This window comes from Paraburkholderia sp. CHISQ3 (assembly GCF_030464945.1).
Lineage (GTDB): Bacteria > Pseudomonadota > Gammaproteobacteria > Burkholderiales > Burkholderiaceae > Paraburkholderia > Paraburkholderia megapolitana.
Window position 1 is genome coordinate 285,415 of the sequence record NZ_JALPRG010000007.1, and the last position, 57,671, is coordinate 343,085.

A 57,671-nucleotide genomic window follows, 5' to 3' on the forward strand; every position below is an offset into this window, starting at 1 on the left:
TCCACGTTGCCGAGAATCAGGCGGGCATGCCGGATCAGCGCTTCGCCGGCTGCGGTAGGGCGGATGCCCCGGCGGGTCCGTTCGAGCAACGGCGCACCGAGTGCGGATTCCATGCCGGAAATACGCTCGCTCACGGAGGCAAGCGCCAGGTTCATCGCCTGAGCGCCCTGGGTGAGGCTGCCGTGTTCGACCACGGTCAGGAATAAGCGCATGTCGGTGAGGTCGAATCGCATCGTCGATCCCTTCGGTTTTCGCGAAGTCTAGCATTGGAATTGCCAGATTGTGAAAGCCGATGTTTGTCCTTAGGATCGGCGCATGAACTCACTTTTACTCGTCGCTGGGGCTGGTTTTGTCGCTGGAGCCATGAATGCGCTCGCGGGCGGCGGCTCGTTCGTGAGCCTTCCCGCATTGATTTTTGCGGGTGTGCCATCGGTTCAGGCGAATGCATCGAGCACCGTCGCGTTGTTCCCCGGTGGCCTTGCGAGTGCATGGGCCTATCGCGATGGGCTCGGGCCGGTTGGTGCCGTTTCGCTGCGGCCGCTGCTGGTCATGACGTTGGCGGGCGGCGCGCTCGGTGCCGTCCTGTTGCTGTACACATCGCCGAAAGCCTTTAACTTCGTGCTTCCCTGGTTGCTTCTGCTCGCGAGCCTCGCGCTCGCGTTTGGGCGTCGCCTCGGCGAGCAGATGCGTAGCCGCTGGACGATCCGTCCGTCGGTTGTTCTGGCCGTGCAGTTCGCGCTCGGTATTTATGGCGGCTACTTCGGTGGCGCGGTCGGCATCATGATGATCGCCGTCTGGGGGCTGCTCGACAGCAGCGATCTGAAACGTCTGAGTGCGCCGCGCACGTTACTCGTCAGCGCGGCCAACTCGATGGCGGTACTGATCTTTATCGTCGCTCACGTCGTGCACTGGCCCGAGACGCTCGTCATGCTGGTCGCGGCGATCGCGGGCGGTTATGGCGGCGCGCAGATCGGTCGGCGCGCACCGGTGGCCATCATTCGCGCGGGGACCTTGTTGCTCACCGCATGCATCACGGTGGTTTTCTTCATCCGCGCTTATGCACCCGGCTGGTTGTGACTCGTAATGAGCAACGAGACGACGATGTCTTTATGAAAAGGAGAAGCTCATGCTCTCGGCTTTCATCGAAACGATTGGTGCGCTCGCCGTACTGGCGAGCATCATCGCGAAGATTGCGCGACTTCACCTCTCGGACGTCAGGCCAGCATCGGTAAAAGCGCACGCACCTCTTCGAGCAGACGCGCGATCGCATCCGGATCGTTCGACACGTGCCTTAGCAGGTGTTTCTGAAAGAGTCCGTCGAGCAGCGCATAGGCAGCGCCGGACGTGACAGTCGGCTGGCTGCCGCCGAGCTCCGCGTAGCGCGTGACGACATGCCAGACCATGTGTTCGAGACTCTCGTCGATCTCGTTCACGACCTCCCGGAACGATTCCTCGAACAGCGCCTGTGACCGCAGGTCGTACCAGAGGCAATGCATCTGCGGTTCATCGCGCATCGTTTCCGCGAGCTTCTCGAGAAAACCTTCCATCAGTTCTTCGCGGCTTTGCGCTTCGGTCGTGACGACGTCGTAGCGGGTGACGCACTTCGCCTTGAAGTAGCGAATGCTGCATCGGATGAGGTCGAGTTTGTCCGAGAAGTAGTAGTGAAGCACCGCATGCGTGAATTCGGATTTCTGCGCAATCTCGCGCAGGCTGGTTCTCGCGTAGCCCAGTTCGCCAAGCGTTTCCAGTGCTGCTTCGGCCAGTTCGACGCGCCGCGCTTCGTACTTGTCCGCCGGTAGTTGCCTGCCGCGCGGCCCGCGGCCCGTTCCATCCGCTTCGCTGTTTTCCCGCTGTGCCATCCCGCCTGTGCCCTCAGTAACTGTCGTCCGGCGTGCCGTACGGCTGCCGGTTTGCGCTCGTGCCTCATGCAACTGAGGTGACCGAGTCTGATGCGCCCGATTGTGCGTAGCAGCGAACCAATTGTCAAGAAAACACTAACCACTCGTAAAAAGTTAACTTGACATCTGTTTATAAATATCCAACCATTCGTTCAAAATAAACTTGCCAAGTGGTTAGATTTTCGGCGTTGTCCAGTAGGGCGAGGACGGCCGCCGTTATCCAGCGAGCGATCCCCGTTCGACGGATACCGGCTCGTCCCCGAATCGCGGCAGTACATAACGCAGACATCGGAGGAAGACACATGAAGAGCAAACGACTCGACGGGAGAAAGGCGCTGGTGACGGGCGGCGCACGCGGAATCGGCGCATCGATTGCCCAGGCCCTGGCGGATGCAGGTGCAGCGGTCGTGATCGGCGACGTCCTCGTGGACCTCGCGAAGGAGACTGCGGCGGGGCTCGCAAAAAGCGGTGTCGCGACCGGCTCGGTGCGGCTCGACGTGACCGACGACGCGCAATGGGAAAGCGCCGTTGCCTCGGTGGTCGCGCAACTCGGCGGCTTCGACATCCTGATCAACAACGCGGGCATCGAGATCACCTCGCTCGTGGCCGATCTGAAGGCCGAGGACATTCGCCGGATGTGCGACGTGAACATCGTCGGTGTCGGGCTCGGCATGAAGCACGCGTTCCGCAGCATGCGACCGGGTGGTGCGGCTGCGCAGGGCGGGTCGGTTGTCAACGTGTCGTCGGTCGCGGCGACCATCGCGTTTCCCGCCATCTCGGCCTATTCGGCGACGAAGTCCGCCGTCGATCGCATGACGCGGGTGGCGGCGATGGAAGCCGGCAAGCTCGGCTACGGCGTGCGCGTCAACTGCATCTACCCGGGGCTCATTCCCACCGACATGGGGATGAAGCTCGCCACTGACATCGTCGCCGTCGGTCTCGCGGCGGACGTCGAGGCGGCGGTTGCATCGGTGATTGCGCAGACGCCGCTTGGCCGGCTTGCGACGGTCGAGGAAGTCGCCGATGCGGTGGTGTTCCTGTGTTCCGACGACGCCCGCTTCATCACCGGGGCAGGCGTGCCCGTCGATGGCGGTATGGGCATGTAACGCCGCGCGACCGACTGGATATCCAGATCATTTTCTTCAACGTAGGTGGAGACAAGCAATGAGTGACAAGAGACCTGTCGTCGTTTACGGCGTGTCGGGATATACCGGGCGTCTGGTGTGCGAATACCTGCGCGAATACCACATCCCGTTCATTGCGGCCGGCCGTGACAAGGCGAAAGTGCAGGCGGTGGTCGAGAAGATTCCCGGCATCGAAACCGCCGACTACGAAGTGGTCGGCGTGGAGCACAACGTCGACGCGCTGACCGAGCTGTTCCACGGCGCCCGCTTCGTCAGCAACATGGTCGGTCCGTTCATCAAGTATGGCCCGGAGGCGGTGGAAGCTGCTCTTGCCGCAGGCTGCCACTACTCCGACACCACCGGCGAACAGGACTGGGTGATGCTTGCGAAGGAACGCTGGGGCGAAGCGTTCGCGCAAAAGAATCTGCTGCTTGCGCCGGGCATCGCGCATATGTACACGACCGGCGAGATTGCCGCCCAACTCTGCCTCGAAACACCAGGGCTCGATACGCTCGACATCCTCACGTTGTGGGGCGGCTTTCCGACCACGGCCTCGGTTGCGACCATCTTCACCATCCTCAAGGCGAAGTGGTATTACCTGGAGCAAAACCAGTACAAGGAGTGGTTGCTGTCGACGAAATTCGACGTCGTCATTCCCGGACAACATGGCATGGGGCTCGCGCTACCCTGGGGCGGTACGTCCCACCCGGTCTGGTTCAAGGACGATCCACGCGTCGCCAACGTCAAGGTATCGGCCGGCGTCTTCGCCCGCGAGGTGATGGAGGGTGTCATCGCGACGGTGAAACTGTACGAGGAGCAGATCAAGACCTTGCCCATGGATCAGCAGGAAGAGGCGCTCGCCAAGGTCGCCGCCTCGGTCCAGAGCGGCATGCCGCCGCGCGAGAACCCACGGGTCAACCGTTCGATCGATTCGGTCTATGCGTCCGGTCCACTCGGGCGCGCGCACTGCGTAATCCACGGCAACAGCAACTACAAACAGACGGGTCTCTTGCAGGCCTATGCCGCTTTGTCGTTGTTGCAGACAGCGCCGAAGAAAGTGGGCTTCGCTTCGGGCTGCCAGGCGTTCGGCCATCGCGAACTGCTGGGGCAATTGCGAAGTTTCGGCCTGGCGATGAAGCCGGTTCTGACGGTAGAGGACTGAAGTCTGAAGTCTGAAGTTGCAGGGGCGCAATTCACATTCGTGGGGCGCCCCGGTCCGATGCAGTAACAGGTCCATCGCATCGCAAGCGGCTCCGCCATGCGGTGACTCTCAAGACGAAAAAAATGACGCCCAGCGTCGGCTTGTTCACGCGTACAGGAACACCCCTCAGGAGGAGACATGGAAAAAAGAATATTGCGCTCGTTCGTTGTAATGGCTGGCTTTCTTGTCGCCGCAAAGTCCGCATCCGCCATCGACATCTATCCGGCCGACTATACGATTCTGCCGCCAGGCACGACGCTGGCATTGGGGTATCTCGGCTTCAAATCAAGCCACGAATTCAATCTCGATGGCGTGGGCGATGTGCCCGGATCGAGTCTTAACCAGACCATCGGCATTGCCCGTGTGCTGCACTACAGCCAGATCGCCGGCATCCCGGTCGCGTATCAGGTCTATCTGCCGTTTGCGAATCTGTCGAACTTCAAGGTTGGCGGAGCTTCACCGCAGACGAACAACGGGATGGGCGATATCACGTTCGGCTTCACCGCGTTTCTCGTGAACCGGCCCGATCCGGTTTACGGCACGACCGTCGGCATCACGCCGTATGTTTCATTGCCCACCGGCAAATACGACGTTAACCGTTCAGGGCCGGGCGCCGGCGCCGTGACGTTCACCCCGCAGCTCGGGGTCATCCAGGGGCTGGGCCATAACTTCTACTTCGACGGCGCGATCGATGTCGCCGTGCAGACCGGGCATAGCAACGCCGGGCAGCAGATCTCCGTGCATCCGTCCATCGAACTGCAAACCTACCTGCGCTACCAGATCTCGGCGGCTTCGTCGGTTTCGTTCGGCTACGCGGGTTATTTCGGCGGTAAGCAATACATCAACGATGCCTACAACGGACAGGAAACCAGTTCGAGCGAGCTACGTCTCTACGCGAGCCACATGCTCACGCCGACCTGGCAGGTCGCCGGTATGGTCGGCAAGGCGGTGGCGAACGAGGGCGGATTCAAGAACAGTTACAGCGTGCAGATCCGGGTAATGAAGATTTTCTAGATCAGGGAGGTCGAGGATGAGTCGTCGCGTCAACGTTATCGGTGTGGGAATGACGCCGTTCACAAAACCAGGCGCCAGTCCGCCGTATTACCAGATGGCTAGCGAGGCCGGCCGGCTCGCATTGAGCGACGCCGGCATTCTATACAACGCAGTGGACCAGGCCTATGCCGGCTACGTCTACGGGGACTCCACGTGCGGGCAGCGCGCCGTGTACGAACTTGGCCTGACCGGTATTCCCGTGGTTAACGTCAACAACAACTGCTCGACGGGATCGACTGCGCTCTGGCTCGCACGGCAGGCTGTGGAAAGCGGTGCAGCCGAATGCGTTCTGGTGCTCGGCTTCGAGCAGATGGCGCGCGGCGCGCTGGTATCGCAATTCGACGATCGGGAATCGCCGCTGAGCCGGCATGTTCAGGTGATCGACGAGGTGCAGGGCGCCTCGTCGGCGCCGCTGGCCGCGCAGATGTTCGGCGGTGCCGGGAGGGAATACATCGCCCGTCATGGGACGAAGAAAGAGACCTTCGGAATGATCTCGGTCAAGGCGCGCGAACACGCGCACAACAATCCCTATGCGCTCTTCAGGGAGAAACTGAGTCTCGACGAAGTCATGCAGTCGGCGGAGATATTCGATCCGTTGACGCGCTTTCAGTGCTGCCCTCCTACGTGCGGCGCGGGAAGCGCCGTACTGTGCTCGGATGAATTCGCGCGAGGGCATGGAATCGCGAATCCCGTCTACATTGCCGCGCAGTCGATGACGACCGACTACCCCAGCAGTTTCGAACCACCGTCGATGATCAAGATGGTCGGCTACGACATGTCGGCGCGCGCGGCACAGCAGGTATATGAGGCATCCGGCATTGGTCCCGACGACATCCAGGTGGTCGAGCTGCACGACTGCTTCACGGTCAACGAGTTGCTCACTTATGAAGCGATCGGCCTGTGCCCGGAAGGCGCGGGAGAGCAATTCGTCTGGGACGGCGCCAATACATACGGCGGAAAGATCGTGACCAACCCATCGGGCGGGCTGCTTTCCAAAGGCCACCCGCTAGGGGCCACGGGTCTCGCGCAATGTACCGAACTGGTCCGGCAGTTGCGTGGTGAAGCGGGCCCAAGGCAGGTCGACGGGGCGCGCATCGGGCTACAACACAACATCGGCATTGGCGGCGCATGCGTCGTGACGTTGTATCGCCGCGATTGATGGGCGCCGAGCTGAACGTTCAGAAAAGAGGAGTGAGGAACATGATCGATCGACACGAACGACACGCACAAGAAGCGGGCTTTGCAAACGGTGGACAGCGCATCGGCTTTGGCCGCCGTAGCGTGCGACGCGGCGACGCGCTATCGCCGCCCACGATCGCGATCGCGAACGGTGCGCCGCAATGAGTTCCTTCGGCCCCTCTCTTCGCGACCAGAGCGACGTCGATGCCCTGGAGCGCACACCGCTCGTCGAGCGCCTGGAGTTTCCGATATCGAGCTACGCGGCGATCGTTCGCCAGGCCGCGCGCACGCCGCGGAGCATCGCGATCACGTTCGTGCCGACCGGTGACTCCAACGACGGCGAGCAACGCTACGACTACATGACGCTATCGACCCGTGTCACGCAGGTAGCCAATGCGCTGCATGGCCTGGGCATCCGGCGCGAAGATGTCGTCTCCTACATGCTGCCCAATCTGCCGGAAACCCACTTCGTGCTGTGGGGCGCCGAGGCCGCCGGGATCGTGAATCCGATCAACCCGTTTCTGGAGGTCGATCATATCGTCGGCATCCTGAACGCCGCGGGCACGCGCGTGCTCGTCGCACAAGGGCGCCAGGCGGCACCAGGTATCTGGGAGAAGGTCGAAGCCCTACGCACGCAGGTGCCGACCTTGACGACGATCATCCGCGTGGGCGGGACCGATGTCTGTCCCGACTGGGCACAGGACTTCGATACGTTGCTCACCAGGCAGGCGGATAAGCCGATATTCACACCGCCTGCCGCCGATGGCAGCGACGTCGCGTCGTATTTTCACACCGGCGGCACGACCGGGACACCAAAGCTCGCGCGTCGCACGCACTTTAACGAATCGGCGAACGCCTGGGCGGTGGCGTGCGCAGTCGATCTGGGGCCGCAAGACCCCGTGCTATGCGGCCTACCACTGTTTCATTCGAATGCAATGATGGTGACCGGTCTTGCGCCATTCAGCGTCGGCGCACACGTGGTGTTGCTGTCCGACAGCGGCTATCGCAATCCAAAGACGCAGAGCGCTTTCTGGCGATCGGTGCAGCGCTACCGCGCGACACTGTTCAGCGCGGTGCCCACCGTGCTGTCCGCGCTGCTCAACGTAGCGCGCGACGGCGTCGACCTCAGGTCGTTGCGCTTTGCGATCTGCGGCGCCGCGCCGCTGTCGCCCGAATTGTTCCAGCGGTTCGAACGCGCGTCGGGTCTGAAACTGCTCGAGGGCTACGGCATGACCGAGGCGACCTGCGTGAGCTCGATCAATCCGCGCGACGGCGAGCGGCGCATCGGCTCGATCGGTCTGCGGCTGCCGTACCAGGAAATCAGGATCGTCGATCTCGGCAGCAACGGCGAGATCGTCCGCGAATGCGAGGTGGACGAGATCGGCACGTTGCTGCTGCGCGGTCCGTATGTGTTCTCCGGTTACGTCAAAGCCAGCGACAACAAGGGGGTATGTCTCGAAGACGGCTGGCTGAACACGGGCGACCTGGGGCGGCGCGATGCGAGCGGCTATTTCTGGCTGACGGGCCGTGCCAAGGATTTGATCATCAGGGGCGGCCACAACATCGATCCCGCGATGATCGAGGAAGGCTTGATGCGCCATCCGGCGGTGGAGATTGCTGCCGCAGTCGGCATACCCGACGGGCATGCGGGAGAGCTACCCATTGCCTACGTCACGTTGCGTGCCGGCGCGAGCGTCAGTGCCGGGGAATTACTTGCACATGCACGCAGCGCGATTACCGAACGCGCGGCCGTGCCGGTTCACGTGCAAGTGCTCGATGCCATGCCGTTGACGGCCGTCAACAAGATCTTCAAGCCCGCATTACGCGAAAAGGCGATTGCCAAGGCATTGATCGACACCGTTCATCGCGTATGCGGAGACACGGCGAAAGTCGACGTCGAGATCCGGCCGCATCCAAAACTCGGACTGGAATCGCATGTGAGCGTCGTGCTCGCGAGCAGCGCGGAGCGGGATGCGTTGATTGCGCAGACCGAAGCGGAATTCGGCCGGCTTCCGGTGCATTGGGTGGCTCGATGGTCTACCGCCTGATCGGCAAACATACATCGGCGTAGAAACAGGAGAGACAAGATGACCAGGGCAAGGTCGCCTGAAGGTGACCGCAAAGTCAACGCCGCAGGCAAAGCCGGCAGCGCACGGAGTGATGGCGCCGCAAACGGTGCGAGTGGCAGGCCGGAACAGGTAGCCGGATCGGCGAGTGCGAAGCAGGCGGAAGGCGTCGAGCGTACCGCGGATAACGTGCTCGGCCAGAATCTTCTCGGAGACTTCCTGCCGTCCGACCTCTGGCTGACGGCGAGCAAACTCACGGGGCGCGCGATCACGCAGCCGTTCGGATTGCTCAGAGCGACGATGGGCTTTTGGGGGACGCTCGGTCAGATGGTTGCAGGCGAGTCGCGACTTGCCACGGAACCGGGCGATCGCCGCTTTTCAGACGATGCCTGGGAGCACAGCACGCTCTACGCGAGCCTGCTTCAGACGTACCTCGCGTTGCGCAAATCGATGACGAACTACGCGCAGATCGCGGACCTCGACGAGCGTGCGCGATTCCTCCTGAACCAGATCGGGGACGCGGTGGCGCCGAGCAATTTTCTGCTGGGCAATCCCGGCGCGCTGCGTCGGGCGAGACAAACCTGGGGCCTCAGCGTCGTGAAAGGAGTCGGCAACCTGCTTGGCGACATCCGCAAGCGTCGACCTGTTCCGTCGCAGGTGGACGAAGGTGCCTTCGAGGTAGGTGGCAACCTCGCGGTGACACCGGGCTCGGTCGTGCTGCGAACCGAGATGTTCGAACTGATCCAGTACGCGCCGCAAACGCCGCAGGTACATCGCCGCCCGCTGCTCGTGGTGCCGTCTATCGTCAACAAGTACTACATCTTCGATCTCGCACCGAAGCGCAGCATCCTCGAGTACTACGTGCAGCAGGGTTTCACGGTGTTCGTGATGGTGTGGCGCAATCCGCAGCGCCGTCATGATCGCTGGGGCATGCCCGAGTACCAGGATTCAATCGACACCGCGATCGACACGAGCCGCGCGATTACCGGCTCGGACGACGTGAACCTGTGGGCCGTGTGCGGAGCGGGGCCGGTCGCGGTGTCGATGGCCGGCTATTACGCGGCGACGCAACAGCGCAAGATCAACAGTCTGCTGCTCGTGGTTTCTCCGCTCGACATGACGGCGATGTCAGGTGCACCGACGATCGGTGCGCTGATGGACACAGGGGCTCAAGGAAAGCGCAGCGATGGCGTCGTGAGGAAAACGCTGCGCAACCGGCGCATCAGCGCAAAGGAATTCACGGTCCTGTTCGCGATGCTGCGTTCGAACGAGTTGATCTGGAATTACTGGGTCAGCAACTACCTGATGGGCGAAACGCCGTCCGCTTTCGACGTGATGTACTGGAACGGCGACGGTACCGGCATGACGGCTCAGTTCAATCACGACTTCAGCGAGTTCGTCGAACGGAACCCCTTCGTTACAACGGGGGCGATGAAGGTGCGGAACACGCCGATCGCCGGTCTCGCCGAACTCGATATCGACAGTTACGTGCTCGGCGCAAAGAACGACCACCTCTGCATCTGGCAAAGCGTTTACCGCAGTGCGCAGCTGTTCGGTTCTCGCAGTCAGTTCGTGCTGGGCAACAGCGGCCACGTGCAGACCATCGTGTGTCCGCCGGACAACCCGAAGGCCAGCTTCTCCACCGGCGACGATCTGTCCGGCACCGCGGAGGAATGGCTCGAGCGATCGACGCGTCACGCCGGAAGCTGGTGGGATCACGGCGTCGCGTGGACGCGCGAGCGCGCGGGTCCGCTTATCGATGCGCCGTTGCAGCAGGGCAACGCCGGGTTTCCGCCGCTATGCGCGGCACCCGGCACCTACGTCCATGAACGGGGTTAGAAACTGCATGAGTACACATACGGCAAGACTGGTTCGCAATACGTCATCAAGGACGATGGAAATCCAGCAAGTCGACGTCTACGGAACGACTGTGCGTGTAGCAGTGTGGCCGGGTGACCGGGCACATACGCCACTGGTCCTGTTCAACGGGATCGGGGCCAGTCTGGAGTTGCTGCTGCCGTTTGCCGACGCGATGGACGACGTCGAGGTGATCGCCTTCGATGTCCCCGGTGTAGGAGAGTCGTCGCAAGCACCGGTCCCTTACCGGTTATGGATGCTGTCGATGCTGGCCGGCAAGCTGTTGACGCAGCTCGGGTATCGCACGGTCGACGTGCTCGGGGTGTCGTGGGGCGGCGCGCTCGCGCAGCAGTTTGCGTTGCAGAATCCGCGGCGCTGCCGCCGTCTCGTGCTGGCCGCAACCTCGCAGGGCGTGTTGATGGTGCCCGGTAAGTTGTCGGTGCTGGCCAGCTTGCTCACGCCACGCCGGCATAACGATCCCGCTTATCGCGATGCGATAGCCGGTGAAATCTACGGCGGCAAGGCACGTCATAGCGCCACTTCGTTGCACGAATTCCGCAAGACCAGTAAGCGCGGTTATCTGCTGCAGCAGGTCGCGATTGCCGGCTGGACCAGCTTGCCGTGGCTGCCGCTGTTGCAGCAACGCACATTGATTCTGGCCGGCAACGACGATCCGATCATCCCGCTCGCGAATGCCCGCCTGTTGAATCGCCTGATTCCCCGTAGCCGGCTGCACGTGTTCGACGACGGCCATCTGTTCCTGATTTCCGATGCGCTCGAAGCCGGTCGGATCGTCAGGGAATTTCTGCTTTCGCCTCAAGGAGCGTTGTGATGAAGAAACTGGAAGGGAAAGTCGCACTTGTCACGGGCTCGGGTCGCGGCATTGGGCGCGAGATTGCACTGAAGCTTGCGGCCGACGGCGCACGTGTCGTGGTCAACGATCTCGATGCGACTTTCGCCGGCGAGACGGTCGCAGCCATTCGCGATGCCGGCTCCGATGCATTCGCCTGCATGGGCAGCGTCACCGATGCGGATTTCGGCGAGCGCTTCGTGCGGAGCGCGGTCGATACCTTCGGTGGTGTCGACATCATCGTCAACAACGCCGGCTACACCTGGGACAGCGTGATCCAGAAGATGACCGACGAGCAGTGGTACGCGATGATCGACGTCCATATGACCGCGCCGTTTCGCATCCTTCGCGCAGCCGCCGATTTCATTCGTCAGGCTGCGAAAAAAGAAGCGGACGAAGGTCGCGAGGTGTTCCGCAAGGTCGTCAACATTTCGTCGCTGGCCGGTGTGGGCGGCAATACAGGCCAGCTCGGCTACGGCGCGGCCAAGGCAGGGGTCAACGGGATGACGCGTGTGATGGCCAAGGAGTGGGGGCGTTTCAAGGTCAACGTGAACAGTGTGGCATTTGGTTTGATTCGTACGCGTCTGACCGAAGCGGCGGCGGGCACGGGTGCGATCCAGATCGAAGGTCGGGAAATCAAGGTTGGGGTGAATCCCGATGTGATGAAGAACATGGAAAGCGGCATTCCGCTGGGACGCGGCGGCACACCCGAGGAAGCCGCTGGGGCGGTCTATCTGTTCTGCATTCCGGAATCGAACTACATCAGCGGTCAGGTGGTGGTGTGCAGCGGTGGGTTCATGTTTTGATCAGCCCCGCTGTGCCCGTGCTAACCTGCGTGCGCCTGCGGCATGCACCAGCAGTGCGACAGACACAAACCCGCCACTGATCGCACAAACCGCCGGCCAGCCCGCCATTTGCCACGCGAGCGTCGCACCCGCCGAACCCAGCGCTGCACCGAGAAACATGCCACCCATGAAAATCGTATTCATACGGTTGCGCGCTTCCGGCCGCAGCGCGTAGATCACGTGCTGGTTCGACACGAGCGCGCTCTGCTGGCCGAAGTCCAGCAGAATCACACCCGCGATCAAACCCGCGATGCTCCCCCAGCACGCAAAGACGATCCACGACACGAGCATCACGACGCAGCTCAGACCGATCACCGCATAGGGGCCACGGCGATCCGCGAAACGGCCGGCGATCGGTGCGATCAGCACGCCGCCCGCGCCGATGATGCCGAACAGCCCGGCCACTTCCGCACCAAGCTGATAGTCGCGCGCGAGGTGCAGGGTGAGTAGGGTCCAGAACGCACTGAACGAAGCGAACATCATCGCTTGCACCGCGGTGGCACGGCGCAACTCGGGCTCTTCGCGCCACAGGTCCGTGAGCGAGCGCAGCAGTTCGCTATAGGGTGCGCGGGTTTTCGGGGCGGATTTCGGCAGCACGGTGGCGAGCAACAACAGCGCACCGAAGACGAGCAACGGGCCCAACCCGAACATGGCGCGCCAGCCGTAATGCGCCGCGACAAAACCCGCTAGCGTGCGCGCAAACAGAATGCCGCATAACAGACCGCTCATGACCGTACCGATGGTCGCGCCTCGACGATGCGGTTCGGCGAGTTCCGCGGCGAACGGAACGATCTGCTGCGCAACCGTCGACAGAACGCCCACCAGTGCGGACGTTGCCACCAGGGCCCACGCGTTCGGTGCCAGCGCGAGTGCGACGAGCGCAACACCGAGTGCCGCGAGCTGCAAAAAGATCAGGCGCCGGCGTTCGAACCGGTCGCCGAGCGGTATCAGCAGGATCAGCCCTAGCGCATAGCCGAGCTGGGTGGCGGTAGGGACAAGGCTTGTTATGGCCGTGGCGCCCGGAAAACTGGCCTCCATGAGGCCGAGCATCGGCTGGTTGTAGTAGATGTTCGCGATTGCGATGCCGCAGGCAATTGCCATGGCCAGGGTGGTCCGCAAGTCGAGCGAAACGGCGGGGCTGTGGGGTTGAACGGAGAGTCTCGATGGGTCGGTATTCATTGGTAGAGCGGTGGACTGGCGGTGCATGGCGCACGAAACATGATCGGCACGTGATTCCCGACGTGTGTCGGGTCGAATCACGCCGATCGGCGGTTTCGCTATCATGTGACGAGCCCGCGCGTGCCGCTGTCGAAGAACGGCACCGAATAGCATGTTCTGGAACAAAGGAAACCACGATGCAGCAGTCCCTCTCGCACGGCATCGACGAGATGACGTACTTCAGCGCGCAGGCCGAGCGCGACGGGCATCGTCTGGTCGATACGGTTGAATCTGCAGGCATTCATGTGCAGCGCTATGACTGCCAGCCTGGCGGATGGAGCCACGTCCCCATCGGCTGGGTGCGCGTCGCCATTCAGGAAGCCGCATCCCCGCGGATGATCAGGAAGCTCGGCAAGCGCAGCGAAAGCGGTTTTCGTTCGTGCGGACAGATTTCGATCAGCCCCGCGGATGTCGAGCAGCGTTGGTCATGGGATCGCGCGATGCGGTTGACGCTGCTGTTCGTGCGGCCACACTGGCTGGAGACGCTGACCGATGGTCGTCCGTTCACGCTGCATATGCCGCTTGCTGTTCACGATCCAGTGTTGACCAGCGCCGTGCACGGATTGATCGATACCGCGAGCACGGGGCATCCGCTTGCGCGTGCGCTGACCGATGCAGCAGGTACCTATCTCGCAGCGCATCTGTTGACGCGCTATGACGCGACGAACGAGGCTACCGCACGGCCGGCGCGCATGGCCGACTGGCAGCTCAAGCGTGTGCTCGATTTCATGAAAGCCCGTATCGGCGAACCCACGAATCTGACCGACATGGCCACGGAGATCGGCATGTCGGCACATTATTTCTGCCGCGCGTTTCGCATGACGATGGGCGTTTCGCCTTACCAGTTCATGCTCGCGCAACGCATCGAGCTGGCGAAGACGCGGTTGCTGTCCGGCGAACAGGACTTGTCGTCGCTCGCCGTGGAGCTGGGCTTTTCGAGTCACTCACATTTCAGCAGCACGTTTCGGCGGGTGACGGGTAGTACGCCGAGCGGTTATCGGTTGGCGAGACGTTGTTAGGTGCTGAAACACGCTTCCCTACGTAAAACGCAAAAGCTAACAGGAGGAGATGAATGTCCATGCACAAGTTATTGAAGGCGACCTCGGCAGTTGTCGTTTCGATGTTGCTGGGATTTACCACTCTGGCCGGAGCGCAATCGGCGTCGACCAGCCAGGCCCATTGGGTCGGAAGCTGGGGGGCTTCTCCTGCTTTTCCTAACGGCCCTGAAGTCACGAGGCAAACCATACGCCAGGTTGTGCGTTTATCGATTGGCGGACGCGCAGTGCGAGTTCGTTTTAGCAATGAGTTGGGCACCGCTCCGCTGGTCATTGAATCCGCTCATCTTGCGCGACCAGGGCAGACGCCGGGAACGATCGATCCATCCACCGACCTTCATCTGACGTTCGGCGGACGACCGTCCATCACGATACCGGTCGGTGCACCGGCGCTGAGCGATCCAGTCAACCTCGATGTGAAGGCGCTGGACAGTCTGTCGGTCAGTATTTATGTGTCGAGCGATACCGGCCCTGCTGCGACGCATCCCCTTGGCCAGGCCACCACCTATATGTCAGGTGGCGCCGATTCGACTACCGCAGTTGTCTTGCCACAAGCGACCACCAGCACCGCACGATTTTTCATTAGCGGCATCGAGATCGACGCGCCCAATATCGGCGCGGTGGTGACGCTTGGCGATTCCATCACCGATGGCTACGGCTCGACGATCGATGCTAACCGCCGTTGGCCGGACGTGCTCGCACAGCGTCTCGTGGATGCGCACATTCCGCTCGGCGTGGTAGATGCGGGCATTAGCGGCAACCGTGTCCTGCACGATCTGCCCGAGGTGCAATTCGGCCCGGCGGCGCTTGCGCGTTTCGATCGCGACGTGCTGTCGGTGCCCGGTGTTCGAACCGTCATCCTGATGGAATCGATCAACGATATCGGTCATCCGGGCTCGGCGGGTCTTCCGGACCAGGCCGTTACCGCCGATGACATCACGGCCGCCATGCATCAACTGGTCGATCGCGCGCATGCGCACGGAATCCGGATATTGGGCGCTACGCTCACGCCGTATGCCGGCACGATATTCCCCGGCTATTTCACGAAGGAAGGCGAGGTCGAGCGTCAGGCGGTGAATCGATGGATCCGGGAAAGTGGCGCGTTCGACGGTGTGATCGATTTCGACGCCGTAGTGCGTGATCCGGCGCGTCCCGATCACATTGCCGCCGAATACGATTTCGGCGACCACCTGCATCCGAACGACGCGGGGTATCGCAAGATGGGTGAAGCGATCCGGTTGTCGACGTTGACCGGGAGGTAAGGTCGTCGTCCGGAAGCTTTGCGGCTAAAACGACAAGGCCGGCGTGAAGCCGGCCTTGTCGTTTCATCCATTCCGCTAAGGCTTTGGCAAGGCGTCGCAATTGCCGCTGATACGCTCGCCCGCAAATGCCCTCGCGACAAACTGCGTCGAATCGGGCAGCGATCCGTTCACCGTTCCCGAGTGATCGAGCTCCGGATAGTAATGCCACTCGATCCGATCGCCTGCCTTGCATGCTCCAGCGACGAGCGCAACCTGTCCCGGCACGAACACATCGAGATCCTTGCCACCCGTTCCGACGAAGATCGGGATATCCGATTGCAGCGACGGATAGGCGGCTTCACGACTGATCGCAGCGAGCGCCGCCTTGGGCGAACGCTTGAAGCTCGTGTCGAACGTGAGTCCGTCGGCGACGATCTTTTGTTCGATGGCATGCAGGCATTCGCGCTGACTGATTTCGAATGCCGGCATTGCGCGGTCGTTCAGATAATCGGCGGGAACGAACGATGGGTCGCGTAACGCAGCAGTGCTAAGCCGCAACATGTCGTACGCGAAGGTCGGAACCACTGATTTGTGCGCGTTGGCGATTTCCGCATCGTCGGCGCGCTCGTGAGGGGCCGCGTACGGCGTGCCGGTCGAGACCACACCGACAATCTCCAGTTCGGGCGCATAGTCCTTCGCATAGACGGCCGTCGCGAATGCCGCGCGACCGCCTTGCGATTGCCCGAACACCACGACGCGCTTCGACAGATCGAAGCTGCCATGCGTCACTGCCCGGATGCTGTCGAGCACGCCGTATGCGAGCGGACGGGTCAACCCATACGGATGCAGCCCCGGTGTGCCAAGGCCCTGGTAGTCGGTTGCGACGATCGCGTAGCCCTGTGCGAGCCAGTGGTTCAGATAGCGGGTATCGCGTGCGCTGCGTTTGGTGAACGAGGGTGCACATACGTCGGCGCTGCCGACCGTGCCGTGCGCCCATGCCATCAATGGCCAGCCGCCTGAAGGCGCCGTGCCTTTCGGCAGAAACAGTGCGCCGGATACGACGATCGGCGTGCGATTGTCGATACCGTCAGTCGATGTGTAGAGGATGCGAATGTCCTGTCCGGCTTCGGCAAGACTTTGCTCGGCTGTTAGCGGCTCGCTGCGCAGCATCTGTCCTGGCGCTGCCGGCACCTTGTCGGTCCAGTTGTAGAACGCGGGGACACCGCCGTCGCCCGGGACGGACGATGCTTCGGCGAATACCGCCGGGGTGACAAATGCCGCCACTGTAGCCAGCATGAAGAGTCGTGTGAATTTTGCCCGGAACATCGTGAGGTTTCCTTGGCTTCGAGGTGGCGTCGAATGACTGGGTGTTTGCCGCACGACGTGGAGATCGGGGAGAGCGATATCGACGGCGGGTTTGATTCTACAACCTCGTTACGCTCGACCACGATGCGACGCGGGGTTCGAGTGTTGAGCTCGAACCCCGCGGGTGTTACCGGAAAGGAAGCGGCTGTGCGCCGAACAGCGCGACCTACCAGCCGCGCCGTTGCTTCGACAGCTCGATCGTCTCGAACAGTTCGTAGTTCGCAGTCGGCGTCGTGTCGGCGCCCGGCGCATGGTAGTAGTTCATCGTGATCGTGGTCTTGCCGCCAGGCTCACCCGGATCGTGATCGAACACGGCGATGCCGTAGCCGGTACCGGTGTCGCGTTGTGCGGACCAGATTGCGTCTTCCACGGCATCGGCACCAGGGCGGACGAAGACGCCCGGTTTGGCGGTGTTCGGTACCGGACGATTCGGGCGCGTGAATATCTGCGCCTGCGGTTTACCGTCGCCGGCGTCGACCCCGTAGACGTCGAGCGGTGCGCTCGTGCCGCCGCCGCCCAGGATCAGGTGGATCGTGCCGTGCGTCGTGTCGAAGCGCGTGCTGTCCGGGCTCGGGGACGAGACCGGACGCGGTTGCAGCGTATCGACGACCTGGCCCGTAGCGACGTCGGTGCCCGCGTGGTGATTGCAGCCGCGCACAGGGTAGCTGCGCTCGTAGTCGTGATCGTGTCCGCACAGCACCAGGTCGACGCCATAACGGTCGAACAACGGCAGCCACGCCTCGCGAATGCCCTTGTCCGAACCGTTGCCGGTCTTCGACGAGCTGAGTGCGTCCTGGTGCATCTGCACGACGATCCAGTCGACCTCGCGATCTTCCTCGGCCCAGCGCAGCGTTCTTTCGAGCCAGCGGGTCTGTTCGCCGTTGCTATAGCCGCGCACGTAGAACGACGTGCCCGGTTCGATCGGCGGATTGCCGGTGCTGGCGGCCGGGACCAGCGGGCTTGGACCGGCGACGAATGCGGCGGCGTCCTGGTACACGACATCGTCGGCATCGAGCGAGATGAACAGCACCGAGCTGACGCGGAAGCTGTACCAGCGGCCCGGAAAGCGCGTGCCGTTCTCCGGCAGCGTGTAGCGTGTCAGATACGACTCGTAACCCTGTTCGCCGTTGTTGAATTCGATCTCGTGATTGCCCGGGCAGGGCATCCACGGACGATTCGCCGACGATGTCTGGTTGTTATTGCCGAAGTCGCGCCACACATCGGGCTGATGCGTGGGGTTCAGGTTCGCGTAGCAGAGGTCGCCGTTCAGCAGGTGGAACAGCGGCTGGAAGCGCTCGACGGCCTGCACGGCAAAGCGGCTTTGCGGCGACGACAGGACCCAGCCGGTGTTCGGTGTGGCGAGATCGCCATAGCTGGTCCAGCGAAACGGTGCGCGGCCATGCGGCGCAGTGCGGAAGCTCGCGGTAAACGGCTGGCCGGCGTTGCTGTCGTTGTCGGCGGTGACTTCGTATTCGTAGTCGGTCGAGTGGTGCAGGCCGTGCAGGCGCGCATGGTAAGTGAACACGACCGCGCCGTTGAGCCCATCGGTATAGGTGCGTTGTACGCCGTGCACGGTGATTTTCCGTTCACCGCCGCAAGAGAAATGCACGCGCGGGTTGGTGGCCGGCGCGAGCGATGCCCACGAGATCACGACCTCCGTCGCCGGATTGTTGCCCCACGTCAGATGGATCTGTTCGGGTGTGCCGTCGGGCGTGGCCGTAGTCGCACGGGCCGCCGATGCCAGGCTGCCGGTGGCCGTGGCGAATCCCGATGCGCCCGCGAGCTTGAGGAAGCCGCGGCGCGAAACGGTGGCGGTGGGCTCGGCTGACGGGGTATCGGTAGTCTTCTTGTTCGACATGGATTGTCTCGTCCTTGGGGGAGGAAGCCGACGCATGGCTCCTGCAACGCAGGAAGCACAGGCCGGTATGAAGTAAGTCATCGCCGGCCGCGAGCGCTCACCGCGGCCGGTTGCAAAAACTTACCTTATATTCCAGGACGTGTTACCGGGCTATGACATCGCACTCAACGATGCTCAAGGAGCCTCAAACGTAGCCGTGCCGGACGAGATTCGCGCGCTACAGGTTCTTGAACAGCCCCTGCAACTGCGGGTACGGCATGGAGCCTTCCGACATCGGTTCGGACCGGCCGCTTTCGAGAAATGCGCGCGCAAGTTTCTCGGCTTGCCCCCAAAGCAGCTGCGGAATGCCGGAACCGGCGCTCAGACGCCGCACGCCTAGCGCACCGAGTTCGGCGGCGGCGGGCAGGCCCGGCCATGCCATCACGTTGACCGGCAGCGAGACGCCGGCTACCACCGCCTTGATCGCCTCGGGCTCGTGGAGTGCGGGCACGAACAGACCGTCGGTACCGGCCGATCGATACAACGTGCCGCGCGTAATCGTCTCGCCCAGTCGCGCCGGCACATCGACGAGACCGGCAAGAAAAACGTCGGTCCGTGCATTGACGAAGATATCGAGGCCGGCCTTCGCAGCGGCTTGCCTGATCGCTTCGATTTTCGCGGCGAGCAGACTCGGCGAATCGGGACCGTCTTCGATATTGATGCCGGACACGCCGACGTCGATGAGCCGTAGCGCGAGATCGGCGACAGTGTGTGGGTTGTCGGAGTAGCCGTTCTCGATATCGACGGATAGCGGAACCTTCAGTACCCGCACCATGTTCGCCGCTACATCGATGACACGCTCGACCGGCAGTACGCGGTTATCGGGGTAGCCCATCGCCCACGCGACGCCGGCGCTCGTCGTTGCGATTGCCGGTGCACCGAGACTCTCGAACAACCTCGCGCTGCCCGCGTCCCACGCGTTCGGCAGACGAAGCGGCAAGGTGTTGACGTGTAGCTCGCGAAACTTTTGCGTGAGTTCAGACATGGTGACTCCGATGACTGCAGATTGAGAAAGATCGACGGCGAGCGACGACGGAGCGGACTGCGAACCTAACCGTTCTGCGAGCGCAGGATCTGCTCGACAGCGGCTACTGCACGCGCGATATCCTGCGCGCCGGTTTGCCAGTTGCACACCGATATCCGCATGCAACGCTTGCCGCGCCAGGTTGTATTGCTGAACAGCGCTTCGCCGCTTGCGAGGACCGCGGCGGTTACGGCATCGGTGCGCGCATCGTGATCGTGTTCTGTCGCGCCTGGCCGTGGGTCGAGGAAGCGTACGAGACCCTGGTTGATCGTCGGTGCCCACACCAGCTCCGCACCGGGAAGCGCACCGATGCCGCTCGCGATGCGATGTGCGGCATCGCAACAACGATCGATCAGTGCCGCGACACCTTCGCGGCCCAACTGCCGGAGCGCCGCGTAGGTCGCAACACCGCGACCGCGTCGCGACCAGTCCGGGTTCCAGTCTTTCTGCTCGCGTACGTCGTCGTTGTGCGTGATGTAGCTCGCCTCGTATGACATCGCACTGCGATGCGCCTGTGCATTTGCAACGAACGCAAAACCGCTGTCGTACGGTACGTTGAGCCACTTGTGGCCATCGGTGGTCCACGAGTCCGCCTGTTCTACGCCAACCAGCCGATGGCGGTGCTGTGCGCTGGCGTTGGCCCACAAGCCGAACGCACCGTCGACGTGAACCCACGCCTCGTAGCGATGCGCAAGCGGAATCAGATCGGCGAAACAATCGTACGCACCGATATTCAGATCGCCGGCCTGTAGCAGCACGATCGTGAGCGTGTCGGGATTTTCTTGCAGCGCGCGTTCGAGTGTGGCGTCGTCGAGTTGCCCGGCCTGATTCGCCGGCAGGCCGACCACGGCCGCGGTGCCGAGGCCGAGCATGCGCGTGGCGCGCGCGATGCTGCCGTGGAACTGATCGCTGCTGAGAATGCGCAGCTTCGGCGCGCCGAACAAACCATCGCGTTCGACCTGCCAGCCGCGCCGCGCGAGCAACGCATGACGCGCTGCTGCGAGCGCGGTGACGTGGGCCATCTGGCAGCCGCTCGTCAGCGCAAAGCTTGCGTAGCGAGGCAAGCCGAGCAGGTCCTTCAGCCACGCGCCGCACACCTCTTCGATGACCGCTTCCGCCGGCCCGCAGGAATACGACGCGGCGTTCTGGTCCCATGCACTGGTCAGCCAGTCCGCGGCGAGCGCGGCGGGCAGCGATCCACCGATCACCCAGCCGAAAAACCGTCCACCCGCACTACCGAGAATGCCACCGGCCGTGTCGGCAACGAGTTCATCGACGATCTGTTCGGCGGGCAGGCTCTGCTCGTTCAGCGGCTTCGCAAGACGCTCGCGTAGCGTTTGCAGGCTGGCGGTGGCTGCGACCGGGTTATGCGCGAGATTATCCAGATGCGCGAGCGAGTGACTCAACGCACGTTCCAGGGCAGGACGAAAAATGGAATCGTTGTTCATACATCCTTCCCGATTGGAAACTGGAGACGACCGTCAGCGGAGGCCCAGTTTAGCCAATATCGATTGCTTTGACTGGCCAGATTCGGACATCAATGTCGGGTGATGATCCGCTTCACCACGGCGTTGCTTTGGGCAACTGCCAGCCATGCGTCACCGCGAGGATGCGCAACGCGAAGCACGCGCCAGCGCCTAGCAGCGCGGCGACCATCGGCGACAGGCCGAACCGCCGGCCTGCTACGAGCACGACTGCACCGACGAATGCCGCGCTCGCATAGATGTCGGCGGCGAGCACCATGGGCACGCGCGCGAGCAGGATGTCGCGAACCACACCGCCGCCGACACCCGTAACGGTGCCCATCAACGTCGCGATAAACGGTCCGATGCGGTAGTCGAGCGCTTTCTGCGCACCTGCTACTGCGAACAGCGCGAGCCCCGCGGCATCGAGCGTCATGATCGGCATGAAGGGAAGCGCGCGGGCGGTGTCGTGAAAGACGAAGGTCAGCAGGCCAGTGACAAAGGCAAGCACCGGGTAGCGCCAGTCGCGCACGGCGTTGGGCGGCGTGGCGCCGATCAGCAGGTCGCGGATCACGCCGCCGCCCAGCGCGACCACGAACGACAGCACCATGACGCCCAGCAAATCGAGCCCATGGCGCATCGCGGCGATGGCGCCTTCGAGGGCGAATACCGCGGTGCCGGCCAGATCGGCTGTGAGCACGATCGATTCGATTCTTTTCATTAGCGTCGCGGGCGAAACGGAAGAAGGAGCAGGGTGGTTTGCCGTGGCTGTGCCAATCGCCTCAGCACGGCCGTAGCCTGCTTGCGATGATAACCGCGGTGGGTGTCGGCTGGCGCGGGCGTGTGAGCGAACGGATAGATGTCTAGAATGCTGTCCAGTGCCGTGTGTGGAACGCATGCACGGAAGCCACGGAAATCGACGGGGGCGAGCGCATCGCACCAGAAGGACCCAATATGGACGTCACGAGAAAAAACGTAGATTTGTCGCGCGCGACGCGGCTGCTGAACCACGGCCCAGTCACGGTGATCACGAGCGCGCACGGCGGGCGTTCGAATGTAATGGCCGCAGCGTGGTCGATGCCACTCGACTTCGATCCGCCGAAGATCGTCGTCGTGATCGACAGCCGCACGTTGACGCGCCAGCTGATCGAAGCGAGCGGTGTGTTCGGCTTGCAATTGCCGTCAGTGGGCTTTGCCAGGCAGACCCTGGCGGTGGGCTCGAATACCGGCGAAGGGCTCGACAAGTTCGCCGCGTTCGATCTGGAGACTTTTCCCGGCCAGAAGATTGACGTGCCGATGCTAGTCGGTTGTGTGACGTGGATGGAGTGCAAGGTCATCCCCGATGCAAGCCAGCGTCACGATCTTTTTATCGGCGAAGTGGTGGCCGCTTATGCCGACAGCCGCGTCTATACCGACAACCGCTGGCACTTCGACGACCCCGATCTACGCACCTGCCATTACGTCGCGGGCGGCACGTTCTTCGCAACTGGCGAAGCGTTCGAAGTCGAGCCGGCGCCGCGTGCCGCGCAAGCGTAAGCGGTAGCTCGTGGGCCGCGATTGCCGTGAACAAGGAACAGCGAACAGCGCTTTGCAAGGCAAGCATGAACACTAAAGACAGCAACGACATCGCGTCTATCGATGCCACCGGGCTAGCCGCCATGATCCGGCGCGGCGAGATCAGTGCGCTGGAAGCGGTGGATGCCGCCATCGCGCGCGCGGAAGCCGTTCAGCCCAAGCTCAACTTCATGGCAAAGCCGTTATACGAACGTGCACGTCAGCGCGTCCGGGGCGGCAATCTCACGGGACCGTTTGCGGGCGTACCTTTCCTGCTCAAGGACATGTACGACATGAAGGGCAGCAAGACCCGCTGGGGCTCGCGGCTGACCTGGCTGATGCCGGCTGCTCGCAGAAACAGCCCGCAAGTGGACGCCTACGAGGCTGCGGGTCTCGTGATCATCGGACGATCGACGATGAGCGAGTTCGGTTTTCTGCCGACCACCGAAGCACTGGCTTGTGGGCCGACACGCAACCCATGGGATCTGGGCCACACGCCCGGAGGCTCTTCGGGTGGCTCTGCTGCGGCAGTCGCTGCGGGCGTGGTGCCGATGGCCGATGCAGCCGACGGCGGCGGCTCGATCCGTATTCCCGCGTCGTGCTGCGGGCTGTTCGGACTGAAGCCGTCGTTTGGCCGTTTGATCGGGGATCAGGAGCAGGCAGCGGGATTCGATCTGACCGCGGAACACTGCGTATCGCGTACGGTGCGCGATTCCGCGGGGCTGTTTGCTGCGATGGAACGCACGGGGACATCGGCGGTTTTGCCACCTGTCGGCGCGGTTACCGCACCGTCCGCGAGGCGGCTGCGTGTCGGTTACTTCATCGACAGGGTGGTTGACGGTCAAGCGCCGGACCCGGAGGTCGTATCGTCCATAGAGAACACGCTTCGTCTGCTCGAAGGGCTTGGGCATCACGTGGAACCGACGGCGCTTCCGTTCGACGGCGCCATCACCTTCAAGGATTTCCTTACGCTCTTTACGAGCGCTGCTGCGGAAACAGTGGACATCGCTCGCAAGGCGCTTCTGGGTATCAAGCCCAACCGGTTTCTGCTCGAACCGTTGACGCTCGAAATGGCAACCTACGCGAAGCGACTACCCGCCGACGAACTGACGAATGCAAAGACCCGACTGACTGCGGCGGCATCGACTTATAACGACTGGTTCAATCGCTTCGATGTCATCGTTTCGCCTGTGCTTGCGCAGCCACCTGTGCCGATCGGCGCGATACACGGCGCGCTGTCGTTCGAGACGGTCCTTGAGCGCGTCAGTCGTTACGCCATCTACACCATGATGCACAACGCGTTCGGTGCGCCGGCCATGAGCGTGCCGCTGCACTGGAGTGTTGCGGGTTTGCCGATCGGCGTGCAATTCGCAACTCGTTTCGGTGACGAGCGAACCTTGTTCGAACTTGCCTATGAACTGGAAGCGGCTAAGCCGTGGGCTGACAAACGGCCGCCGTTGTTTGTTTGAACGGCGGCATCTCGACGTTTTTCCAGGCGCTTAAGGCGCCATTGCCTGCATGACGGATGCACTGCCCGGCGGACTGCCAGTCGGCTCGCTAGCCGGGTCTTCGTCGCGCCACGGCAGAGGCAAGGTCGCAAGTGTCAACGCACCCGGGATCGCCTTCGCATGATAGAAAAGTTCCAGGCCCGATTTCATCTGCGGACGCGCGACGTCGTCCAGATAAATCATGTGGCCGCCCTGGAAGAAAGTCACCTGCAGGTTCGGATTCAGACCCGGTACTGTCTGGAGCCGCGCGAGCTGCTTCTCGGTACTGAAGAACGGTGTGTCCAGATCGTGATAGCCATTTTCCGAATACACCTCGAGCCGCGGGTTAAGCGTTAACGCACCCAGCAGATCGGGGATCGTATCGGGCATCGGTTGTCCATCGTGCGTGAAGTCCCAGGTATTGACGAGGGTTCGATTCAACAGCACGTAGGTCGCATTGGGCGCCGTATAGCCGAGGTAGTCCGGCATCTGCGTAGCGAGCGCGTTCGTAAATGGCTGCGAGATCATGATGTCCGACGGGTCGGGGTCCGCCTGCAACCGTGGGTCCGAATTCGGCAATGACACGCGTCCATCGTATGCACCGATCGTCGTGCCGGGTATCAGGCTGTTGTAAATCGGATTGGCGCTGAAGTAACCCTGTAATGCCTGCAGCGTCATGCCCGACTGTGTTGTCCACGACTGCAGCGTCCGCGTGGCCGGATACACGGGCGGGCCGAACAGACTGGGTACGCCATCCTGACTCAGCGCCCAGGTCGCCGCATATTGCTGGAAGTGGTGGTACTGCTGCGTGCCGAACTGTTCCACCTGCTGCGCGTAGGCGGCCTGACTGACCGGTGCAGGCGATACCAGGTTGTAGTACGCCGCGACCTCCGCGTACTCCGGCAGGAATCCTTCCAGCGTATCGGTCGCGAGTTTCAGGCCGGCGGGTGTGCCCGTCACGCCGACCGCGTACGACGCGTCCGCGAAGAAATTCAGAATCGAGGATTGCAACACGATTCCCGTCAGATGCACACCTGCAGATTCGAGCGCCAGCGCCATCATGTCGGTACGCGGCGTGCCGTACGATTCTCCGTAGAGATACAGCGGCGACTTGCTGCGATTGTTCACCGTGATATAGCGCTCGACGAAATCGCGCATGACGTCGGCATCCTCGTCGGAGCCCCAGAACGACTGGTTCGTGTTCGGCAGGACCGCTTCGGAAAGTCCGGTGCCAGGAGGGTCGATATACACGAGGTCCGTCGTGGCGATCAGACTGTCCTTGTTGTCGACGAGCGGATAGTTCGGCCAGTTGTTGCCGAACAGCGGATCGGGTGTTGCGACGCGCGTGGGTGCGAACGAGCCGAGCCGCAACCAGATCGACGACGAACCCGGGCCGCCGTTATAGAAGAAGGTGACAGGCCGCGGCGCGCCGTTCGAGCTGGGCGCGGTATACGCGACATAGGACATCGATGCTTCGGGGTTGCCTTTCGAGTCGGCCGCAGTCAGGTGGCCCGTGGTGGTCGTGTAGTCGATCGTAGTGCCGCCGGAGGTCCACCGATGCTGCATGATCGCCGCCTGCTCGGAAACCTGCGATGCAGCCAGGCCATCGGCGGCGTTCACCGAGTAGGCAACCGGATCGATGTAGGTTTGATTGCCTGTCGGTGGACTGGCTTGCTGGCTGGCGGTTTGCTTCAGGTTTGCCGCGGAGGATGATGTGCTGCCATCTCCGCCGCCGCAACCAGCGAGAATCGCGACAGCTGTTGTGATGGCGGCGATTGCTGCCAGGCGGCCCCGATGGCCGTGATGGTTAGAGTGGTTATCAGTACAGGTCTGCGCTGTTTTCATCTCTATCCTTGGGGAGGGCTGAGAGACCATTTCACAAAACCAGTGTCGGGGTTCGTTAATAGTGCATTGGTACCATTGTTTCCTGTTGTATTGCTTTAGTTGAGGAATTTTTGAGTGCACACGCGCCATGTGATTGACACAGCGTTTCGTATTCCCCGATAACTGGCAATGAAAAGAGACGATCAAATGAAAGCTACTTATCGCACTGCTGGTTGGCTCATGCTGGCCCTGATCCCGGAGATTTGCCTGGCGGAAGCGGGCCAGGTCGACGCGGTCGGGTTGCTCCTCCTTCTGCTTTCCGTGGTGGTATTTGTGGTTGTCTGGTTGGTTATGGCGTTCGGGCTTTTCCGGCTCTTGCGCAAATCCTCGGCCAGAAAGCGTTTGAGTCTGGTCGGCCTGTTTCTCGCTCTACCCGTGATCGCCCTATACAGCTGGGGTCCTATCGATCAGTTTCTCGGTACACCAGGCACGCGTGTCGAAGGCGTCGCGGAGAGTCCCGTCGTGGTAGCGGGCGTGACGTTTCCGGCAGGCACCCAGATACAGTACGAACAGACTGGCGGTGGGTACTGGCACAAAACTCCGATCGGAGCGCAGGGAGATAAGGCCGTCATGCTGGGACCGGTCGAGATCAAACGACTCTGGCGGGAAGATGTGGACCGCAACATGTTGAGCCTCTCGTTGACCCGGGATCAGACCATCGATGGATGGTCATGCAGCGCGGATCCAGACACCGCGGTAGAAATGAAACTGACGGATACACAGCCGAGATTTCAAAGCTGCCAGCTTGCTGCGCCGAGAACGATCGACGGGATCGACTGGCCCATATTTACCGAAGTCACGAGAGCAGATAACGGAGACTGGGCGCTGTTGTGGAACACCGTCGTGCACAAGAACAGCCAGCCCGTGACAGCCTTTGGGTTTCCCCTGCAGGGCATGCAAGCAACCTACAGCGCCTCGCTCGCATTGAAGCAGTGGTCAGCTGATTCGTACAGTAGCGATACCAAGGTGGGTGACTATGTGTTTTCGAAGGACGGCTCGACCGACCTGACCTGGGTAACTGGCGGCGATATTCGTATCGAAGGGAATGGCAAAAACGTCAAGACCGGTGAAGCAATCAACTGCCTGTTGATGCAGTCCAAAGGACTTCGGTTCACACCCTGCACGCGAACGACGAATGACTGATGACTGGACGTGGAGAATCTCTATGGCCCCCGCTGAGGTTGACTCACTCAGCGGATTTTCAATCGCTCACATCGCGGTATCAGGTTCGACCAGTATCGAAACTTCAACGTCATCGAATCGAGCTGAGACGAATCGACCGCTCTTGTGAATGTAGTCTACGAAATCAGGCGCATCGTTGACGTTGTCGGCAACGATGATTGAACCTTCGCGCAGATTCGATTCGACAAGACTTAAAACTGGTTTGTAATGTTGCTTGGCGCCGTCCAGGAAGAGCATGTCCACGGTGTCGGGCAGATCGGTTGCAAGCGTGCGCAAGGCGTCACCCTCGCGGATATCGACAAAGTCTGAGAGATTGGCCCGCTGGATATTGGCACGCAGTCTCGCGACCTTCGATGGCTCGAATTCCGACGTGATGAGGACACCCCCACCGTTGTCTTTCAGCGCTGCGGCCAGGTGCAACGTCGAAACACCGAAGGATGCGCCGAATTCGACAATCGACTTCATCCGGTGATTGCGCGCCAGGATGTACAGCAGGTTTGCCGCAGCTCGGGAAACGGCGAGATGGACATCTTTGGCCAGGGAATAGAGCGTGAACGGATCGGTCGTGCGTAGCTTTGCGCGTTCGTCGTCAGTCATTTGGCCGATGCGCTGCATGAATATCGATTTGCTGCTTTCTGAATCTTCAAAGAGTTGGTCTAGCAGCGGGGCAAGCGGAGTGCTGGATAGGGTGTTCAAGGTTAACGTCCCGATGGAATGATTGTGACGCCAGTCAACTTTGGCGACATGGACTCACCACCATGCATTGCTTGGTGGTCCGCCAGGAGAGTGGTTCGACATGGAAGACAATTTCTCCCGCCGTCGATTCAGCACGTGTCCGTGCTCGCCTCTCGCGTTGATGACGAACGACCGGGGAAAATATTGTTGGCCTGAGACTTTTGCTTGAAAGGAACCAGGCTCAGACTGCGCTTCACGCGTGTCTGATTGTGTGGCGGACCCTGAACGTCGCCCGAGTCAGAACTTCCCGTACTGCAGATACGCCTGCTGCGGATCGATGCCATCGAGGATGGCCTTGCGAACGAGGTTTTCGTTGCTCATCGCTTGCTCCGCAAGCTGCAGTATCCGTTCGAGACGAGCCTGCGGAATACACACCACGCCATCGCGGTCGCCGAACAGGTAGTCGCCCGGGTGAATCTTTACATCGCCAATGCGGACCGGGACATCGAAGGCGTCGGGCAACCAGTAGCCGACCACATCGCGAGGCGTATAGTAGCGATGCCAGACCTGAAATCCGATGCCTATGATGAACTCCGAATCGCGCACACCGCCATCGGCGATGACACCCCGCACGCCTTTGTACTTGAGGGTTTCCGAAGACAATTCGCCCATGTGCGCGACGGTCGAATCGTTCGGCTGGATCACGAGCACATGGTCCGGCCTGGCCCTGGATAGCAATCCGGTCCATTGCAGTAGTGTCTCGTGACCGTTAGCGGCAGGATCGACCCGGCCGCTGACAGTGAACGCCGGGCCACACATCTTTTGACCGGGAATCAGTGGGCGTAACGTAGGTGGGAGCGTGAAATCGCGCAACCCATCGGCCCGCATGACGTCATGAAGGATGCCGGAGTAACACTTTTCCAGGCGCTCCAGATAAGCGGAGTTCTGCTGTTCGATCTCTTTGGCGTTGCTCATCTCGTCTCCTTCAGTGAGATGGACTGTTCAAAGCCAGGAAAACCACGAAGCGATTGTTTTTGTCATCGTAGTCACCGTGTCGGCGACCAGCTTCGCCGTCGATTGCACAACGTTGCCGACAGCACTACCGATTGAAGAGATCGCCACACCGACACTTTGAAGCGCAGTTTTAGCGATCGCAGGAACACCCGCCAATAGCGCAAGCGGTGCAGCAACAACGGCGGTCAACAACGCGATACCCGTTCCGCTTCCGCTAAACAGATTCTGAGCAGCTGATGCAATCGGCGAGAATGCTTCGGACAGGACGCCTGCTACTGTCAATCCCGTTTCGACCACCACCGTGGTAACGCCGTTGACCACCGTCTCGCCTCCCGTTTTCACAGCATCGCCGGTCTGCGTAAGGTCCTGCCCGATGTTGATCTGCGCGTCCGGGTTACCGCTGGCGCTACTCGCGTTCGTCATCTTCGGATCGGTACGGCTTTCGAGGCCGGTTTCCAGGTGACCTGCGTAACGCCAGATAAAACGGCTGCCGATATCGCAGGACACGGTCACGTCGTACCAGTGATCGTGGCCCTCGATCGACACGGTGAATGTCTTCGATGTGCCAGCGGCAACAATCAGCGATTGCGTGGTGTTGCCATAGCTTTCCGTGAGATTGAACGTAACCGGTTTGGTCGACGGGTTGGTGAACGCGAGAACGACGTTGTCGAAAGACGATGCGTTCTGCGTGAAACCCACTGACGGAAGCGCATTGGCCTCGGTTCTATCGGCCGGAATCACGCCGGCGAATTGCACCAGGAAACCGTTAGGGCCGTACACAGAACACGCATACGCACCTGTCGATTGCGGGATGGTTCTTAGCGTCTTTCCCGCTTCGATCGTGTAGTGAAAAGGACGTTGAGAGGCCGTGCCAGGATTGGTGTACGCAATCAGTGCGATGCCCGCAGGCCCGTTGTTCGCGCATGTCAGCTCAAGTCCCTTGCCGCCATGCACTGCGCCGTTCACCAGCAGCTTGTAGGGCAGAGGACGTGCAGTCCGCTGCTGGGTCTCCCATGTCGGAAGCGCTTGCGACGACGGTACCGTTGGCGCCGGCATGAGGTACGTGTCGAGATGGGTAACGGAGCTGGGCAGGTTGTTCGGCCAGGAAGCCGGTGATCCAGCGAAATCGAACGCCGATGTAAGGTCGCCGCAGATGGCTCTACGCCACGGCGAGATGTTCTTGCATTGCACGTCGGTCGCGCTTTTGCCCTTGGCGATAAGCCAGGTCTCCAGAAAGCGCAATACGGAGGTATGGTCGAACAGTTCGGAACAGACCTTCCCGCCAGTGCTCCACGGAGAGATGACATGCATCGGTACACGCGGCCCGAGGCCCGTGGGCTGCCCCAACCATATCTCGTCGGGGCCGAAGTCTGTCATGGTTGCCGCGCCATAGTTCTGACCCGCGATCGAAACCGGCGCAATGGGTGCCGGTATGTGATCGAAGAATCCGTCGATTTCGTCGTAGTTCAGAATGAACACCGTCTTTGACCAGACCTCCGGATTGCTGGACAGGGCGGTCAGCACTCTCGCCACAAAGTCCCCGCCTGCTCCAGGTGTGTTCGCCGGATGTTCACTGACCCATTGCGGCGGCACGATCCACGATACCTGGGGAAGCGTATCGGCCTGAACGTCCTTGTGCAGTGCCTGAACCAGCGCATCACCGTTCGAGTGATTGGCATCGTCGCCGAACGGCTGATCGATGAAGGTTCGGCCGTTCAGGTAAAGCGCCCGGCTGACAGGATCGGGAGTGTCTGCGCTCAGCACTTTTCCGTTTGAGTCGACGCGAAACTGCTTGAAAAACTGCAGACCGTTGTCGGCAAAGTTATCCAGCTCCTGATACAGCTTCCATGACACGCCCGCCTGTTGCAGCACTTCGGCATAGGTCTGCCAGTTCGGCATCTGCGCAATCTGCGAGTTGTCGTCGTAGCGGATATCGCTCACGTCGATCAGGCCTACTGTGCTGGTCGGAAGCACGGCGGAATCCGTACATGTTCCAGACCAGAAGTAGGTTCGATTCGGATTGGTGTTCCCAAAAAAAGAGGCATGGTACTCATCGCAGACCGTGAACGCATCGGCAAGCGCGTAGTAGAACGGTAGATCTCCACGGTTGAAGTAACCCATGGTCATCGAAGTCTTCTGCGCGATCCACGCATCCCAGTTTTGCCACGCGAGCTGGCTGCCCTTCCAGGCGTTGGACGTCGATGTCTCTAGTGCGCTGGTGCCGTTGACATCGAAGTGGAACGGCAGCACGTAGTTGTCCGCGTTGCTCGGGTCCGGCTGATACCAGACTGGCTTGCCGGTCGACAACGGTGCGGGCCGTGGATCGCCGAAGCCGCGCACGCCAGCGAGGGTGCCGAAGTAATGGTCAAACGAACGGTTTTCCTGCATCAGGATGACGACGTGCTCGACGTCCTGAATCGTGCCGGTTACGCGGTTCGGACTGACGGCGAGCGCATTGCGGATGCTGGGTGGAAAGACCGACAGCAGTGCGGCAGCGCCCGCTGTCTGGGCACTCAGCTTCAGGAAGTCACGGCGGTCGTATGAGGTCATGAGTCCGATCCTTAGCGCGGAATTCAACTCCAGAGGACTTCTACATCGGTCGCACTGCCGTGCCTCACAGCCTGTAGACGACGTGCGTCAGCCCTGGTTGCTGACGCAGCACAGAGCTTGGTCAAGGTTTATGACCGTCGGATGGCAATACCTCAAAAATACACAAATTGTCACATATTGCCTCGCACCGTCGGAACGGTAGCTCATCAGAACTGGTTGGGCAAGGAAAACATGTGTGAGAGATGGAGAGAGGCAGTCGGTCGCTCGAAGCGAGTCTCTGGCTCGCCCACACGAATGACCGAATCGGACCCACCGATGGCCATTTGCCCACTTCAACAGATGATTGACTGCTCCTACATTGCACGTTACCGGTGATGTCCCGGTTGCCAGACCCCCAGAGTCCGGCGTTGCGCTCGAACAGTTCGTTATCCGATCTTCATGTTTGTCGGCCGTGTGTAGCAGGTCGCTTTCTCGCAGTACGCCTCATGTTGCACGCATCGGGCGTAGTTCCCGCATAACCGCACTGCCCCGATAGAGGACGGCGGAACAACGGATATCCATTCACAGGGAGGAACAATGTTGACGCTCAAGCAGCTCAAGCAATTTCTCATGATGATCCTGCTGGGCATGGCTGCATTCAACAGCCATGCGTCGGATACAACCCCGCCTGATTCATCCATTCCGTACTACTCCTGGTATGAGGTGACCTTGCCAGAGAGCACCGGTGCAGACTGCGGCAACGGAACACCGCTGCGGTTCTATGTAAACCGTGCGCAGTCCGACAACATGCTGTTGATGATGGAGCCGGGCGGCGCCTGCTGGGACTACGGCACCTGTACGCAGACATCGACGGGTGCGGAGGCAGGACTCGGTGGCTTCAACCCCGATGGCATTCCGCATAACTACATGAATGCCACGTTGAACGAGAGCCTGTTTTCGTCGTTGATCTCGCCGCTGATGACGCGTATGGATCTTTCGCACATTCTCGTCGGCGAACCCGCGGTGGAAACGCAGAACTGGACGCAGGTCTTCATCCCATACTGCTCGGGCGATATTCACATGGGTAGCGCGGTGCGCACCTACACGTCACCGACGGGCGACTGGCGCGTTCAGCACTTCAGCGGCCTGAAGAACACTCAGGCCGTCACCCAATGGCTGGTCGATCATGGCTTTGGCAAGCCGAGCCGTCTGATGGTCTACGGGACAAGCGCAGGTGGGTACGGAACGCTCGGCAACTACGCATCGATCCGTAAAACACTGCAACCGCAGGCCAGCAGCTCGCTGTTGAACGACGCGGGGACGGTCCTGAATACCCCGTTCAATGCCGACCCGGCAACGCATCCGTCGGTGGGGTTGTACACGAGGGTTCGCGCCGAATGGGACCTGGCCGGACCGAACGGCATGATCACGCTGAACAGCAAGCTTCTTAAGAACTACGATCTCAACAACATGGGTAGCGCGTATGTGGCGCTATCGACAACCTTCCCGCACGACCGGTTCGGTTACTCGACCTACCAGCAGGATGCAATCGAGGCGGCCTACCACTATCGGGCATTCGTGCCGGCAGTGATCGCGGCACCGGACGATGCGACGAAGGATGCGCTATCGCTAGCCATGTACGACAAGGAGCTGGATGGCCTGAAGCAGGTATTGAACCCGCTGCCGAACTTCGGCTATTACATGCCATGGGCACGTAGCGACCTCATGCACAACCACCAGGTGACTGCGATCAGCTTCACGGGATCGGACATCCACGAGAACGGTATCAATTCGAACGTCGGCGACTTCGTCAATGACCTGCTCAACCAGAAAGACCCGTCCGATACGCCGGTGATGAAAGTGTTCCGAACCGAGCAATGGTCGGACCTCTCCTTCTCGACCTTCCTCGCCTGGCTCGACAGCATTCTCAATCTAACCGGAGAAGCTGGGCCGATTTCGACCCACAAGTCCTGATCTTTGCCCGCGCCGGCCGCCATCCGATTGGGACGGCGTAGCCGGCGCGACACGGATCTAAGTGGGAAGTCGCCAGGGGAAACCAATGCGACAGCCAAGGGAACAGACTCGCTTGCGATAACACACATCGGAAACCGCATGAATAGAAATGCATTGGCAAAGCGTAGACGGCTTTTCGCGAATGTGTGGCGACGGGTTACGGGCCTGTCGCTGATCGCTGCAGTGGCAGCATGTGGTGGCGTCGACAGCAACACGAGCCAGTGGGTTGCAAGCTGGTATGCCGCGCAGCAGAACTACAACGAGGTACCTCCCCCTATCATCGACCCGTCCCTACCGCCTCTCACGATTTCGAACCAGACGGTTCGTCAGATCGTACATACGTCGTACGGCGGTAGTCAGATTCGCATCAAGCTATCCAATCTCTTTGGTACTACGCCCGTGACGTTTGCAGCAGTGCACGTGGCACGAAGCACAGGAAACGGTAACGTCGACACGACCACCGACAGGACAGTGACCTTCTCTGGTCAGGGTAGCGTGACCCTGACGGCTGGCGCGGAGATGTGGAGCGACAGCGTAACCATTTCATCTCCCGCACAGTCGGATCTCGCGGTCAGCCTGTTCATTCAGGGCAACGCGCCGGTTGTGACGGCACACGTGACTGGCCAGCAAACCAACTACCTTGCGCCTGGCAACCAGTCGAGCGCGGGGTCACTGAGCGGAGCCACAACCAACCTGGCTGGCGTCTGGCCGTACTACTGGCTGAGCGAAGTCGACGTATCGAGTGCGGACAAGGTGAAGGTGATCGTAACGTTCGGCGATTCGATTACGGATGGGTACCAGTCGACGGTCGACACCAATCATCGCTGGCCGAACTTCTTCGACGATCGCGTGCAGGCTGCGGTGGGCAGCGTCGGCAGGGCAAGTGTCGTGAACGCGGGGATTTCGGGGAACCGCTGGCTGCAGGACATCATCGGTCCGGCTGGACAGGGTCGCTTTGCGCGCGATGTAACGGGCGTATCGGGCGCGACTCACGTCGTGATTCTGCTGGGCATCAACGATATTGGATTCGGCATGGCTGTACCTGCAGAAGCAGAGTCATCGGATCAGATCATCGCTGCGATCAATGCGGCAATTGCGCAGGCGAAGAACCGGAAGATGAAGGTGTTTCTCGCGACGTTATTGCCCTATCAGGGCGCTGACTATTTCGACGCGGCCGGCGAGACGAAGCGGCAGGCGATAAATGCCTATATCCGTTCTGCTTCGGGTGTCGATGGCGTCATTGACTTCGACAAGGCCATGCAGGACCCATCTAATCCTGCGACGTTGCTTCCCGCCTACGACAGCGGTGATCACCTTCACCCCAACGATGCGGGATATCAGGCAATGGCCAATGCGATCGATCTGAATCTGCTTAACAGGTGATGTCTGCGGCGGGCGCTTTGCGACTAAACACGCTCGACATTTTTGTATCGAGGAGACAACGGTGAAAAAATCATATCTTGCCGGCCTCATGCTGGCAGTCCTCTATTCGGCGAACTGCCTGCCTGCTTTGGCCGCCGATAGCGGTGCCGTTGTTGAAACGGCCTCATTCGGTGCATTCGTGCCTGAGACCGGCAGCGCGCTGCCGTTGCACTCACTGGCTTTCGAACGGCAGCCCGCTGCGCAGACCATCACGACCGGGCTCAAGTCTTACCTCACGCCATCTGGTCAGCGAATCGACGACGTGGTCTTTCGTGATGGCCTGGGACGCGAAGCGTACTTCCGTGGCTGGAACGTGTCGGGCACCGCCAAACTCGTCGAGAGCGGATACAAACCGTTCGACTCAACAAGCGATGCGCGAACGGGCATCGCCAGCATGGCGGACATGACCGCGCCCAACCTGATCCGTTTGCTCGTGATGTGGGAAGGCGTCAATCCGGCGCCGGACACCATCGACTACGCGTATCTCGATCGGATCGCAGAACAGATGCACGCTGCGATATCCCGACGGATCTACATCCTTGTCGACTTCCACCAGGATCTGTTTTCGCGGTACCTGTTCAATCAGGGATCGTGGTACACGGGAGAAGGTGCGCCTGCCTGGGTGTTACCAAAATCCGATTACCCGCAGGAGTATTGCGGGATCATCTGCACAGGCTGGTCACAGCTCTCCCTAACTGACGAAGCGATTCGCCTCGCTTCCAGAAATTTCTGGAACAACCAGCCGTTTACCGCTCCGAACGGAAAAATGTATCAGTTGCAGGATGTCTACCTATGGCAGCTTCAGAAATCCTTGCAATATCTGAAGTCAAAGCTTAGCCCGCAGGAGTTCACTTATGTGCTCGGTGTCGATGCGTGGAATGAACCCATCGATGGTGGCATGCAAGGACTTACGCCGAAGCAATGGGACAACCAGAAGCTCTGGCCGTTCTATGTCAAAGCGCGCACTGCCGCGGATCAAGCCGGCTGGAACCAGAAATGGGTGTACTCGGAGCCACTGGTCTTCTGGAACACAAACGTCGGCATCGTTGCGCCTACGGGCGGACAACTGCTCGACACAAAGCCTGGTCCCGGCTTTGTGTTCAATCCGCATTTCTATGATGCGGGCCGTCAGGCACTGGACTTTAGTCCTGTTGAAAACGCAGCGTACTTCCAGAGCTTTGACGACATCCGCAAGGAGAGTCGCTACCGGGGTAATGCGACGTTGCTCAGCGAGTTTGGCGCTTCGGTAGGCGGCACCGGAAGACAGGATACGGTTCGCACGATCCAGGCGATGTACCAGGCAGCGGAAGCGAGCGACGCGATTGGCGGGAAAACACGCTACGTCGATTTCTATTCGGCACCGATCTCGGGTACGCAGTGGCAATGGGATCATTACTACGATCACCATCACGAGTACATGAACTTCAACACGTCGAGGCTGATCACAAGCGCCGATGGATGGAATGGCGAGAACTATTCGGTCGCAAAGGACTTTTCGACGGGCTATACGTTAGATGCCAGGGTCGTCGAGCGGGCGTACCCGCGCAGAACGCAGGGCGACCTGATGAACTTCTACTACAACGACATGGCGCAAGACGCGTCGTCACAACCGTTGAACTGGGCGTCGATTCGTCCTCAGCAGAGCGGACCCGAGTGGTTCGGCAATACACAGTTCGTGCTCGTCACGTGGCGGGGTCGTCGCTCCGACGCACCGACAGAAATTGCGCTGCCGCGAACCTGGAAGCCGGAAAACCTCGCCGTTATTACGGACAAGACCTTGCACAACGGCGACCTGACGAAGAACGCCCCATTGAATCAGTTGCCGGATGAAGTAGCACTGGCTTCTGATTCGATCAGTAGCACAGCGAGCCGTCTGCTGGTCTGGGACGATCCCGATACCGGCGAGGACGCCAACTCGATTCACTTTGTGCTGGTCGTCAACCAGGACAACGCGACTGCTCCCAGTGTCGGCTCATCTCAACTGGAGACACTGCGACAGGATTTGATCAAGGCGCTTTGCCGGGACCGACGCGGTGTTGTTTATCTGACCGGAACGATGACCGGTGTGGGGTATCCGTCGAACTAGAAACGCAGGGCAAGAAATCAAAAATTAAAAGCAAACGTCGAGTGGGAAGAGAATCCTGCCCGCGTTCTACAGCGACAACTATCTGAACCTGCTACGTTCAACGAGGCGGCGCTGGCGGTCGCCACTTTCGGCAAGTGTGGAAGCAGTTGACGACGCGCGCTTCGCTCGCGCAATGTGCGAGACGTGATGCGAAGTATCTTCATGGCGAAACCTGGGCGGGCATCGAATAAACCATTCGATGCCCGCCGATGCTTCAGTGCATTACCACTGGTATGCGGCACCCACCCCGAACACGGTGCCCGCACCGCCGCCGCTAACCCCTCCCTTCACTTTGATGTTTTCGGCAACGCGAGCGGTAAATCCGAACGCAACCGCCGAGTAGCCTTGATAATTCCCCGACCCAAACCCGACTGACAAGGTCTTGCCGGGATCGACCTCTGGAATCATCGCCAGAGCAGCGGCAGCCGCGATACCCGAGTACGAACGACGTGCTACGTCGTTGACGTTGCCCTGCACGCTCTCCAGTTGAGACACGTTGACCGCGTCGGTTGGGTTGATGCCGGCGGCCACATTGGTAATGCGACGCTCGTTCCCTGGCGAGCCGACCGATACCGTGTTGGCCTCGTCCGCAACGGAATTCGTACCGAGCGCGACCGCGCCTTGAGCGGTGGCTTGCGCACCCGCACCGAGCGCCGCCGCTCCACTTCCGGTTGCCTGAGCCCCGGCGCCGAGCGCCACCGAGTTGTTGCCCGAAGCCAGCGAGTTGGCACCAACTGCTGTCGCTGGGTCGGCGATCGCCTGGGCCTGATAACCGATGGCAACCGATCCGTTGAATTGCGCAGTCGAGCGAAAACCGATTGCCGTGCTGTTCGTGTCCTGTGCGAGCGACTGCGAGCCATACGCGGTTGCGCCAGTGGCTACCGTGGTGGTTTTGGCGCCATTGACCCCGGCAATCGTGCCCGCACCCGCACACAACCCGGTTGCCGTCGTATCCGTGCCGTTGGCCACACCGCAACCGGAAGCCTGTACGGCCTGCGTGGAGGTGTTGTTGTTGGTGCGTCCCTGCGAGACGACTGCACCGGACGAGTCGACACCACCCGTGAGCGTGGCGCCGATGGTCGCACCGCGTGAGCTCGCGGTCGTGGATGCGGCGTTGATCGGCGCGAGTGACGTCGACAGGCTGGACAGGACTACGCCGTTTCCACCGGCACCGCTGGCAATCGCGCTGGTGATCGTGCTGAGTCCGGTGCTTACCGTGGTGGAGAGCGAGCTCACACCGGTGGACAACGAGCCGATGCCGGTCGAGGTCGATGCCGACAGGCTACCGATCGTGGTGCTGACTCCGGTCGACAGCGACGTGATGCTGGTCGACAGCGAGCCGATGCCCGTCGAACTCGACGTGGATAGCGAATCGATACCGGTCGAGGTCGATGTCGACAGGCTGCTCACATTGCTGTTGGTGGTACTCAGACCCGTCGACAGCGAGTTGATCGCAAAGGCCACGGAGGTCGACAGCGAGGACACCTGGCTCACGTTGACCGCGTCGGTCGGGTTCACGCCTGGGGCAACGTTGGTCAGCCTGACCGGTGTAGTTGCACCGACTCCGCCGAGTGTCACGCTTGAGTGCGACGGGTCGTCGTACTGGACCGAATTGGCGACACCGGTGGACAGTGAGACCACTCCAGTCGACAGTGAGCCGATGCTGGTCGAGGTCAGCGTCGAGAGGCTCGCTACTGTGCTGCTCGTCGTGCTTAGTCCCGTCGACAGAGAGGTGACGTTGTTCGTCAGGGTGCTGATGCCGGTTGAGGTTGAAGTCGACAGGCTGCCGATGCTGCTCGTAGTGGTGCTGAGGCCGGTCGACAGGCTCGACACGTTGCTGTTCGTCGTGCTCAGGCCGGTGGACAGGCTGCCGATGCCGGTCGATGTCGACGTAGACAGTGAAGTCACTCCGGTCGACAGGCTGTTGATGCCAGTTGAGGTCGATGTGGATAGCGACTCTATGCCGGTCGACAGGGAACCGATGCCGCTTGACGTGGAAGTCGAGAGGCTCGTCACGTTGCTGTTCGTTGTGCTCAGTCCTGTGGACAGACTGGTGATGCCAGTCGACGTCGACGTGGACAGTGAAGTCACCCCGGTCGACAGGCTGTTGATGCCGGTTGAGGTCGATGTGGACAGCGAACTTACGCCGGTCGATAACGAACCGATGCCGCTCGATGTCGAAGTGGACAGGCTTGTTACGTTGCTGCCGATCGTGCTCAGACCGGTAGACAGACTGGTGATGCCGGTCGAAGTCGAGGTGGACAGCGAACTTACGCCAGTTGATAACGAACCGATGCCGCTCGAAGTCGAAGTGGACAGGCTTGTTACGTTGCTGTTCGTTGTGCTCAGACCGGTCGACAGACTGGTAAAGCCAGTCGAAGTCGACGTAGACAACGAACTCACTCCGGTCGACAGTGAAGCGATGCCGCTTGATGTCGAAGCCGAGAGGCTGATGATGCCGGTTGAGGTTGAGGTGGACAACGAACTCACTCCGGTCGACAACGAAGCGATGCCGCTTGAAGTCGAAGTCGACAGGCTGGTGATGCCGGTCGAGGTCGATGTGGACAGTGAACCTACTCCGGTCGACAGTGAAGCGATACCGCTTGAAGTTGAGGTGGAGAGCGAACTTACGCCGGTCGACAACGAACCGATTCCGCTTGAAGTCGAAGTCGAGAGGCTGGTGATGCCGGTCGAGGTCGACGTGGACAGTGAACTTACTCCGGTAGACAGTGAAGCGATACCGCTTGAAGTTGAGGTGGATAGCGAACTCACGCCAGTCGACAGCGAGCCGATTCCACTTGAAGTCGAAGTCGACAGACTGGTGATGCCGGTCGAAGTCGACGTGGACAGTGAACTTATTCCGGTCGAAAGTGAAGTGATACCGCTTGAAGTTGAGGTGGACAGCGAACTCACACTAGTCGACAGCGAGCCGATGCCGGTTGAAGTCGAAGTCGACAGCGAAGCGATGCCGGTCGAAGTCGATGTGGACAGTGAACTTACGCCGGTCGACAGTGAAGCGATACCGCTTGAAGTTGAGGTGGACAGTGAACTCGCACCGGTCGACAGCGAGCCGATGCCGGTCGAGGTCGATGTGGACAGTGAATTTACGCCAGTCGATAGTGAAGCGATGCCGCTAGAAGTCGAAGTCGACAGATTGGTGATGCCAGTTGAAGTCGACGTAGACAACGAACTCACACCAGTCGACAACGACCCGACGGCGCTAGAAGTCGAAGTCGACAGGTTGGTGATGCCGGTTGAGGTCGAGGTGGACAGCGAACTCACACCGGTCGATAGCGAAGCAATACCGCTAGAAGTCGAAGTCGACAGATTGGTGATACCAGTCGATGTCGAGGTGGACAGTGAACTTACACCAGTTGACAGTGAACTGATGCCGCTTGAAGTCGACGTCGAGAGGCTCGTTACATTGCTGTTTGTTGTGCTCAGGCCGGTCGAGAGGCTGCTGATGCCGCTTGAAGTCGAACTCGACAAGCTCGTGACGTTGCTATTGGTCGTGCTCAGACTCGTCGACAGGCTAACGATACCTGTCGAGGCCGAGGTCGACAGCGAGGTAATGTTAGTCCCTAACGTACTCGCGACCGAATACAGCTGGCTGCCGTTTACAGCATCGGTACTACCTGCGCCGATCAGGCCCGCAGCAACGTTCTGCACGCGTCGCTCGGTCCCCGCGGCTCCGACACTCACGACACCGGCGGCACCGCTGGTGCCCGCAAACGAGCCATACGTGGTAGCGCCGATCGTCGTGCTGCTCACCGTACCGGTTCCACCCGTAGCAGCCGAAGGCGTAGCTGTCGTAACGGCATTGCTGCCGAGTGCGATCGAACCGGCAACAGTCGATGAGGCGTTCTGCCCGAAGGCGATGCTGTTACTCGCGGAGGCAGACGCTGATTGCCCGATAGCAATTCCGAAGCTACCGGCTGAGCTGGCAAGACGGCCAATCGCCACACCGCCAATGACGCTAGAAGTCGCCGCATCGCCAATGGCTACCGTATCGGTATCAGTCGCGACCGCGGTCGTACCGAGGGCAATTGAAGCGAGACCGCTTGCGGTGGAGAAGTTACCAATGGCTACCGCGTTGGTACCGGAAGCAACATTCAGGAATCCGAGCGCAGTGGATCTGGTCCCGCTAGCGGTAGACCCGGCGCCAATAGCCGTTGTCCCAGTCGCAGTGGCACTAGCCTGACCACCCAGTGCGGTCGCATAACCGCCACTCGCCGTAGCAGCAACCCCACCGGCCCCGCTGATAGCCACACTTCCCGACGATGTGGTCGAACCGTTACCCGCCTGGTATTGCGCATAAACAACGTTCGCCTGGATGCCCAATATCGCCACCGCCATGGCGATAGCCTGGACGGCTTTCGATTTTGTAGGTTTTCCTCGCGTGCAGGCAAGTTCCGACACGGCGACCCATGTTCCGGCGGCCTCGCTCCATATTGACCGGTATGTCTTGTTCATTTTGTGCCAGCTCCAGATCAAATAAATTAAGAAGATGTAACAGACCAATTAATTTAATCGCATGCTAAGGATGGCTTATCTACTTTGTTACTTGTAAAAACCTAGGTAAACAATAGACGCCTGGCAACTTGTTTTCGTAAATGCTTCACTGGAATGTGCCGCAGATGTTTTTTATGCCGGTCGATAAATTTCGCTATGAAATCTAGAAGGCAAACGTGCGTGTCACAACGCATTGTCTGCGGCACTCAATGCTGGGAAATTTACCCCCGACGCATGTCCGGGAACCCCTTCGGATAAGGACATACCCCTCCAGAATGGGTAACAAAGAAACCGCCATAGAGCACGATCGCCTCTGCCACGCCGGCGATCTATGCGATCGAAAAAGGTTTACCTTCTATGGCAAATCACTGCCTGAACAAAGACTTATTTTGTAAAATGACGAACCGCTTTTTCGATTGTGTCTTTTTGCAATGGGCCATTCTTGCATGACATTATGATATCGATTCGATGTCGAATTATTTGGTGAATTGTAATCATATTTATTTATCGCTTTATATAATCATAAAAATGGAAATAATGCATGCCTTTATTGCAAATGCCGTCGTCAAGCCGACTGGAGCCGTGTGACCTGAAAGATTGAATGGCACGCGTTACAGTTTTCGCCTGCAGGACTCCTAGAATGAAGAGGTGGGCATGTGTGGGACCCCTCTGCGACATCTCTCAGTCAAGCCTCAGAAGCTGCCCACTCGTTTATTGAATGACCTCCTTTCTCAGGAGGTCTTTTTTTGCCCATGAAACCTTGCCCGACCGCCGATTTGTCGCGCAATGTATCCAGTCCGCCGCCATACACAAAGCGTTGCACTCGCACGGTGTGCTCGACACAAGCCAGATACCGGCCGACGTTCCAATACAGCCATCGCTTGCTGGAACGCCGGTCATGCAGAGCCTCCTTGAATTTCCACTTGCCCTCCTAGCCGGGCTGCTGACGATCGCGTCACCTTGCATCCCGCCGGTGATGCTGACCGCGCTCGCCATCGATCGCCAGCACGACGTGTCGATCGCCGCGCGGATTGGCGCCTTATTCCCTACCCTGAAAGGACTGTGACATGCTCAATCGACTACAAAAACTGGCGGTTGCCACCACCCTGGCTGCAGCGGCGGCCACCATCGCCGCAACGGCGGCCACCGGCACCGCGGGCGTCGCCGAACCGCACAAGAGTGGCTCGGCCGCACCCGAATTCACCGGCATCTCGACATGGCTGAACAGCGACCCGCTCACTATCCAGAAGCTGCGCGGCAAGGTCGTGCTGGTCGATTTCTGGACTTATACGTGCATCAACTGCATCAACACGCTGCCCTACGTGAAAAGCTGGAACCAGAAGTACAAGGATCAGGGACTGGTTGTCGTTGGCGTCCACACACCCGAATATCCGTTCGAGCGCGATACGGACAACGTCAAGACAGCGATCAAGCGTTTCGGCATCACTTATCCGGTGGCGCAGGACAACCAGTACGCGACGTGGCGTGCCTACGATAACCAGTACTGGCCCGCGTTCTATCTGATCGACAAGAAAGGGCAGGTGGTCTATACGCACTTCGGTGAGGGCGACTACGCGCAGACGGAAGCGGCGATTCAGGCGTTGCTTGCTCAGAAGAGCTAACGCGCGCATCGCGTGGTGCCGGGCTAGCGCCGCAACGAAAAGACGGGCCGCAGCGATAGACAGGATCGCTGCGGCCCGGCTCTTTGTAGACGACTTGCTCACGCATCGACAGCACAACCCAAGCGGTTGTTCGTTTAAACCTTCAACCTAAAAACGCGCGACATCGATGACCGCATCGGCGAACGCCTTCGGCGCTTCCTGCGGCAGGTTATGCCCAATGCCACCGCCAATGTTTCGATGCGCATACCTGCCCGTGAACTTCTTCGTATAAGCCGTAGGGTCCGGATGTGGCGCACCATTGGCATCGCCTTCCATCGTGATGGTCGGAACGGAAATAGTCGGCGCCTTCGCCAGGCGCTGCTCGAGGTCGTCGTATTGCGCTTCGCCTTTAACGAGCCCCAGACGCCAGCGATAGTTGTGAATCACCACCGCGACATGATCGGGGTTATTGAACGACCCGGCGGAACGCTCGTAGGTTGTATCGTCGAAATTCCATTTGGGTGATGCGGTATGCCAGATCAGCTTGTTGAAATCGTGGCGGTTTGCGTCGTAGCCGGCGTGGCCGCGCTCGGTGGCGAAATAGAACAGATACCACCATGTCTGCTCGGCCTTCGGCGGCAGCGGTGTCTGGTTGGCTTCCTGGCTGCCGATCAGATAACCGCTCACCGACACCATCGCCTTGCAGCGCTGCGGCCACAATGCGGCGATGATATTTGCCGTGCGCGCACCCCAGTCGAAGCCGCCGAAAATAGCCTGGTCGATTTTCAGCGCGTCCATCAGCGCAATGATGTCTACTGCAATGACTGACTGTTGACCATTGCGCGGCGTATCGGCAGAGAGAAACCGTGTCGACCCATACCCGCGCAGATACGGCACGATGACCCGGTAGCCGGCGGCCGCGAGCAGCGGCGTGACCTCGGCGAAGCTGTAAATGTCGTAGGGCCAGCCGTGCAGCAGGATAACAACCGGTCCTTTCTGCGGACCCGCTTCCGCGTAGCCGATGCTGAGCGTGCCCGCGTTGACTTGCCGCAGGTTCTCGAACGAAACGGTGTGGGAGCCCGCAGGCGTGTCGGTGGACTGCGCACGAGCGAGTCCGCTCAACCCCAGTTCCATCAGGCTGATACCGGCCATCGTCGTGCCGAGCAGACGCCGCCGCCGGTTGTTGATCTGGTCAGACATGGTGATTCCCCTTGTGTAGATCGATGAGCTTTGCGAAGCCCACGCTCGCCTGGGGAGAAGACGCGTCACCCACCCCTGTCGTCACCGTAGACCGCAGAGCAAGCCGACGTTCAAGCCAGGAAAGCGCAGGTGGAAATGCACGACAATGCGCGAGACGGTGCACGAAACGCACGCACCGGACAGCTGAAGCAACATTTCGTAAGACCGGGCGAGCGGGAGCGCCACCGCCCGGACCTTACGCCTCACGTTACGGCTTGGCGTAAATCGGGCCGAGACCGACGACGTTGTCTTCCGACGAGTGGAAGCCCGACGCCGAGGTGCCTGCCGCTGCCGAGCCATACGACGATGCCGTCAGGCCCTTCTGGGCATCGAGACGTGCCTGAGCTGCCTGGATGTTCGCCGGATATTGCGTTTGATCGCTGGAGGGGTTGTAGCCGGCCTGTTCCAGTTCGACCAGTTGTGCGCGGACTTCCGCGCGGGTCAACGGTTGATTCGATTGTGCGAACGACAGGGCCGGGAGAGCAACAACAGCAGCGACGATGAGCGATTGAATGACTTTCATGATTTTCACCTCAAGAGAATGGTTCTGGACGCAAACACCCGTCTGCGTTTCGGGTTAGCAAAGCCAGATAAACTGGCTTGGAGGTATTTGGCTCCCGGGACGTATCTGGCTTATGTCCGCAATGGGCGCTAGCGAATCGTTGTGTACCGGCGAGCGGTGCAGATACATTGAGATACAAAGAAGGCGGTGCGGAAACAGACCTTCTTCGGTAAAAATCCGCTGCGGTAGTGAAATAAATGGGCTCGCCAACCGTTATCGCTGATGTATGCAGCGCGAACGATCGTCCAACCGTCTTTCTGGAATCCACCTGCATGATGAATTTCGCAAGCTTTTCATCGCCGGCCTTTTTCACCGATCCTTACCCGATATACGAGAAGGTGCGTGAAGCGGGCCCGCTGCTGCCCGTTGCGCCCAACGTCCTGGTGACGGGCCGCTTTGAAATCATCGATGCGTTGCTGCGCGACCGGCGCATGGGCAAAACCTATCTGCAAAGTGTGAGCGTGCGTTACGGGGAGGCGGCGACCCAGTACCCGGTGTTTCAGGCATTGAGCCGGACCTTCCTGATGATGAATCCGCCTTCTCACACCAGGTTGAGAACGCTTCTGATGAAGGCTTTCAATGCGAAACAGATTGAAAAGCTGAGGGAAATCGTCGAGATGACGAGCGACGATCTTCTCGCCAGGATTGGCTCGAAGGCCGAATTCGATCTGGTCGCCGAATACGCGTTGCCGTTGCCGGTTGAAATCATTTGTCGTTTGCTGGGTATTTCGCCGGCGGATGGCCTGAAACTCGGCGCGGCGGCCAGCCGTCTGATCGCCGCATTCGATCTCGCGCCGCTCGACGAAGCGCGGCTAGCCGAGGCAAACGAAGCCGCGCTCACGCTTGAATGGTATTTCCGGCAAGTGGTCGAGCAGCGGCGTGCCAGCCCTGGCGACGACATCATTTCGTCGCTGGTGAGCGTCGAGGACGACGGCGCAACGCTGAGCGACGAGGAAATCATTTCGAACGTGATCCTGTTGTTCATCGCCGGCCACGAAACCACGTCGAACATGATCGGCAATGCATTTATCGCACTGTTCCGTCAGCCGGTGCAGCTCCTTGCGCTCAAGCGCGACCCAGCACTGATTCCGAAGGCGATCACGGAATGCATGCGTTACGACAGCTCGGTTCAGATGGTGGTACGTACCGCGCTCGAGGACGTCGCGATCGGTGACGCTACCCTCGCACGCGGAACCATCGTGTTCATGCTGGTCGGCGCGGCGAATCGCGATCCCGCGGTGTTTGCGCATCCCGATCAGCTCGATTTCAGCCGCGAGGGCAATGTGCCGTCACTGGCGTTTGGCGGCGGCATTCACTATTGCCTCGGCGCGCGGCTCGCGCAGCTTGAAATCGAAGTGGCGATCGGCGCGTTGCTGGGTCGCTTTCCGGACATGCAACCGACCAATCTGGATCAGTTGATCTGGCATCCGCGCAATAACCTGCGGGGCGTGGAGTCGCTGCGGGTGGCGACTGCCGCGGCCTGAGCGTCAGCTTCTCAGCGGCAACCAGATTTCGAAGCCACCCATACCGGTGACGGGATCGAACGCTTCGTCGTAGCGCTCGAACGAGGGCGCGTCGGCGGGCGCATGGCCCGACTCCGGCAGCCACTTGTTCCAGATCGTGCTCCACGTGCGGCGGATCGTCGAAACATGCTCACGATGCGCAAACACCGCATAGCGCTGCCCGGGAATCCGCAGATGCGTCAGGGGCGCCGACACGCCAGAAAAATCGCGTACTTCGACGCCGCACATGTAGTCGAAATTGCCGCTTTCATCGGCGTTGTAGCAGACGCCGTACGCGACCATACCGACCTGGCCGGATACGTTGCCGAAGTGAGCGGAAAAGCGTTGCCATTGCGCGGGAATGCCGGAGCTGGTGTCGCACGTGTAGCGTTCGCTGAGCCCCGCGATGCAAAGCGGAGCACCTGTTTCGAAGCGCGGCGGCGCCAGATCGGTTAGCAAGGTTTGATTCATTCTGAGCGGCTCCATGAGAGTGAGACCGTCGACACGGCCCTGTGCGCGCACCGCCTCGGGCGTGAGCCCGAACTGCTCGCGAAACGCGCGCGTGAATGCCTCATGAGAGCCGTAGCCCGCTTCGACCGCGACCGCCAGGATATCCGGCGCACCGTCGGCCAGGTGCCGGGCCGCTTCCGTCAACCGGCGTCCGCGTACATAGCGCATCACGGGGTAGCCGGTTGCCGCTTCGAATGCGCGCGCCAGATGAAAGCGCGACACGCATCCGCCGTTCGCGATGTCATCGAGCGTCAGCTCTTTCGCGAAGTGGCTTTCGATAAACCAGAGTGCCTTGCCTACCGGGTTCATCGTCAACTCTCATGTCAGCATGAAGCCAGCATAGCTAGCGTCGTTGCCGCTCATTTGATCGATCTTGCTCAGATGAAGCTGACGCGAAGGGCGATGCCGCGCACCGCCCCTTCGTGTCACGTATTGCCGGTTGCCGCACCGGTGTCGTCGGCCTGCGCGCCGTGTGCTGCTTCGGGCGCACCTGCGTGCAGGCCGACGCGCAGAAAGAGCCCACCCACGAGTGCTGCGAGCGCCGCAAACACCGCGCCAAACACGAACGCCACGTGATAACCGCCGTTTAGCGCCACCGCTTCCGGCGCGTGCGCTGCAGCGAGCGTTTCGCTGCGCGCGGCAGCGAGACTTGCCAGCACGGCGAGGCCGAGTGCGCCGCCCATCATGAACGAGGTGTTGACCATACCCGAAGCAAGACCCGACTCGCCCGGCTCCACGTCGCTCATGGCGGCGAGCAGCATTGGGTTGAACGCGATGCCGGCACCGAAGCCGAGCAGCAGCATGCCGGGCAAGGTGTCGACGACGAAGTGTCCATCGACCGGTGCGCGAGCAAACAGCAACAGCCCCACGGCAGCGATGCCCAGCCCCACGGCGAGCGGTATGCGGATACCGAAGCGCATCACGAATTTTGCCGACAGACCCAGCGAGAAGAACGCCATGATCACGTTGGCGGGAAGGAAGGCGAGGCCGACCTGCAGCGGCCGGTAACCGAGTACGCGTTGCAGATACAGTGCCGAGATGAAGAACCACGCGAACATCGCCGCGGCCCATAGCACAGCAGCCACGTTGGCCACCGCGACGTTGCGCAGGCGGAACAGGCCAAGCGGCATCAGCGGATGCTGTACGCGTGCCTCGATCAGCAGGAACGCAGCAAACAGCACGACAGCGGCGGCCAGTAGTCCGAGCGTCTGTGCAGAGGTCCAGCCTGCCTCGTTGCCGTTGACGATCGCATAGACCGCGAGCATCAGCGACACCGTCACGGTTGCGGCACCGGCCACGTCGAGCTTTTCGCCTTCCGCATGGCCACGGCCGTCGGGCAGCAGGCCGATACACAGCGCGTAGACCGCAATGCCGATAGGCAGATTGACGAGGAAGATCCAGTGCCAGCTCAGTACGTTGGTCAGCAGCCCGCCGAGCAGCACACCGATACTGCCGCCGCCCGCGCACACGAAGCCGTAGATGCCCATCGCCTTCGCGCGTTCGGCGGGTTCGGTGAACAGGTTCATGATCAGCGACAGCGATACCGCCGACACCACCGCGCCGCCCAGCCCCTGCACGGCGCGCGCACAGACCAGCAGCACCTGCGAATTCGAGAGCCCACACGCAAGCGACGCAACCGTAAACAGCACGATGCCGCCGAGAAACAGCCTGCGGTGCCCATACAGATCGCCGAGGCGCCCGCCGAGCAGCAGAAAGCCGCCAAACGTCAGCATGTACGCATTCACAACCCACACAAGCGAGGTCTCGGAGAAGCCGAGATCGGCTGCGATAGACGGCAGCGCGACATTGACGATGGTCGTGTCGAGCACGATCATCAGCACGCCGAGACAGAGCACGATGAGCGCGAGCCAGCGCTTGCGGCCCTCTATATTGTGGGTCATGCAGTTGCTCCTACGTTTTGTGTGTGACACCTACGATTGCTTGCACAGCGCATCGGGTGCGACCGGCACACCGTTGATTGCCCACGACGTACCAAAGCGATCGACCACCATGCCAAACGATTCGGCCCAGAAGGTCTTTTGCATCGGCATCGTGACGTTACCGCCTTCGCTGAGTGCGGCAAAGACGCGTTCCGCTTCGGCAACGGTCGAATACCGCAGCGCCAGCATGAAACCCTTCATGCCTTCATACGGCTCGCCCATCATCGTGTCCGACGCCATCAACATCCCGCCATCGAATTCGAGTGCCGCGTGCATGATACGCCCGGCGCTGGCGGCCGGCATCTGGTGCGCGATCGGTGTGTCGCTGGTTTTCAGCATGGCCTCGATCTTGCCGCCCAGCGTGCGTTCATAGAAACGCATGGCTTCTGCGCAAGTGCCGTCGAACATCAGGTACGGATCGGGTCTCGACATGATCAACTCCTGGTCAGGATAGGGAAATTCCAGTCTAGCACTCGTTACTCCTAAAAAACAACTAACGATTCCTGATCCTGGATTGGTGGGCTATACTGCCGCACAGTATGTCTTTTGAGCGACGGTGTCATGGCCATCAAACGAAGCTATAACGACGGTTGCGCAAGTTCGCATGCGCTCGATCTGGTCGGCGAACGATGGGCGCTGCTCGTCGTGCGCGAACTGGTTCTCGGGCCGAAGCGTTTTACCGATCTGCGCGCCGGCCTGCCGACCATTAGCCCGAATGTGCTCACGCAGCGTCTCGACGAGCTGGAGCTGGCAGCCGTCGTACGTCGGCGTCAGCTGCCGCCGCCGGCGGGCGTGTGGGTATACGAGCTGACTGAATGGGGACAGGAACTCGGTCCGATCATGATGGAGTTAGGGCGCTGGGGCGCTCGCTCGCCGACGCTGCCACGCGATTTACCGATGAGCATCGATTCGCTGATCCTGTCGTTCAGAACGATGTTCGACGAGGACGCGGCGGCCGGACTCGACGCCCGTTATGAACTGCGAATGGGCGCGTACCGCTTCGATGCGCGGATCGACGACGGCCAACTGACGATCGGGCGCGGCAACGCGGACCAACCCGATGCGATTATCGAAAGCGATCCGGATACGCTTGCTGCAATCGCTTACGGTGGACGTAAGCTCGACGAAGCGCTGCGCGCCGGCGATGTTCAGATCGAAGGCAACAAGGCGGCGGTGAAGCGTTTTCTGTCGCTGTTCACGTTGCCCGAGCCGGCTGCGCCGAGCGAGCGTGCGCAGCTGGATGCGGCGAACGGTTAGCGGTTAGCTCAGCAGTTGGTACGGACCGCCGCGTTCGAGCGCGCGCTTATACGCGGGCCGTGCATGAATCCGTTCGACGAAGCTGTTCAGCGCGGGGAATTTGTCCTTGAAGCCGCCGCGCGCTGTAGCAGCCTCGAGCGGAAAACTCATCTGGATATCGGCGGCACTGAGATCGTTGCCAACAAACCAGCCAGTTGGTCGCAGCGCATCGTCGATATACGACAGATGCAGTCCGATCTGCGGATCGACGAAGCTAGATTGCAGCGTGCTGGAGATCTTCCTCGCAATCGGCTTCGCAAAGAACGGCATCGGCGCGCTCGCGATGCGCAACGCAACGAGCTTCAGCAGCATCGGCGGCATCAACGATCCTTCCGCGTAATGCATCCAGTAGGTGAAGCGCTGGCGTTCGGGCGTGCCCGCCGGCGGCGCGAGCCGGCCGTTGCCATAGCGGTCCAGCAGGTATTCGATGATCGCGCCGGATTCGGCGATGGTTTGCCCGTCGTCGGTAATGACCGGCGATTTGCCGAGCGGATGGATCGCACGCAGTTCGGGCGGCGCGAGCATCGTCTTCGGATCGCGCTCGTAGCGCTTGATCTCGTACGGCACACCGAGTTCTTCGAGCAGCCACAGGACGCGCTGCGAACGGGAGTTGTTCAGGTGATGGACAGTCAGCATGGCGGCTCGGGAGAGTGGCGGCGAGGCACCATCATATCGACACCCGACCGAGCCGTGGCTCTATTTGTCCGGCTATGCGTCGCTACATCGGTGCGTTACATCGTGCGCAATGCAAAGCGCTTCAACTTGCCCGTTTCGGTGCGCGGCAACGCCTCGACAAAGGCGATCACGCGCGGGTATTTGTACGGCGCGACGGTGCGTTTGACGAAGTCCTGCAACTCGGTGGCGAGCGTGTCGCCTGCGTTGAAGCCCGGATGCAGCACGACAAATGCCTTCACGATCTGTCCGCGGGTTTCGTCGGGCACACCGATCACGCCGCACTCCGCGACGGCCGCATGCTGCATCAGCACGCTTTCCACTTCCGGCCCGGAGATGTTGTAGCCCGATGAAACGATCATGTCGTCGGCGCGCGCCTGGTAGAACACGTAGCCGTCTTCGTCGAGATAGACCGCGTCGCCAGGCAGATTCCAGCCGTCGCGCACGAACTTCAACTGCCGGTCGTCGGCGAGATAGCGGCAACCGGTCGGTCCGCGCACAGCGAGCTTACCGATCTGGCCGGGTGGCACGGGCTGCATGTCGTCGTCGACCGCGCACACCGTGTAACCCGGTATCGCGCGACCAATGGCATGCGGCCGTACGTTCGCGCCTTCCGACGAGATGAAGATGTGGATTAACTCCGTCCCGCCGATACCGTCGATCATCTCGATCCCGCTCGCATTGCGCCACAATTCGCGTGTCGAGTCGGGCAGTGCTTCGCCGGCCGATACCGTCTTGACGAGACTCGATGTATCGAAGCGACCGATCAGTGGCGCCATCTGCCGGTAGAAGGTCGGCGCGGTGAACATGACGGTTGCGCGAAAGCGTTCGACGGTTTGCAGCAACGTCTCCGGTGTCAGCTTCTCGATCAATACAGTCGATGCACCGACACGCAGCGGAAAGCACAGCACCCCACCGAGTCCGAACGTGAACGCGAGCGGCGGCGTACCGCAGAAGATGTCATCTGCGGAGGGCTTCAGCACATGGCGCGGAAACAGATCGCACATCGCGAGCACGTCGCGATGAAAATGCATGCAGCCCTTCGGCGCGCCAGTTGTACCGCTGGTGAATGCGATCAGGCAGACATCGTCGGCGGCGGTGTCGCACGCGTCGTAATGGTCGGGTTGTGTAGTGGCGAGTGTGTCGAGCGAATCGGGCGCGTCGTCGTGGAAGAGGCAAACCTGCGTGAGCCCGGGGCAGAAGAACTCGTCTTGTGGATCGCGGCAACGCGCCAGTTCATCGGCGAGCCGGGCATCGCACAGTGCAACCGAGACTTCGGCCTTGTCGACGATCTGTTTGAGTTCCTTGGCGCGCAGCAACGGCATCGTCGGTACGGCGACGAGGCCTGCCTTTAGCGCGGCGAGACATGCCACCGCCATCTGCAACGTATTCGGTCCGCGCAGCAGCACGCGATTGCCGGGCTGTAAACCCATCTTGTCCGTCAGTACGTGTGCTGTGCGGTTCACCAGTGCGAGCAGTTCGCCATAGGTCGTCGCGTGCGGCTTGCCGTCGACTTCAGACCAGATCGCCGGCCGGTCGCGATGTCCCGCTTCGATCGTACGGTCGAGCAGTTCGGTCGCGCAGTTGAAGCGCGCCGGATAAGCGAGGTCCGGATTATCGAGCAGAAACACCGGCCATTGCGACTGCGGCGGCAGATGATCGCGCGCAAAAGTGTCGACGTGTGCAGACGGTTCCATCAGAGGCTCCCGGGCGTTACTGCGCTTCGTGGGGAATAACTGCGGTGGCTTCGATCTCGACCTTCGCACGATCCTCGATCAACGCGACGACCTGGACTGCGCTCATGGCGATGTCGTAGTCGCCGATCAGCTCGCGGAACGCACGGCCGATGTCCTTCAGCGAGGCAAGGTACTCGCGCTTGTCGGTGATGTACCAGGTCATGCGAACCAGATGTTCGGGCTTGCCACCGGCTTCGTGCAGCACGGCGACGACGTTCTGCAATGCCTGGACGGCCTGCTCGGCGAATGCATCGGTGTGAAAGTTGTTTTGCGCGTCCCAGCCGATCTGACCGGCGATGAAGACCTGAACGCCGCTAGCCGCAACGCCGTTCGCGTAACCGCGCGGCGGTGTCCAGCCGGCAGGCAGAAGAGCTTGTTTCATGAGCGGGTTTCCTCGTTATCGGTAGTGTCGGTAGAGAGGGATGTCGGTGCGAGTGCTGCGAGTGCGGTCGCGATATCGCCGGGTATGTCGATCGAGCGACCGCTTTCAAGCGAAGTCGTGACCAGCACCTGATGCGCGCGAAAACGCAACTCGTCGCCGCACCGGCACACGATGTCGATGCCGAGCGAACGACGACCAACCGATGCGAGCGTGAGCGACAGCGTAACGGTCTCGCCCATCCGGCTCGGGCGCGAGAACTCGCAGTCGAGCTTGACGATCGGCAGACCGGTGCGGCGCTGCGCGATCAGATGCGCGTAGTCGATGCCGAGGCGGTCGGTGAACCAGTCTTCGACAAGCGCGTTGGTCAGCACCAGGTAATGCGGAAAGTACACGATGCCGGCCGGATCGCAATGGCCGAAGCGGATGCGCACCGGCATGTCGAACGTCGCGGCGTTCATCGCGCTTGCTCCATGCTTGCGGCGTGCGCCTTCAGCACATCGCGCCCGACGATCAACTGCTGCACTTCGGTCGCGCCTTCGTAGATGCGCAGCGCACGGATCTCTCGGTACAGCGTTTCGACGACGGTACCGCTTTGCACACCCATGCCGCCCCACAGCTGCACGGCTGCGTCGATTACCTGCTGGGCGCCTTCGCTCGCGTGCCACTTCGCCATCGCGGCTTCACGTGTGACGTTTTCGCCCTGATCGCGCAGCCATGCGGCGCGATAGACGAGCAGAGCGCTGCTGTCGATCGTCAACGCCATCTGCGCGAGTTTTGCCTGCGTCAGCTGGAAATCGCCGAGCGTCTGGCCGAACATCTTGCGCGATGCGGCGCGAGCAAGTCCCTCTGCCATCGCGCGGCGTGCGAAGCCGAGCGATGCGGCGGCCACCGAGGTGCGGAAGATATCGAGTGTGCGCATCGCAATCTTGAAGCCTTCGCCAGGTGTTCCGAGCAGATGGCTGCGCGGCACGCGTGCGCCTGCGAAATGCAGCCGTGCGAGCGGATGCGGCGCGATTACATCGATGCGTTCGGCGATCTGCAGGCCCGGCGTATCGGCGTCGACAATGAACGCGCTGATGCCGCGTGCGCCCGGCGCTTCGCCGGTGCGCGCGAAGACCACGTAGAAATCGGCGATGCCACCGTTGGAAATCCACGTCTTGTCGCCATCGAGTACCCACGCGTCGCCGTCGAGGCGCGCGGACAGCGCAAGCGCTGCAACGTCGGAGCCCGCGTCCGGCTCAGAGAGTGCAAAGGCGGCGAGGGCAGTGCCGTTCGCGACGCGCGGCAGGTAGCGCGACTTCTGTTCATGCGTGCCTGCCAGCGAGATCGCACCGGAACCAAGTCCCTGCATCGCGAGTGCGAAGTCGGCGAGTCCGGAATGTTTCGCGAGCGTTTCGCGCAGCAGGCAGACGGCGCGTGCATCGATGCCGTCGCCGTGACCGCCATAGGCCGTGCCACCGACGCCGTACTTCAGCCAACCAGCGGCGCCGAGATCGCGCACGAGCTTGCGGCAGGTCGCATCGACATCATCATGCGGCACGTCGCGCAGATGAGTGGCGGCCCAACTTTCGATGTCGGCGGCGAGGGCACGGTGGTGGTCCTCGAAGAACGGCCACGCGAGCGCGCTGTGCAGATCGGTTTGAACGGATGCGCTCACATCAATCTCCTTCGAACACAGGGCGCGATTTCGCAGCGAATGCACGATACGCACGCTCGAAATCGCGAGTGTTCATGCAGATCGCCTGCGCTTGCGCCTCCGATTCGATCGCTTCGTCGATGCTCATGCTCCATTCCTGGTGCAGCATCTTCTTCGTGATGCCGTGTGCGAATGTCGGTCCTGCAGCAAGGTCGGCGGCGAGGCGCGCGGCTTCTTCGAGCAGCGCATCCGGCTCGCACAAGCGGTTGTAGAAGCCCCACGCGTAGCCTTCGTCACCGCTTGCGGAACGACCGGTGAACAGCAGTTCGGCTGCGCGCCCCTGGCCGATGATGCGCGGCAGGATCGAGCACGCGCCCATATCGCAGCCCGCAAGACCGACGCGCGCGAACAGGAACGCGAGTTTGCTGCGTGCGGTGCCGAGCCGCAGGTCGGCGGCCATCGCGAGAATCGCGCCGGCGCCAGCGCAGACACCGTCGACGGCTGCGACGATCGGTTGAGGGCAATGGCGCATCGCTTTCACGAGGTCGCCGGTCATGCGCGTGAACAGTAGCAGTTCGGGCATCGGCAGATCGATCAGCGGCCCGATGATCTCGTGCACGTCGCCGCCCGAACAGAAGTTGTCGCCGGCGCCGTGGATTACGACGGCCTTTACGTCGGTGGCATAGGCGAGCTGGCGAAACAGGTCGCGCAGTTCAGCGTACGACTCAAACGTCAGCGGGTTCTTGCGTTCGGGGCGATTGAGCGTGACAGTCGCGACGCCGTCAACTACCCGCCAGCCGAAATGCTGCGCAGCGTAGCCGGTGAGCGTCGTGCGATTGCCCGCAAGCAGCTTGTCGACGAGCGAGCCGGTATCGGGTGAAGTCATGGGTTGTTCCCCCAGTGCGTGCGCATCAGCGCTCGACGTTGTCGAGCAGATGCTTCTTGAGCTTGCCGAGACGCTGATGCATCCGCGATTTTTCATCGAGGCCGAGACCGCCGAACAGTTCGACGACCCATTGCTCGTGTGCGATCGCCATCTTGTCGAATGACGCGCGGCCTTCTGGCGTGAGTCGCACGCTGATCGAGCGGCGGTCGTTCGGATCGACGTCCCGCACGACGAATCCTTCGTTTTCGAGCTGGTCCGTAATGCCGGTGATGTTGCCGCCCGTCACCATCAGACGGCGCGAGAGTTCGGTCATCTTCAGGCCTTCTGGGTGGCGCTCGAGCTGCGCCATCAAGTCGAAGCGCGGCAACGTCGTATCGAACTCGGTGCGCAGGCGCCTGCGCAATTCCGCTTGCACGAGGTTCGTCGTGGTCAGCATGCGCAGCCATAGACGCAGCCCCATATGGCTGTCGGCGCCGGTGCTCATTTCGAGGTCGACGACGTTATCGGCGGGTTTGGCGACGCCTTTGCGTGCGGCTTTGGCGTCGCTGGCGGCGGTCTTCTTTGCGTTGGCGGCCTGCGTCATGTGATTTCTCCACCGGAGATGGAAATCGATTGACCCGTGACCGATTCGGAACCTGCTGCGCACAGCCACAGCACGGTGCTCGCGACTTCGTCGGGGGCGATGAAACGGCGTTGCGGATTCTGGCGCAGCAGCGCATCGCGCGCTTCCTTTTCGCTGCGCTCGGTTTTCTTCGTGATCTGATCGAGTGAGGCTTGCAGCAGTTCGGTTTCCGTATAACCCGGACACACGGCATTGACGGTAATGCCGCGAGTCGCGACCTCGCGTGCAAGCGAACGCGTGAGACCGATCACACCGTGCTTGGCCGCGCAATAAGCGGCGACATACGGATAGCCGGTCTGGCCGGCAGTGCTCGCGATATTGACGATACGACCGAAGCCACGCTCGAGCATCGCCGGCAACGCGGCGCGCGTGCACAGAAACACGCCGGTCAGATTGACGTCGAGCATCCGTTGCCACAGGGCGGTATCGGTTGCCGCGAAAGGCGCAGCTTGTGCCTGCCCTGCGTTGTTGATGAGGATGTCGACGGGGCCGAAGCGGGCGGTAGCGGCTGCGAACGCCGCTTCGACCGCGGCCTCCTGCGTTACATCGACGCTCACGCTGTTGACGCTGTCCGGTGCGGCGAGTTTGTCGCTCTGCGTTGCAAGCCTTGCAGCATCGCGACCCATTAACGTGACGCGGACACCGGCGCGCAGCAGCATGGCCGCAGTGGCAGCGCCGATACCGCTGCCGCCACCAGTAACGACCGCATGCTGCCCGGCAAGCGATGAGTTAGACGTGCTCGTATTCATACCGTGCCTTCCGCGCGTTGCGCGATTTCGAGCGGCGACAGTTGCGCGTTCGCGAGCGCGACGGCGCGTTCGCGCTCGAAGTTCCGTTCGAGTTGCGACTTGGCCGCCGTGTATTGCTTCGGCCATGCAACGTCGAAATAACCGATCTTGGCGGCTTCGTTGAGCGTCCACGACGGATTCGCAAGATGCGGTCGCGCCACCGCACACAGGTCCGCGCGACCGGCGGCGATGATGCTGTTCACGTGGTCGGCTTCCGAAATCGCGCCGACCGCGATCGTCGCAATGCCGGCTTCGTTGCGGATGCGATCGGCGAACGGCGTCTGGAACATGCGACCGTAGACGGGCTTCTCTTTCTTGCTGACCTGACCCGACGATACGTCGATCATGTCCGCGCCCGCGGCCTTGAATGCACGCGCGATCTCGACGGCGTCGTCGGGCGTGGTGCCGCCGTCGACCCAGTCGTGTGCGGAAATGCGGATCGAAATTGGTTTATCTGCGGGCCATACGGCGCGGATTGCCGCGAAGACTTGCAGCGGATAGCGCAGGCGGTTTTGCAGCGAGCCGCCGTATTCGTCGGTGCGGTGGTTGGTGAGCGGCGACAGGAA

General features: G+C 60.9%; 49 protein-coding genes and 1 pseudogene (2 of these 50 only partly in view). 22 read left to right on the top strand and 28 right to left on the bottom strand.

The features are described 5' to 3' along the window. Positions 1-233 carry the start of a LysR family transcriptional regulator gene (locus M0D65_RS18760; RefSeq protein ID WP_091011682.1) on the bottom strand. It extends 673 nt beyond the left edge of the window, so 233 of the gene's 906 nt are visible here — the first part of the coding sequence; its start codon is at positions 231-233; its stop codon lies off the left edge, out of view. 82 nt (positions 234-315) lie between these two features. On the opposite strand from M0D65_RS18760, the gene M0D65_RS18765 reads away from it, so the two are divergent. Further along, on the top strand, positions 316-1,077 hold the full coding sequence (locus M0D65_RS18765) for a sulfite exporter TauE/SafE family protein (protein ID WP_266254016.1): 762 nt from the start codon (positions 316-318) through the stop codon (positions 1,075-1,077). 137 nt (positions 1,078-1,214) lie between these two features. Here the strand turns inward: M0D65_RS18765 and M0D65_RS18770 are convergent, their stop codons facing one another. Further along, positions 1,215-1,859, bottom strand: a complete 645-nt coding sequence (locus tag M0D65_RS18770) for a TetR/AcrR family transcriptional regulator (RefSeq protein WP_266254017.1) — start codon at positions 1,857-1,859, stop codon at positions 1,215-1,217. A 341-nt stretch (positions 1,860-2,200) separates the two neighbouring features. Between M0D65_RS18770 and M0D65_RS18775 the strand changes: the two genes are divergently transcribed. The 9 genes from M0D65_RS18775 to M0D65_RS18815 all read left to right on the top strand — a co-directional run bounded on the left by M0D65_RS18775 (position 2,201) and on the right by M0D65_RS18815 (position 12,034). Continuing rightward, on the top strand, positions 2,201-3,004 hold the full coding sequence (locus M0D65_RS18775; RefSeq protein ID WP_266254018.1) for an SDR family NAD(P)-dependent oxidoreductase: 804 nt from the start codon (positions 2,201-2,203) through the stop codon (positions 3,002-3,004). Positions 3,005-3,062: 58 nt separating this feature from the next. Next, positions 3,063-4,184, top strand: a complete 1,122-nt coding sequence (locus M0D65_RS18780) for a DUF5938 domain-containing protein (RefSeq protein ID WP_266254019.1) — start codon at positions 3,063-3,065, stop codon at positions 4,182-4,184. 177 nt (positions 4,185-4,361) lie between these two features. Beyond that, positions 4,362-5,237: a transporter gene (locus tag M0D65_RS18785; RefSeq protein WP_266254020.1), complete on the top strand. Its 876-nt coding sequence runs from the start codon at positions 4,362-4,364 to the stop codon at positions 5,235-5,237. Positions 5,238-5,253: 16 nt separating this feature from the next. Then, a complete protein-coding gene (locus M0D65_RS18790) occupies positions 5,254-6,435 on the top strand; it encodes a lipid-transfer protein (protein ID WP_266254021.1) in 1,182 nt (393 codons plus the stop codon). 41 nt (positions 6,436-6,476) lie between these two features. Next, complete coding sequence (locus M0D65_RS18795) at positions 6,477-6,620, top strand: hypothetical protein (RefSeq protein ID WP_266254022.1); 144 nt, start codon at positions 6,477-6,479, stop codon at positions 6,618-6,620. Further along, the gene (locus tag M0D65_RS18800) at positions 6,617-8,503 is read left to right on the top strand and encodes an acyl-CoA synthetase (protein ID WP_266254023.1); all 1,887 of its coding nucleotides are present in this window, start codon (positions 6,617-6,619) and stop codon (positions 8,501-8,503) included. Before M0D65_RS18795 ends, M0D65_RS18800 begins: the two co-directional genes overlap by 4 nt. A gap of 39 nt (positions 8,504-8,542) precedes the next feature. After that, positions 8,543-10,360 carry an alpha/beta fold hydrolase gene (locus M0D65_RS18805; protein ID WP_266254024.1) on the top strand — a complete coding sequence of 606 codons (1,818 nt, stop codon included), beginning with the start codon at positions 8,543-8,545 and terminating at the stop codon, positions 10,358-10,360. Between the two features lie 7 nt (positions 10,361-10,367). Further along, a complete protein-coding gene (gene phaZ / locus M0D65_RS18810) occupies positions 10,368-11,210 on the top strand; it encodes a poly(3-hydroxyalkanoate) depolymerase (protein ID WP_266254025.1) in 843 nt (280 codons plus the stop codon). Beyond that, complete coding sequence (locus M0D65_RS18815) at positions 11,210-12,034, top strand: SDR family NAD(P)-dependent oxidoreductase (protein WP_177228275.1); 825 nt, start codon at positions 11,210-11,212, stop codon at positions 12,032-12,034. Before phaZ ends, M0D65_RS18815 begins: the two co-directional genes overlap by 1 nt. On the opposite strand, the gene M0D65_RS18820 is transcribed toward M0D65_RS18815, so the two are convergent. Continuing rightward, on the bottom strand, positions 12,035-13,174 hold the full coding sequence (locus M0D65_RS18820; RefSeq protein ID WP_266254026.1) for an MFS transporter: 1,140 nt from the start codon (positions 13,172-13,174) through the stop codon (positions 12,035-12,037). 254 nt (positions 13,175-13,428) lie between these two features. Between M0D65_RS18820 and M0D65_RS18825 the strand changes: the two genes are divergently transcribed. Further along, on the top strand, positions 13,429-14,310 hold the full coding sequence (locus M0D65_RS18825; protein ID WP_266254027.1) for an AraC family transcriptional regulator: 882 nt from the start codon (positions 13,429-13,431) through the stop codon (positions 14,308-14,310). A 263-nt stretch (positions 14,311-14,573) separates the two neighbouring features. Next, complete coding sequence (locus M0D65_RS18830) at positions 14,574-15,608, top strand: SGNH/GDSL hydrolase family protein (protein ID WP_266254028.1); 1,035 nt, start codon at positions 14,574-14,576, stop codon at positions 15,606-15,608. 75 nt (positions 15,609-15,683) lie between these two features. On the opposite strand, the gene M0D65_RS18835 is transcribed toward M0D65_RS18830, so the two are convergent. The 5 genes from M0D65_RS18835 to M0D65_RS18855 form a co-directional block, all read right to left on the bottom strand. Beyond that, positions 15,684-16,913, bottom strand: a complete 1,230-nt coding sequence (locus tag M0D65_RS18835; protein WP_266254029.1) for a lipase family protein — start codon at positions 16,911-16,913, stop codon at positions 15,684-15,686. Positions 16,914-17,118: 205 nt separating this feature from the next. Then, on the bottom strand, positions 17,119-18,810 hold the full coding sequence (locus tag M0D65_RS18840; RefSeq protein ID WP_091011669.1) for a fibronectin type III domain-containing protein: 1,692 nt from the start codon (positions 18,808-18,810) through the stop codon (positions 17,119-17,121). Positions 18,811-19,027: 217 nt separating this feature from the next. Further along, complete coding sequence (locus tag M0D65_RS18845) at positions 19,028-19,834, bottom strand: isocitrate lyase/phosphoenolpyruvate mutase family protein (RefSeq protein WP_266254030.1); 807 nt, start codon at positions 19,832-19,834, stop codon at positions 19,028-19,030. A gap of 65 nt (positions 19,835-19,899) precedes the next feature. Further along, on the bottom strand, positions 19,900-21,321 hold the full coding sequence (locus tag M0D65_RS18850; RefSeq protein WP_266254031.1) for a pyridoxal-dependent decarboxylase: 1,422 nt from the start codon (positions 21,319-21,321) through the stop codon (positions 19,900-19,902). Positions 21,322-21,433: 112 nt separating this feature from the next. Further along, entirely contained in the window at positions 21,434-22,057 is a 624-nt protein-coding gene (locus M0D65_RS18855; RefSeq protein ID WP_266254032.1) for a trimeric intracellular cation channel family protein, read from the bottom strand. Positions 22,058-22,290: 233 nt separating this feature from the next. On the opposite strand from M0D65_RS18855, the gene M0D65_RS18860 reads away from it, so the two are divergent. Then, complete coding sequence (locus M0D65_RS18860) at positions 22,291-22,872, top strand: flavin reductase family protein (protein ID WP_266254033.1); 582 nt, start codon at positions 22,291-22,293, stop codon at positions 22,870-22,872. 65 nt (positions 22,873-22,937) lie between these two features. Next, the gene (locus tag M0D65_RS18865; RefSeq protein ID WP_266254034.1) at positions 22,938-24,359 is read left to right on the top strand and encodes an amidase; all 1,422 of its coding nucleotides are present in this window, start codon (positions 22,938-22,940) and stop codon (positions 24,357-24,359) included. 30 nt (positions 24,360-24,389) lie between these two features. On the opposite strand, the gene M0D65_RS18870 is transcribed toward M0D65_RS18865, so the two are convergent. After that, positions 24,390-26,222, bottom strand: a complete 1,833-nt coding sequence (locus M0D65_RS18870) for a peptidase S10 (protein ID WP_266254035.1) — start codon at positions 26,220-26,222, stop codon at positions 24,390-24,392. A gap of 186 nt (positions 26,223-26,408) precedes the next feature. Between M0D65_RS18870 and M0D65_RS18875 the strand changes: the two genes are divergently transcribed. Then, positions 26,409-27,404 (top strand): hypothetical protein, encoded by a 996-nt coding sequence (locus M0D65_RS18875; RefSeq protein WP_266254036.1) that lies wholly within the window; start codon positions 26,409-26,411, stop codon positions 27,402-27,404. Positions 27,405-27,470: 66 nt separating this feature from the next. Here M0D65_RS18875 and M0D65_RS18880 read toward each other — a convergent pair whose 3' ends face one another. The 3 genes from M0D65_RS18880 to M0D65_RS18890 form a co-directional block, all read right to left on the bottom strand. After that, positions 27,471-28,139, bottom strand: a complete 669-nt coding sequence (locus tag M0D65_RS18880; protein WP_266254037.1) for an O-methyltransferase — start codon at positions 28,137-28,139, stop codon at positions 27,471-27,473. 276 nt (positions 28,140-28,415) lie between these two features. Next, complete coding sequence (locus tag M0D65_RS18885) at positions 28,416-29,093, bottom strand: RraA family protein (RefSeq protein ID WP_266254038.1); 678 nt, start codon at positions 29,091-29,093, stop codon at positions 28,416-28,418. 27 nt (positions 29,094-29,120) lie between these two features. Then, positions 29,121-31,682 (bottom strand): phosphocholine-specific phospholipase C, encoded by a 2,562-nt coding sequence (locus tag M0D65_RS18890; protein WP_266254039.1) that lies wholly within the window; start codon positions 31,680-31,682, stop codon positions 29,121-29,123. A 576-nt stretch (positions 31,683-32,258) separates the two neighbouring features. Between M0D65_RS18890 and M0D65_RS18895 the strand changes: the two genes are divergently transcribed. The 3 genes from M0D65_RS18895 (at position 32,259) to M0D65_RS18905 (ending at position 37,182) form a co-directional block, all read left to right on the top strand. Then, positions 32,259-33,635: a pectin acetylesterase-family hydrolase gene (locus M0D65_RS18895; RefSeq protein WP_266254040.1), complete on the top strand. Its 1,377-nt coding sequence runs from the start codon at positions 32,259-32,261 to the stop codon at positions 33,633-33,635. Positions 33,636-33,773: 138 nt separating this feature from the next. After that, on the top strand, positions 33,774-35,057 hold the full coding sequence (locus tag M0D65_RS18900; RefSeq protein WP_266254041.1) for an SGNH/GDSL hydrolase family protein: 1,284 nt from the start codon (positions 33,774-33,776) through the stop codon (positions 35,055-35,057). 61 nt (positions 35,058-35,118) lie between these two features. Further along, positions 35,119-37,182 carry a cellulase family glycosylhydrolase gene (locus M0D65_RS18905; protein ID WP_266254042.1) on the top strand — a complete coding sequence of 688 codons (2,064 nt, stop codon included), beginning with the start codon at positions 35,119-35,121 and terminating at the stop codon, positions 37,180-37,182. A gap of 261 nt (positions 37,183-37,443) precedes the next feature. On the opposite strand, the gene M0D65_RS18910 is transcribed toward M0D65_RS18905, so the two are convergent. After that, positions 37,444-38,862, bottom strand: a complete 1,419-nt coding sequence (locus M0D65_RS18910; protein WP_266254168.1) for a YadA family autotransporter adhesin — start codon at positions 38,860-38,862, stop codon at positions 37,444-37,446. Positions 38,863-40,821: 1,959 nt separating this feature from the next. Continuing rightward, a pseudogene (locus tag M0D65_RS18915) lies at positions 40,822-41,694 on the bottom strand (ESPR-type extended signal peptide-containing protein); the annotation flags it as partial. Between the two features lie 757 nt (positions 41,695-42,451). On the opposite strand from M0D65_RS18915, the gene M0D65_RS18920 reads away from it, so the two are divergent. Both M0D65_RS18920 and M0D65_RS18925 read left to right on the top strand, forming a co-directional pair. Next, positions 42,452-42,799, top strand: coding sequence for a hypothetical protein (locus M0D65_RS18920; RefSeq protein WP_266254043.1), 348 nt, complete (start codon positions 42,452-42,454; stop codon positions 42,797-42,799). 1 nt (position 42,800) lies between these two features. Continuing rightward, complete coding sequence (locus tag M0D65_RS18925) at positions 42,801-43,355, top strand: thioredoxin family protein (protein WP_266254044.1); 555 nt, start codon at positions 42,801-42,803, stop codon at positions 43,353-43,355. Between the two features lie 147 nt (positions 43,356-43,502). Here the strand turns inward: M0D65_RS18925 and M0D65_RS18930 are convergent, their stop codons facing one another. Together M0D65_RS18930 and M0D65_RS18935 are read right to left on the bottom strand one after the other, a co-directional pair. Beyond that, positions 43,503-44,534 (bottom strand): alpha/beta fold hydrolase, encoded by a 1,032-nt coding sequence (locus M0D65_RS18930; protein ID WP_266254045.1) that lies wholly within the window; start codon positions 44,532-44,534, stop codon positions 43,503-43,505. A gap of 247 nt (positions 44,535-44,781) precedes the next feature. Continuing rightward, the gene (locus M0D65_RS18935; RefSeq protein ID WP_091008631.1) at positions 44,782-45,096 is read right to left on the bottom strand and encodes a DUF4148 domain-containing protein; all 315 of its coding nucleotides are present in this window, start codon (positions 45,094-45,096) and stop codon (positions 44,782-44,784) included. Positions 45,097-45,410: 314 nt separating this feature from the next. On the opposite strand from M0D65_RS18935, the gene M0D65_RS18940 reads away from it, so the two are divergent. Continuing rightward, positions 45,411-46,619, top strand: a complete 1,209-nt coding sequence (locus M0D65_RS18940; protein WP_266254169.1) for a cytochrome P450 — start codon at positions 45,411-45,413, stop codon at positions 46,617-46,619. Between the two features lie 3 nt (positions 46,620-46,622). On the opposite strand, the gene M0D65_RS18945 is transcribed toward M0D65_RS18940, so the two are convergent. The 3 genes from M0D65_RS18945 to M0D65_RS18955 form a co-directional block, all read right to left on the bottom strand. Then, positions 46,623-47,456: an AraC family transcriptional regulator gene (locus tag M0D65_RS18945; protein WP_266254046.1), complete on the bottom strand. Its 834-nt coding sequence runs from the start codon at positions 47,454-47,456 to the stop codon at positions 46,623-46,625. Between the two features lie 116 nt (positions 47,457-47,572). After that, complete coding sequence (locus M0D65_RS18950; RefSeq protein WP_266254047.1) at positions 47,573-49,048, bottom strand: DHA2 family efflux MFS transporter permease subunit; 1,476 nt, start codon at positions 49,046-49,048, stop codon at positions 47,573-47,575. Between the two features lie 30 nt (positions 49,049-49,078). Continuing rightward, entirely contained in the window at positions 49,079-49,519 is a 441-nt protein-coding gene (locus tag M0D65_RS18955; RefSeq protein WP_266254048.1) for a VOC family protein, read from the bottom strand. 129 nt (positions 49,520-49,648) lie between these two features. Here M0D65_RS18955 and M0D65_RS18960 point away from each other — a divergent pair, with 129 nt between their 5' ends. Continuing rightward, positions 49,649-50,344, top strand: a complete 696-nt coding sequence (locus tag M0D65_RS18960; RefSeq protein WP_266254049.1) for a helix-turn-helix domain-containing protein — start codon at positions 49,649-49,651, stop codon at positions 50,342-50,344. A gap of 3 nt (positions 50,345-50,347) precedes the next feature. Here M0D65_RS18960 and M0D65_RS18965 read toward each other — a convergent pair whose 3' ends face one another. From M0D65_RS18965 to M0D65_RS19005, 9 genes are all read right to left on the bottom strand, one after another. After that, a complete protein-coding gene (locus M0D65_RS18965; RefSeq protein ID WP_091008616.1) occupies positions 50,348-51,019 on the bottom strand; it encodes a glutathione S-transferase family protein in 672 nt (223 codons plus the stop codon). A 95-nt stretch (positions 51,020-51,114) separates the two neighbouring features. After that, on the bottom strand, positions 51,115-52,752 hold the full coding sequence (locus tag M0D65_RS18970) for an AMP-binding protein (protein WP_266254050.1): 1,638 nt from the start codon (positions 52,750-52,752) through the stop codon (positions 51,115-51,117). Between the two features lie 16 nt (positions 52,753-52,768). Further along, positions 52,769-53,173 (bottom strand): RidA family protein, encoded by a 405-nt coding sequence (locus M0D65_RS18975; protein ID WP_266254051.1) that lies wholly within the window; start codon positions 53,171-53,173, stop codon positions 52,769-52,771. Beyond that, positions 53,170-53,631, bottom strand: coding sequence for a thioesterase family protein (locus M0D65_RS18980; RefSeq protein ID WP_266254052.1), 462 nt, complete (start codon positions 53,629-53,631; stop codon positions 53,170-53,172). The genes M0D65_RS18975 and M0D65_RS18980 overlap by 4 nt, the downstream gene beginning before the upstream one ends. Further along, the gene (locus M0D65_RS18985) at positions 53,628-54,830 is read right to left on the bottom strand and encodes an acyl-CoA dehydrogenase family protein (protein WP_266254053.1); all 1,203 of its coding nucleotides are present in this window, start codon (positions 54,828-54,830) and stop codon (positions 53,628-53,630) included. The genes M0D65_RS18980 and M0D65_RS18985 overlap by 4 nt, the downstream gene beginning before the upstream one ends. Position 54,831: 1 nt before the next feature. After that, entirely contained in the window at positions 54,832-55,695 is an 864-nt protein-coding gene (locus tag M0D65_RS18990) for an enoyl-CoA hydratase family protein (protein ID WP_266254054.1), read from the bottom strand. A 25-nt stretch (positions 55,696-55,720) separates the two neighbouring features. After that, positions 55,721-56,278 carry a MarR family winged helix-turn-helix transcriptional regulator gene (locus tag M0D65_RS18995; RefSeq protein WP_266254055.1) on the bottom strand — a complete coding sequence of 186 codons (558 nt, stop codon included), beginning with the start codon at positions 56,276-56,278 and terminating at the stop codon, positions 55,721-55,723. Next, positions 56,275-57,066 carry an SDR family NAD(P)-dependent oxidoreductase gene (locus M0D65_RS19000; protein ID WP_266254056.1) on the bottom strand — a complete coding sequence of 264 codons (792 nt, stop codon included), beginning with the start codon at positions 57,064-57,066 and terminating at the stop codon, positions 56,275-56,277. The genes M0D65_RS18995 and M0D65_RS19000 overlap by 4 nt, the downstream gene beginning before the upstream one ends. Further along, a protein-coding gene (locus tag M0D65_RS19005; protein WP_266254057.1) for a bifunctional salicylyl-CoA 5-hydroxylase/oxidoreductase crosses the window boundary here: on the bottom strand, positions 57,063-57,671 show its end. 1,764 nt of this gene lie beyond the right edge of the window; the window shows 609 of its 2,373 coding nt (coding positions 1,765-2,373); its start codon lies off the right edge, out of view; it ends in the stop codon at positions 57,063-57,065. The genes M0D65_RS19000 and M0D65_RS19005 overlap by 4 nt, the downstream gene beginning before the upstream one ends.

What these genes read in the sequence shown, in the direction of transcription:
- M0D65_RS18965 (WP_091008616.1), bottom strand. Translation starts at nt 51,019, where the DNA reads ATGCTGACTGTCCATCACCTGAACAACTCCCGTTCGCAGCGCGTCCTG.
- M0D65_RS18820 (WP_266254026.1), bottom strand. Translation starts at nt 13,174, where the DNA reads ATGGCAATTGCCTGCGGCATCGCAATCGCGAACATCTACTACAACCAG.
- M0D65_RS18890 (WP_266254039.1), bottom strand. Translation starts at nt 31,682, where the DNA reads ATGACCTCATACGACCGCCGTGACTTCCTGAAGCTGAGTGCCCAGACA.
- M0D65_RS18945 (WP_266254046.1), bottom strand. Translation starts at nt 47,456, where the DNA reads ATGAACCCGGTAGGCAAGGCACTCTGGTTTATCGAAAGCCACTTCGCG.
- M0D65_RS18940 (WP_266254169.1), top strand. Translation starts at nt 45,411, where the DNA reads ATGAATTTCGCAAGCTTTTCATCGCCGGCCTTTTTCACCGATCCTTAC.
- M0D65_RS18850 (WP_266254031.1), bottom strand. Translation starts at nt 21,321, where the DNA reads ATGAACAACGATTCCATTTTTCGTCCTGCCCTGGAACGTGCGTTGAGT.
- M0D65_RS18860 (WP_266254033.1), top strand. Translation starts at nt 22,291, where the DNA reads ATGGACGTCACGAGAAAAAACGTAGATTTGTCGCGCGCGACGCGGCTG.
- M0D65_RS18765 (WP_266254016.1), top strand. Translation starts at nt 316, where the DNA reads ATGAACTCACTTTTACTCGTCGCTGGGGCTGGTTTTGTCGCTGGAGCC.
- M0D65_RS18895 (WP_266254040.1), top strand. Translation starts at nt 32,259, where the DNA reads ATGTTGACGCTCAAGCAGCTCAAGCAATTTCTCATGATGATCCTGCTG.
- M0D65_RS18995 (WP_266254055.1), bottom strand. Translation starts at nt 56,278, where the DNA reads ATGACGCAGGCCGCCAACGCAAAGAAGACCGCCGCCAGCGACGCCAAA.
- M0D65_RS18920 (WP_266254043.1), top strand. Translation starts at nt 42,452, where the DNA reads ATGACCTCCTTTCTCAGGAGGTCTTTTTTTGCCCATGAAACCTTGCCC.
- M0D65_RS18900 (WP_266254041.1), top strand. Translation starts at nt 33,774, where the DNA reads ATGAATAGAAATGCATTGGCAAAGCGTAGACGGCTTTTCGCGAATGTG.
- M0D65_RS18955 (WP_266254048.1), bottom strand. Translation starts at nt 49,519, where the DNA reads ATGTCGAGACCCGATCCGTACCTGATGTTCGACGGCACTTGCGCAGAA.
- M0D65_RS18990 (WP_266254054.1), bottom strand. Translation starts at nt 55,695, where the DNA reads ATGACTTCACCCGATACCGGCTCGCTCGTCGACAAGCTGCTTGCGGGC.
- M0D65_RS18875 (WP_266254036.1), top strand. Translation starts at nt 26,409, where the DNA reads ATGAAAGCTACTTATCGCACTGCTGGTTGGCTCATGCTGGCCCTGATC.
- M0D65_RS18815 (WP_177228275.1), top strand. Translation starts at nt 11,210, where the DNA reads ATGAAGAAACTGGAAGGGAAAGTCGCACTTGTCACGGGCTCGGGTCGC.
- phaZ (WP_266254025.1), top strand. Translation starts at nt 10,368, where the DNA reads ATGAGTACACATACGGCAAGACTGGTTCGCAATACGTCATCAAGGACG.
- M0D65_RS18790 (WP_266254021.1), top strand. Translation starts at nt 5,254, where the DNA reads ATGAGTCGTCGCGTCAACGTTATCGGTGTGGGAATGACGCCGTTCACA.
- M0D65_RS19000 (WP_266254056.1), bottom strand. Translation starts at nt 57,066, where the DNA reads ATGAATACGAGCACGTCTAACTCATCGCTTGCCGGGCAGCATGCGGTC.
- M0D65_RS18980 (WP_266254052.1), bottom strand. Translation starts at nt 53,631, where the DNA reads ATGAACGCCGCGACGTTCGACATGCCGGTGCGCATCCGCTTCGGCCAT.
- M0D65_RS18795 (WP_266254022.1), top strand. Translation starts at nt 6,477, where the DNA reads ATGATCGATCGACACGAACGACACGCACAAGAAGCGGGCTTTGCAAAC.
- M0D65_RS18845 (WP_266254030.1), bottom strand. Translation starts at nt 19,834, where the DNA reads ATGTCTGAACTCACGCAAAAGTTTCGCGAGCTACACGTCAACACCTTG.
- M0D65_RS18780 (WP_266254019.1), top strand. Translation starts at nt 3,063, where the DNA reads ATGAGTGACAAGAGACCTGTCGTCGTTTACGGCGTGTCGGGATATACC.
- M0D65_RS18805 (WP_266254024.1), top strand. Translation starts at nt 8,543, where the DNA reads ATGACCAGGGCAAGGTCGCCTGAAGGTGACCGCAAAGTCAACGCCGCA.
- M0D65_RS18960 (WP_266254049.1), top strand. Translation starts at nt 49,649, where the DNA reads ATGGCCATCAAACGAAGCTATAACGACGGTTGCGCAAGTTCGCATGCG.
- M0D65_RS18930 (WP_266254045.1), bottom strand. Translation starts at nt 44,534, where the DNA reads ATGTCTGACCAGATCAACAACCGGCGGCGGCGTCTGCTCGGCACGACG.
- M0D65_RS18835 (WP_266254029.1), bottom strand. Translation starts at nt 16,913, where the DNA reads ATGTTCCGGGCAAAATTCACACGACTCTTCATGCTGGCTACAGTGGCG.
- M0D65_RS18865 (WP_266254034.1), top strand. Translation starts at nt 22,938, where the DNA reads ATGAACACTAAAGACAGCAACGACATCGCGTCTATCGATGCCACCGGG.
- M0D65_RS18870 (WP_266254035.1), bottom strand. Translation starts at nt 26,222, where the DNA reads ATGAAAACAGCGCAGACCTGTACTGATAACCACTCTAACCATCACGGC.
- M0D65_RS18800 (WP_266254023.1), top strand. Translation starts at nt 6,617, where the DNA reads ATGAGTTCCTTCGGCCCCTCTCTTCGCGACCAGAGCGACGTCGATGCC.
- M0D65_RS18970 (WP_266254050.1), bottom strand. Translation starts at nt 52,752, where the DNA reads ATGGAACCGTCTGCACACGTCGACACTTTTGCGCGCGATCATCTGCCG.
- M0D65_RS18885 (WP_266254038.1), bottom strand. Translation starts at nt 29,093, where the DNA reads ATGAGCAACGCCAAAGAGATCGAACAGCAGAACTCCGCTTATCTGGAG.
- M0D65_RS18935 (WP_091008631.1), bottom strand. Translation starts at nt 45,096, where the DNA reads ATGAAAGTCATTCAATCGCTCATCGTCGCTGCTGTTGTTGCTCTCCCG.
- M0D65_RS18925 (WP_266254044.1), top strand. Translation starts at nt 42,801, where the DNA reads ATGCTCAATCGACTACAAAAACTGGCGGTTGCCACCACCCTGGCTGCA.
- M0D65_RS18770 (WP_266254017.1), bottom strand. Translation starts at nt 1,859, where the DNA reads ATGGCACAGCGGGAAAACAGCGAAGCGGATGGAACGGGCCGCGGGCCG.
- M0D65_RS18840 (WP_091011669.1), bottom strand. Translation starts at nt 18,810, where the DNA reads ATGTCGAACAAGAAGACTACCGATACCCCGTCAGCCGAGCCCACCGCC.
- M0D65_RS18785 (WP_266254020.1), top strand. Translation starts at nt 4,362, where the DNA reads ATGGAAAAAAGAATATTGCGCTCGTTCGTTGTAATGGCTGGCTTTCTT.
- M0D65_RS18975 (WP_266254051.1), bottom strand. Translation starts at nt 53,173, where the DNA reads ATGAAACAAGCTCTTCTGCCTGCCGGCTGGACACCGCCGCGCGGTTAC.
- M0D65_RS18855 (WP_266254032.1), bottom strand. Translation starts at nt 22,057, where the DNA reads ATGAAAAGAATCGAATCGATCGTGCTCACAGCCGATCTGGCCGGCACC.
- M0D65_RS18775 (WP_266254018.1), top strand. Translation starts at nt 2,201, where the DNA reads ATGAAGAGCAAACGACTCGACGGGAGAAAGGCGCTGGTGACGGGCGGC.
- M0D65_RS18825 (WP_266254027.1), top strand. Translation starts at nt 13,429, where the DNA reads ATGCAGCAGTCCCTCTCGCACGGCATCGACGAGATGACGTACTTCAGC.
- M0D65_RS18950 (WP_266254047.1), bottom strand. Translation starts at nt 49,048, where the DNA reads ATGACCCACAATATAGAGGGCCGCAAGCGCTGGCTCGCGCTCATCGTG.